The following is a 57,671-nucleotide window of genomic DNA, read 5'->3' as shown; positions in this document are numbered from 1 at the left end:
GCACAGCCATACCAGGCAATTTGCGCGGCCCCAATACCCGATGTGAAATGATCGTACCCCGGTGCAATATCCGTTGTCAGTGGGCCGAGGGTGTAAAACGGTGCTTCTTCACAGTGTTTTAGCTGCTCTTCCATGTTCTCTTTGATCATATGCATCGGCACATGGCCAGGGCCTTCAATGAATACTTGTACGTCATGTTTCCAAGCAAGTTTTGTCAGCTCACCTAAAGTACTTAACTCACTGAACTGGGCTTCATCATTGGCATCTGCAATAGAACCTGGACGCAAGCCATCACCCAGTGAAAAACACACATCGTACTGTTTTAAAATTTCACAGATCTCTTCAAAGTGAGTGTATAAAAAGTTTTCTTTATGGTGTGCTAAACACCATTTGGCCATGATTGAACCGCCGCGCGACACAATACCGGTAACACGTTTTGCCGTCATAGGTACATAACGAAGTAATACTCCAGCGTGAATGGTAAAGTAATCAACACCTTGTTCAGCTTGTTCAATCAAGGTATCGCGGAAAATCTCCCACGTAAGGTCTTCGGCAACACCGTTTACTTTTTCAAGCGCTTGATAAATAGGTACAGTACCAATTGGTACTGGTGAATTACGTACCACCCATTCACGGGTTTCATGAATATAGCGGCCTGTTGATAAATCCATTACCGTATCGGCGCCCCAACGCGTTGACCACACCATCTTCTCAACTTCTTCTTCGATTGATGAGGTGACTGATGAGTTACCAATATTCGCGTTCACTTTAACTAAAAAGTTTCGGCCAATGATCATTGGCTCGGTTTCCGGGTGGTTGATATTATTCGGTAACACCGCACGGCCACGTGCAATTTCATCACGCACAAATTCTGGGGTAATGAAATCAGGAATCCTGGCCCCAAACGATTCGCCTTTATGCTGCGCTGCAAGTAACTCTTCACGAATTTTAGCGCGTCCCATGTTTTCGCGAATTGCCACATACTCCATTTCTGGAGTCACAATGCCTTGTCGCGCATAATGCATTTGCGTCACATTTTTACCCGCTTTAGCACGGCGGATTTTTGGCAAGTGCTCAAAGCGAATATGATCTAAGCCTTCATCCGCCATACGTTGCTGAGAAAATTGTGAAGTGACTGAGTCTAAGACTTCAGTGTCGCCGCGACTCTCAATCCACTTTTCTCGATATTTCTCAAGTCCCTTGCGCACATCAAGCTTAAAATCAGGGTCAGTGTAAGGGCCTGATGTATCGTAAACGCGAATTGGGGCATTAGGTTCAAACACTGGGTTCTCTTCAGTGCCACCGATAAAGGTATCGCTAAGGGTGATTTCGCGCATCCCTACTCGCACATTATCTTGTGTGCCTTCCACATACACTTTATGAGAATTAGGAAAGGGTTGCCCAGTTAAGTTATAAATATAATCAGATGCTGCCGCACGCACTTCGCGGCGAGATGGTTTAGTTGTTGTATTTGACATGACTTACCTCATTACTTTAAGGGTTGTCTTGTCAGATATTGCAAAAGCAATAGAGAGTGGCTAACGCCATTGGATCGTTGTTAATAAGCTAATGCTTACTAGTGCAGCCTGCGCCGCTTATGCCCCAGAAATTTGGCGCACAAGCGCCCATTGAGGCAGCTTGTTCCCTACGCAGGTGTTAGCCTGATCAGGTTCACGGATCCCGCTTTCGCGATCTCAGCCTTGTTAAAGGCACTCCGACAAGTATAAATTCGTTTCTTATAAAACGCCCTGAGTGTACGTCAGTTAAAAAATTGCTGCAAGCTCAGCAACTTTAGTTTTTTGCAATGAAGGTAAAGTGATGCTCGCCTTGCAAGGTTAGTTGCTCACCATTTAAATTAATGGCTGCACCTTCCTTCAACGTTGAAAGTAATTGCTGCTCAAGATCATCAATTTGCTCGCCACACGATTTACGTGTCATACCTAACTTATTGACTGTTAGCATATCTTCGTTTAGCGCACCCTCACCAAAAAATTTATTACAACCAGCGAAGCCATTAACCTGCATCGCTTCAATAAACCGTATAGAGGCAGTTTGGGATACAGGAATTGCTAAACCATTCACTTTTGATAATTGCCACTGTGTATATTTTAATTGCTCACTCGATACAGTACCGGTCGATGAGCAACCCATGCAAAATAGTACTAAAAGAAGAGGCAAGGCTACTAACTTCATATTTTTTTACGACTCAAATTTCAATGTAGTAATAATAACAACATTTAACGCAATTGATCGTTAAAAAAACATGTTTTATCTGTAAAAAATTGTTCTAAGTTAGCTTTTCGAAGAACAACGCAGACTATTTGAATAAGTTATCGACTTCTTCTGGTAAAAAAGGACGACCTTTTTCGTTAACTGATGTGCCAATGACCAAAGCTTGAAGCATTACTTTATCGTCATGTTTACGGTATACCGTTTGTCTAAACGCAAACTTTAAGCGGCTAATTCGCTCAGGCTCAACAGCAACATAAAATTCATCACCAGGCACAAGTGATGCCTTGTAATCCATTTCGCTGCGAAGCACCACAAGGTTTACTTTTTCTCTTGCTAGCTTTGCAAAGTCGACACCTTGGGCATGTAAAAACTCATGACGAGCATGCTCTAAGTAATTAAAATAAACACTGTTATTTACAATTCCTTGTAAATCACACTCATAATCACGCACTTTAAAGTCTACTCTAAAGGTCATAGTCGTATTCCTAATCAATTTACGTATAATTGCCTGCGTTTATACCATAAAAATTGATTTATACCATTTCGCTTAATTGAGCGTTCTATTTTTGGGCAAGCAAGCCTCGCAGGTAATGCTAGGTATAACCCGTCAAAAATGCTTAAGTATTATTGCGAATTGGTATTTATAGCCATTTGGCTAGCTAGGTTGCTAGAATAGCAGTCCCTAAAATGGAGTTAAGAACCCGCATGAAACGACGTTTATCATTATTATCTGCTGCCATCCTGCCTTTATTCGCAGCATCTTCGATTGCTTACGCTGAAGACGGTGAGCTGGAAACAATTGTAGTTACCGGTGATTTCCAAAAAGAGAGCATTCAAACTTTAAGTGCCAGTGCAAGCTTGTTTTCAGACCATGAAATCAATCAACGTGGTGCAAAGTTTTTAGATGAGATGCTAGCTAGCGCTGCCAACGTAAACTTTACCTCAGGCGCATCTCGTGGTCGTTTCGTGCAAATTCGTGGTGTTGGATTACGCTCGCAATTTGTTGATCCTATTAACCCGTCGGTTGGCTTAGTTATTGACGGCATTAACTACTCTGGTTTAGGTGGCAGTTCGCTATTATTTGATATCGACCAAGTTGAAATCTATCGCGGTCCACAAGGAACTCGATTTGGTGCTGATGCTTTAGCTGGCATGATTCAAATGGAATCAGCTGCGCCAACCTTTGATCCAAGCGTTAAAGTGCAACTGGGTGCGGGCAACTACAATAGCTACGAAGCAGGTATTGCAGCAGGTACTGGTATTACTGATGATACTGCAGTGCGTGCCAGTGTTTATCAACGCGAGTCTGATGGTTATGTAGAAAACCGTTATTTAGGTGAAGATACCCAACAACAAGACGAGCTCGTTTCTCGCTTTAAATTGCACAGCCAATTAACTAGCCACTTACGCACAGAACTTAACGTTCATTATATTGATATTAATAACGGTTATGATGCTTTCACGCTCGATAATAGCCGTAATAGCGTTGCTGATGAGCCTGGTGAGGATAATCAAGAAAGTATCGCCGTTGGCCTTGCAAACATTTACACCGGCTTCGATTGGTTTGATGTAAGCCTAAATGTTTCAGGGATCGACAGCGAGCTGCTATACAGCTTCGACGAAGATTGGGTATGTAACGATGAAGCTCAGCCTGAACTATGTGCTGCAGGCCTACATGAGTGGGGTTATAGCTCAACAGATACCTATTTACGCGACCGAAAAGATCAAGCAGCCGAGCTACAATTTAATGGCAAAGCGGGCGATTGGGTGGCAGGTATTTATTACCAAGGCCGCGAAGTCGATTTAGAGCGCCAATACACTTGGCAGGCACAACCTTTTGCATCAAATTATGAAACCAGCAATATTGCTGCATACGGGCAGTTAGCTACACCTATTGGCCCAAAAACAACCTTAATTACAGGTCTGCGCGTTGAACAGTACCAAGGCGACTACACCGACAATAACGGTTTTATTGAAGAAACTGATGATGTCATGGTCGGTGGTAAGCTTGCGCTTGAATATCAAGTCATTGATCGCACCATGATCTACACCAGCATCACCCGTGGCTATAAAGCTGGCGGTATTAACTCTGAAGCTTTAGCAAAAGCAAAAGACGAAGGCTTAAACCTCGATGCTGACTTTTTTGCTAATCACACATCATTTGCCCCTGAGTACTTATGGAGCGGTGAGTTTGGTGTTAAAGGCAGCTCTCTAGACGATAAATTTGTGTTACGTCTAGCCGCCTTTTATATGTATCGAGAAGATATGCAGCTAAAATCGTGGCAAGTTGAAGGTCAAAAGTTCACAGGCTATATCGATAACGCCAGCTCTGGCGAAAACTACGGTTTAGAAATTGAAGGTAGCTTCCAAGCAACTGACAATTTACTACTTACAGGTAGTGCAGGTTATCTACATACAGAAATCAATGACTTTTTGGCTCAATCAGGTCTTGATCAAGATGGTCGCGACCAAGCACAAGCACCTAAGTACCAATATGCATTCACTGCGCGTTATAACTTTACGCCTGCACTTTATGCATCGATTGGTTTAGAGGGTAAAGACGATTATTACTTCTCTGATAGCCATAACTCAAAAGCACCAAGCACGAATTTAGTGAATGCTTCATTTGGTTATGAAGGTGATAATTGGAGCATTAATGCATGGGCACGTAACTTATTTGACGAAGACGTACCAACCCGTGGTTTTGAGTTTGGTAACGACCCATTAGATGGATACACCACTCACACTTACACGCAGCTTGGCGAACCAATGGTTGCCGGTGTGACATTTATTTACGAGCTATAAGCAATTCGGTGCTAAGTTTTTTACTTAGCACCCAAATTCCTAGAACCTAATAAATTAAGCCCTTTCAACATCAAAGGCGAGTACGTCTTTAATCTTTTGCTTATTCGTTGCCAGCATAATGAGTCGATCAATACCCAGCGCTACACCCGCACATTGTGGTAAGCCATGCTCTAGCGCAGCGATTAAGCGCTCATCCATTGGCACTTGCTTTAAACCATTCGCTTCACGGTATTGATTGTCTTCACTAAAGCGAGCTGCTTGCTCTTTGCCATCTGTTAGTTCATTAAAGCCGTTTGCCAGCTCCATATTCTTGAAATATAACTCAAAGCGCCCTGCGACTCGCTCATCATGTTGGCAAATTTGGGCAAGAGCCGCTTGCGAAGCTGGAAAATGATAAACAAAACAAGGCTTTTCTTGGCCAATCGTTGGCTCTACCTTCATACAAAATAATAGCTGCAACAAGGTATCTCGGTGCGTTTCATGCGCAGCAATATCGGCAAAGCCCTGCTCCGTTGCTAGTTGCTGCAAAGTGCTGATATTAGCGGTTAAAGGGTCAACACCTAAGGCGTTCATAAAAGCTTGTTGATAAGTTAGTCGCTCTGCGCTTTCTACGCCAAGCACTAATTGCATAAGCTCATCCATTTCATCCATAAGGGCAAATTCATCAAAACCCGGACGATACCACTCAAGCATTGTAAATTCAGGATTATGATGACTACCCGCCTCTTCATTACGAAAGGCTTTGCATAGCTGGAAAATAGCCCCAGAGCCTGCAGCAAGTAAACGCTTCATGGCAAACTCAGGTGACGTTTGCAAATAAAGTGGTAAGCCACCAGCATGACCAGGACCTACAAACTCGGTACTAAATGTCGCTAAATGCACATCGGTTACACTGGCCGCACTTAAGCTTGGCGTTTCAACCTCCATAACATCACGTGCATAAAAGAACTCGCGAATACGGCGGATGATAGCGGCACGGTGGCGTAAAGTTTCAATATCGGCGCTTGGTTGCCAAAGGACATTAGACATAGTGTTTCCCAAAAAAAATCCCAGCAGAAGCTGGGATTTTATAATAATTCATACCAACTCGCTTAATTAAGTGGTCTATTTTGAGGCAATAAAACCTTGTTGATAGCAAGGCAAAAATTTCGTTATTTAGTTGTTCTAAATCAGAAATTTTTAACGTAGCTAGCGACAGGTTTAATCCCTCAAAATGATTAAGTATTATTGCGAATTGGTATTAACAAAGCCTGTTACTTAACACGGCTCACGTATTCACCGCTACGTGTATCAACTTTGATCACTTCGCCGATTTGTACGAATAGAGGAACGCGAACAACAGCACCTGTGCTTAATGTTGCCGGTTTACCGCCAGTACCCGCTGTATCACCTTTTAGACCTGGATCTGTTTCAGTGATTTCTAATTCAACGAAGTTTGGTGGAGTCACAGCGATTGGGCTACCGTTCCAAAGCGTGATTGTACAAACGTCATTTTCAACTAACCATTTTGCATTGTCGCCAAGCGCTTTTTCGTCAGCAGCGATTTGCTCAAATGTTTCGTTGTTCATGAAGTGCCAGAACTCACCGTCAGTGTATAGATACGCTAAATCTGTATCCATTACGTCTGCACCTTCAACTGATTCACCTGACTTGAATGTTTTTTCTAGTACTTTACCTGTGATAAGTTTACGAATACGAACACGGTTAAACGCCTGGCCTTTACCTGGTTTTACCATTTCATTTTCTAAGATGCTGCAAGGTTCGCCGTCTAACATAATTTTTAGGCCGCCCTTGAACTCATTGGTGCTATAATTCGCCATCGTTTCCTCTGTCTAAATAATTTCGAGTAATCTACGTGTCAATGATACAAAGAAATGAAGTAAATTTGCATAAAAACTGGCAAAAAGAATTGGCAAATGTTGTCACTTGTCCTGAACGCTTGCTAGAAATGCTAGGATTATCAAGCAAAGTAGACGAAAAAGACCTCAAAGCACGCAGTCTTTTTCCTGTCCGTGTGCCACTGCCTTTTATCAAAAAAATGCGTTATGGCGACATAAACGACCCTCTTTTGCTGCAAGTGATGCCAAAACACCAAGAGTTTTTAGCAAAAACAGGTTACGATAAAGACCCTCTAAAAGAACAAGATAATAATCAACCGGGCTTATTACACAAGTATCGCTCTCGCGTTTTAGTGATGTTTAAAACCGGTTGTGCTGTAAATTGCCGCTATTGTTTTAGACGTCATTTTCCTTATCAAGAAAACCAATTAAACAAACGCAGTTTAATTGAGGCACTGGCATATATAAAAGCCGACGCCAACATCAACGAAGTCATTTTGAGTGGTGGTGATCCATTGATGGCCAAGGACGATGCTGTTAGTTGGTTTATGGATGAGCTCGAACAGCTACCGCAAATTAAACGCATGCGTATTCATAGCCGCTTGCCTGTGGTGATCCCAGCAAGAATTACCGATGAGCTATGTTCGCGCTTTGCTGCATCGCCTTTAAAAGTGGTGTTTATAAACCATATCAATCACGCCAACGAAATTGATGATGAATTTAAAGCGGCTATGCAAAAATTAAAAGTCGCGGGGGTTACGTTATTAAATCAAGCGGTATTACTGAAAGATGTGAATGATTCTGTTGATTCACAAGTTGCACTAAGTGAAGCACTATTTGAGGCAGATATACTTCCTTACTACTTACATCTACTAGATAAAGTTGAGGGTGCCAGCCATTTTGATATAGCTGAGAGTCAGGCACGGGAAATCGTGACGGCTATGCTGGCAGCATTGCCGGGATTCTTGGTTCCTAAGCTGGTGCGCGAGATCGGTGGCGAGCAAAGTAAAACGCCTATCGATCTAAGGGCGTGTTGACCTTTATTGATTGAAATTTGTTCACTCTAGGGGCGATTTAATCGCGGCGCGAGATTTGTAACCTAGTGGGCTAAGTAAAAATCGAGTAACAAAGAGTTAATCGCCCCTAGGAAGAACCCGAAGGGCAGCGCGTGTTTGGCATTAATGCTGCGTTATCGCCTATTTATGTGGAACAACCACACTACATAGGCTCTGCCTTGCCTAAATACCAAACACACTGCTGCAAAATCAATCATAAAGGGTCAACACGCCCTATCTAATTTAACAACTAAACGTATACGTTTACGTTGTTACCTAGTGTCGCAGTTACCGACTTAGCAGGTGTTTGCGCTGCAGCACTCGATGTTGCTGCGCCTTCGATAAGTGCAAGTGCCGCAGCACCATCAGCCTTTTGCTGTTTTTTAGCAAGCGATGCGCTGTAAACTTCTGCACTTTCGCCACCGCCACTCATCGCTGGTAAGCTTGATCCTGATATATTCATAGTTCATTACCTGACTTTTTATGACAATCCACGTACTATATCGGCATTGCAGTCTAAAGCTTTAGGAAAAAAATGGATTCAATTATTGAACAACTCAATGCTAACCTAAAAATCGTTTATCGTCAGGCACTTGATGCTGATAAAAAATTAGATGACTTACAGCAGCAAGGCCATGGTAAATTCAAAGCCTTATTTGCAAAAGATGCTGGCTTTGATTTTGAAGCAAAACGCTTTAAACCTTACGTTCTCGATGTTGCTGCTGATGTAGAAAGCTTAAGCAACGACGGTATGGACGAAGAAAAACTGAAAAAAACCGTTATTAAACTGCAACAGTTACTACAACTGTTAGCGACGTTTAAGTAACGTAGAAGCCTCTATTTTTATAGAGGCTTACGCGCGAAATAAATTTCACGCCTACACCAACGACATTTAATCTCACAAAGAGAGGTAAGAGACGCTTCGCTGAACATAAACACTATTTGAATCTCTCTTCTTTTCCTCTGTGCTCTCTGTGTCCTCTGTGGTTGGAAAAAGATCTTTAATTCACAAAGAGGCTAAGAGGCGCTGCGCTTTAGAGGGAAACAAAAAAGTATTATCATCACTTCCTCATTCACTTATCTTGGTGCAAATATTTTCGTGCGAAATAAATTTCACGCCTACATGTGGGAGCAGCTTTCGGCGATAAACGCCTCCCAAGTTGTAGGTCTTTTACAAGACCCACAAACAACACAGTTCAACTTTAAACTGACAGCTGACAGCTGACAGCTATCATTCGCCCAAATTTAACGACGGCAATAACTCATCTTCAAACCAATCAGTGATTAAACGCTTATCGTAATAGTAGGCTTCATCGCGCCCCATTTTCATGCGATCCATAAATCCCATATCTTTAAGCTTGATATCATTTGCTTCACTTATCACTTTACCGTTTTTATCGGTAATCGAATAATTTAGGTCGATACGTGGGAAGTAAATTGGCTTGATGATACGTAACTCATTCATGGTACCAAAACGCACATCACCGGCTAGGTCAAGCTCTGTCACTTCAACGTTAAAGGTGTAGCCTTCAGGTAACTTTTCGGCAAGCTTGTTGAAGTGTTTTTCAAAATTTTTCGCCACATTTTTATGAAATGAACCTTTTGGTGAATTGTTGCCAGGTTCTACATCACGGTAATCGTTAAAGTCATGCCATTTAACCTTTGCCTCTCCTGCATGAGCAAAAGCAGGTAGTGCAATGACCATTGCTAAGGCAATTTTTTTTACTGTATTCATCTGTTTCTCCACTTAACAGGTATAGCTAATGATTAAATTTTAGCTGCTGACAATTAACTATAGCTTAATATCTAAACACTTAGGTGTAACCAATATGGTGCAAAATGTAATCAAAAACAAGCGATTCATGTTTTTGCTTTATTGTTATGAATCACAATTTATTTATGTAATTTAACGCAAAATGTGCTGAAATAAGGCTAATTCAACCAGGTATAGTTCATGGATATTTTATGACCATTTTAGTCACCGGCGGAGCCGGATACATCGGTTCTCACACCGTTTTAGAATTATTACAACAAGGCACTGATGTTGTTGTTCTTGATAATTTAAGTAATTCATCGAATGAGTCACTGGCTCGCGTAAAACAAATCACTGGCAAAGACGTCACGTTTTATCAAGGTGATATTTTAGATAGAGCCTGCCTAGACAAAATATTCCGTGAACACGCAATTGATAGTGTTATTCACTTTGCTGGTTTAAAAGCGGTTGGTGAATCGGTTGTAAAGCCTATTGAGTATTACCAAAACAACGTACAAGGTACACTGACTTTGGTTGATGCCATGCGTGACGCTGGCGTATTTAAGTTAGTATTTAGCTCATCAGCAACTGTATACGGTGACCCTGCAAGTTTGCCAATTCGTGAAGACTTCCCGGTTGGCGGTACGACCAACCCATATGGCACATCAAAGCTTATGGTTGAGATGATGCTACAAGATATCGCAAAATCAGATGAACGCTTTGCCTTTGTTATCTTACGTTACTTTAACCCTGTCGGCGCGCATGAATCCGGCCTGATTGGTGAAGACCCGAATGGTATACCTAACAACTTATTACCTTATATTTCGCAAGTCGCAGTGGGTAAGCTAGCAAAGCTAGGTGTATTTGGGGATGACTACGATACTGTAGATGGTACAGGTGTTCGTGATTATATCCATGTCGTCGATTTAGCATTAGGTCACTTAAAAGCACTTAACCGTATTGCAACTGATACAGGTGCACACGTATTTAACCTTGGCACAGGTAATGGTTACTCAGTACTGCAAATGGTTACCGCTTTTGAAAAAGCCAGCGGTCAAGCTGTCCCATATCAAATTTCACCGCGTAGAGCAGGCGACATTGCAGCTTGCTATGCAGCACCAGAAAAAGCGTTAAAAGAGCTTGGCTGGCAAGCTGAACGAGGCATCGATGAAATGATGCAAGATACGTGGCGCTGGCAAAGTAATAACCCTAACGGTTACAAATAGTCAAAGTCTAAAATTAAAAAGCTGATGTTCACACATCGGCTTTTTAATTTGATGAGGCTTTCTTAAGCTGCGCAATCCCCCAGAAAAGTACCCCAGCCCCAGTGCAGGATAAGAAAAAGAACAACCCTAAGCCGACTGGCGATCCCCAAAACAAAATACTGTATAAAACTTCCATCTTTATATCCTTTATTATTATTTGAATAACAAGTTATATAAGTTTTAGGAACAGCCCGTCAAGTAGCAATATCAGCGCATCGCTTGAATACTCTCTAGCGCTGCAGCAAGCTGTGATTTTAGTTTTTTATGACGTATATAAACAGCGAACACTATAATGCCATTGATACCAAGCTGGATAAGCCATAGGCTGTATGTTTTAAACATAACCATGTTAAACAAGGCAACAATTAGCAGAGCGGACCAAAGAGCAACACAGCCAATAAAGCTCACATACCAGTAATGAACTTGGTGTTTCAGCTGGCTTTCTTTAAAGTTGAGCATCGCGTTTACGTCTAGCGTTTCAGCCCGCCAAAGCTTTCGTCTTAAACGGTAAGACCAAACGCCAAAACCTAGTGGAATAGGCACTAATAGTGCAAACATGAAGGTTTCATAAGTATGTTTTGCCTCAAACAACATGGCGTAAATACAAAACACGGTTACCACAACACCTAATAAAGAGTCTATTAAACCTTTTAGCTTTAATTTAGTTCGCGACTTTTGTGTTTGTGCAATTAATGCAGCGCTATCCACTTTCGGCGTTGCCTGCACGAATGCCTGCTGCCACTTAGCTAATTGATCATCTGCTTCGAATTTATCCACTTCATTCACTCCATTAGGCTTGCAAGTTGTTGCCTTGCTCTACTTGCACGTTTCGCAACAGCATCTTCAGACAGACCCAGTGTTTCGGCTATCTCACTTTGATTAAACCCTTCAAGCTGTAGAGCAAGCACCTGCCTATATTTCAGCGTTAATTTACGCAGGGCAGCCATTAAATCTAAACTGTCGTCTTGTGATTTGTGTGCACTTAAAGCTTGGGTGTAATCAACACTCTCAGAGCTTGCAACCTCTTTACGGTTTTGCTCTTTAATCACATGATCAACTGCTTTATTGTGAGCTATTCGGGCGATATAGGTTTTTATGCTAGCATCGCCTCGAAAGGCAATATCTGGTGATGATTCATTACTTTCAAATGCGCGCCAAAGCGCCAATGACATCTCTTGAATTAGCTCATCTTGTAACGCTTGATTGATCTCGTAGGTTGCAGCAACACGCGCCAACAGCGGCGCGTATTCATTCAGCAATGTGTTTATTTGAACATCAGCTTTCACTGTACTTCCATGTTTTTATTATTATTTGAACAGACGATTATAGGCACAAAAGAAAGTACACGCTAATACAGGCCCCATCAGTAGCATAGGTAAAAGGCTATACGGTGCAGCAAAGGTAACAAGCATATTAATCAAACAAAGTACGCTTAGCGGTTTAATCACTCTTAGTGCTGTTGCAAGGCTTTCTTTTACAGCTGCACTAAGTGAAGAATTACTTAAAAGTAACAGAGGTACCACAAATATAAGCAGCATATTCATAGGAACAATTGATACAAACATAACTCCTACGCGCCAACGCTCAACATCAACAAACTGACCAGATAATAATGCCGATAACTGCTCACTTCCAATCAAAGTACTCCCTACAGCAAGTTGCACCAGCGCGAGTAAAATACCCACTACTGACCAAACCGCAACTCGTCCCCACTTCGCCCATGTTGTATTGTGTCGAAATGAAAAGCCTTGATTACTATTTAGGTTAAACAATAAAGGCCACACGGTTGCCATTAACATAGGCGCTAACCATTTCGATAATGTTAAACCTATAGGTGCTGGCAATAGTTGCACTAGCCCAGGCAAAATAGCGAACAGTGTCATTAGTAAGAAAAGTTTAAACGGCGCCTTTTTAAATAGCCCCCAACCTTCTTTTAACCAAAGAGCAGCATCACTAAATGGTGCATTCGTTGAATCAAGTTTTAGCGTATTCACAGTTGATGTTGTAGTCGTCATGAGCTTGTCCTTTTCGTAAAAATAGATACATAAGACACTGCCTATCGCTACCACCGAATAGAACAACTTCGTGTCATTTGCAGCTATAGACGAGACAAACTCAAAAAACCTGACAAAATATTTTTAAAAAATTAAAAATAATTTTATTTGGTTGAATTTTAAGAATAAAAACATGGGTGGAACAAAAGTGGAACAAAACTATTAAAGATTGGTGTAAAGCGTTGATTTACAAGTTTTAATATAAATAAAATGGTGGCCCCTCCCAGACTTGAACTGGGGACCTAACGATTATGAGTCGTGTGCTCTAACCAACTGAGCTAAGGGGCCAATGTATTAGCGAAAGCTAAATTTTTGATGCGTTTAGCAGGTTTAACTGACTAAAGCGGGATGCAGTATAAAAAGTTTTTGTAACCTTGTCACTAGCAAAACCCTTTATTTTAACAATCACTAATTCAATTGCTCAAATAGTAAACTTTTTGTTTTTACAACAACCTTAAAGCATGCCGATTAGTTTCTAGCTTCCGACATTGTTCTAGATCAAATAGCTAGATCAGCAAACTCGTTAAAATAGCCGCTCAATCAATTGCGGAGTGCTGACTGTGATAAATTTACCAAGCTGGGATCAATCTCTGATCAACAAGTACAATATTTCTGGGCCTCGATATACATCTTACCCAACGGCATTGTCTTTAGCTGATGGTTATAACCAACAAGATATGATTAACGCGATTGCAGCGTCGAAAAGCCGTTCTTTATCGCTGTATATCCATATCCCTTTTTGCAGTCAGCTTTGTTATTACTGTGGCTGTAACAAGGTGATCACACGTCATCAATCCAAAGCCGATTTATACCTAGATAATTTAGCGCTTGAGATTGCTGAGCAAGCAACGCTTTTTGCTGATTATAAAGTTGAGCAACTGCATTTAGGAGGTGGTACGCCAACTTTTTTATCGGCAGAACAAATGAGCCGCTTAATGACGTTAGTTGAACAGCACTTTAATTTTGCTGATGATGCCGAGCGTGGTATTGAGATTGACCCTCGTTCTTTAGCTGATGGCATGCTAGTTCACCTACGTAAGCTTGGCTTCAATCGTGTCTCGTTTGGAATTCAAGATTTCAATGATGATGTGCAACTGGCAGTTAATCGTCCACAAAGCGTGCAATCTGTAAAAGGCTTGATTAGTGAAGCTCGTGAGCTTGGCTTTAAATCTATTAATGCCGATATGATTTACGGTTTACCTTTGCAAACGCCTGAGAGCTTCAAAGAGACGATTGCACAGCTTATTGAACTAAACCCCGATCGCGTTTCGGTATTTAACTATGCTCACTTACCAGATAGATTCGCAGCACAGCGCAAGATTAAAGACGCTGACTTACCATCTGCTGGCGATAAGCTCACTATGTTCAAAAATACACTTGAGCAGATGTTAGCGGCGGGTTATCAGTTTATCGGTATGGACCACTTTGCCCGTAAAGACAATGAACTGGCAATTGCGCAAAACGCAGGTCAATTACATCGTAATTTCCAAGGTTACACAACGCATGGACAGTGTGACTTATTAGGTTTAGGCGTGTCGTCTATTTCGCAAATTGGCAATGCTATTTTACAAAACGAAAAAGAGTTAAAGCACTATTACAAAGCTGTGCAAGAAGGGTTTGGCAGTGCAGTATGTAAAGGTGTCGCTCTAACTGATGACGATACTTTACGTGCCGCAGTAATCAAACAATTGATCTGCCAGTTTGAGCTTGATATACCAGCAATCGAAGAACAATTTAATATCAACTTCGCTAGCTACTTCTGTGAGGCACTAAAAGCACTCGACCCACTGCTTGCTGATGGCTTAGTGACTATTAGCCAAGATAAGATCACAGTAACAGCCCGCGGTAATTTATTTATTCGTATTATTTGTATGTGCTTTGATGCGCACCTACAACAACAAATCAAGCAAACTCGTTTCTCACGAGTTATCTAGCCCAACAAAAAGCAGAGCCTAGGCTCTGCTTTTTATTTTGCTTAAATCACAACTTCTGCTTAATTGAATACTACGTTTTCGCTGCCTGGCGCGGCTTTAAACTCTTCAATTATGCGGGCGCAATCTGCTTTAATCTCATCGCTATGCTGCTCTTCAGCACGCCAGCGAACGGTGTCCATTTTGAAAACCTCTTTTTTAGAGTATTTCTTTCGAGCATCGTGCGTTGGCATATCTTTTACGACTTCGTACATTTTAAAGATGCCAGGGTAACGCTCACTTAACTCAAACTCTTCTGCAAAGCTGTATTGAGAGATCAGCACCCAAATGCGTAAGCAGCCTTCAGAGAACTCACATTGCTCTTCATTCATTGCACGGGCAATTAAATGAATGCTATCGGCTAACTTTGCATTACGTTTTGCTTTTGATGCTGCAAGCTTTTGCTCATGCTCAGCTTGCTTCTTGGCGATAAGCTTATTTTGCTCTTTTAGTTTATAAAGAAGTTGTCCTGCATAAAACGCAAGCCCTGCGATAATTGCCGCACCAATTACTATGGCAATAATCAAGGTTGTGCTCATCGCTCATCCTCATCTTCGTCATCAAACCATTCGTTGGCTAAGTCATCTGATAAGTACTTATCGAAGTCAGACTCACCTTCATCGAATGAATCATCTTCAAAGTCATCTTCGTACTCGTCTTCATCTTCAATTCCTAATAGCTCGCATAAAGCCTGATGACGAGCAATACGACTATTAAAGTACTTAGCATCTTTACCAGTTAATAACTCGCCACGCTCATGACGCTCAACCAACTTCAGTAGACGCTCGTCATTTTCTAGCGCTTCTAACTCTTGCTCTGGCGTTAATTCAGGCTCAGCCACTTTTTTAAGCTCAACCATTGGTTTCAAGTTGCGTTTCATTTCAACTTTCGGCTCGGCCTTAGGGGCAACTAAAGAAATAGGCTTTTTACTACCAACACGCTTATCTTTCGGTTGATTGTTCGCTGCTGCGTTTTCTGCGCTTAGTGCATCAGGTGCATTTCGAGACCCTGGTTTAGCGCCTTTGGTCTTTTTAACTCGCTGCTCTTTTAACGCGCGCATTTCTTTAAGCTTTTCTTTGCTTAAACGTACAGGACCATTTGATGGAATTTTACGCGACTTTTTCTTTCTACTCATATCTTGATCATCTCACTTAAGAGGTTGTGCACAACGCCTTTGTGGCATTGTAATGCTGGCATAACCAGAAGAATTCGATGTGCGGATGTGGTTGGTCAACTTGACGAACTGCGCACTTTTTATACTTTTAGTACAAACGGTGGCTATTGTAACAGGACAAATAAAAAGGCGGTAGAGAAAACATCTCTACCGCCTACTAATCTGAGCGCCAATTATCTGGACACTTCTCCCTTCGACTTTTTAGTCTTTATTATTTTTATTATTATTGTTTATCCATTTTGTTATTTTTTTAACCTTCCGTGTAGCATTCCATTTTGTTTTTATTATTAAACTTCCATGAGCTTTTATTATTCTCGGTCAATCCTGACGCTTTTTTGTTATTTCCTTTAGGACACCTAACCAGTGTCAACCCCTAAAGACTTGCCGCAATCACTTTCCTTATTACATTGTCCATGTTGTTTTTGATGTCTCAGCGACAGTGGTTAATTTACTCATTAATAATTTTGTTACAACTAATTTATATAATTTTTCTTAAAGATAAGATATTGCAACAAGTGCAATCCATTTAATAACAAAGAGTTATGCTAAAAATAGAAATAAAAATAGGATTTAGCTTACAGCTCACTATGGACAATGTCTCACACGAGAGTAGGAGATTTCGACATGTGTTAAATACAAAAAAAGCAGCTTGCGCTGCTTTTTTCACACTAATCACATATTAATACGGAGTATTTCTATCCGCAATCAGACTTTAGTGTAAGCCACCTAAGTATTTTGAAAGTACTTCGATGTCTTTATCTGTTAGCTTTTTAGCGATATCTTGCATCATACCGTTTAAGTCGTTATTACGCGTACCATCACGGAACTTTTCAAGTTGTGACTTGATGTATTCTGGATGTTGGAACGAAACTTTCGGAAATTTTGCTAGTGATGTACCGTTACCACGTGGACCGTGACAAGCAGCACATGCTGGAATACCGCGCTCAGCATCGCCGGCTTTATAAAGCTGTTGACCCACTTCAACTACATCTTTAGGTGTTGTACCTGCAGACATATTTAAAGAAGAGAAGTAAGCAGCTAGGTCTTTCATGTCTTGATCGCTAAGCGGCATAGCCATACCACTCATTACTGGATCCATACGACCTTCTTTGCCTCCAGATGTCATACCTAATTTAAACTCTTGTAATTGTTTATAGATATAATCTGCGTGTTGGCCTGCAATTTTAGGGTAGATATTAACCGGTGCATTACCGTCTGGGCCGTGACAAGCCGCACACGTTGCCGATTTCTCTTTACCTGCGTTTACATCGCCATCAAATGCTGTTGCGTTGCTTGCTGACAACGTACCAAGCAATATAGTTAAAGATAGTGCTATTTTTTTCATGGTGAATTCTCTGTTTCCGACCCTGTATCATCTACAATATGGATGTTGTGATTTCTATATTCTACACGATAATAAATTCTCTGGCACGTTTTCTGCCCACATTAAGCTCATAATTTATAGGGATTTGACTTAGATTAAGTTTCTACTTAGTAATTTTCCTAATTTAAAGCCAATTTAGCACGCTTAAATACGCTTTTGAATGCTGCTTTAATAGTATAAAATACGTGCCTTAAGTGGAAATTAGCCACTGCTTGTTATTTTTTATAAAAGACTAGGAGAGCCTGTGCTCAAATCTCGTATCAAATACAACACTGCGTCCTTTGTTACCAGCGCACCTGATATCTCACGCTTACCTGCTGATACGGGGATTGAAGTCGCGTTTGCTGGTCGCTCTAATGCTGGTAAATCAAGTGCTCTAAACACTTTGACTGATCAAAAGTTAGCTCGAACTTCTAAAACACCAGGTCGTACTCAGCTGATCAATACCTTTGAACTTGATGCCGATAAACGCCTTATCGACTTACCGGGTTACGGTTTCGCTAAAGTACCTATCGAAATGAAGAAAAAATGGCAAAAGTCGCTAGGTGAATACTTACAAAAGCGTCAAAGCTTAAAAGGTATCGTTGTTTTAATGGATATTCGCCATCCGTTAAAAGATTTAGACCGTGACTTAATCGACTGGGCCGTTGGTAGTGAAATTCCAGTGCTGGCACTATTAACTAAAGCCGACAAACTCAAACAAGGCGCACGTAAAGCGCAAGTTTTACAAGTTCGCCGTGAGTTAAGTAGCTTAGATGGTGATATTACAGTTCATGCCTTCTCTTCATTAAAAGGCACAGGCTTACCTGAAGTTGCAAAAAAGCTAGATGAGTGGTTTTTAGGACCAATTGAAGTTGAAGCTCCTGAGTCTGACGAACAACCAGAAGCTTAAACACTTAGGCTAAGTAATAACGCTTGGCTAATGATTCTAAATAATAGCCCTGCTCATCTGAGCAGGCTATTTCAGCCCACTGATAATACACATTTCTCGATACCCGCGCAGCCAAGCCATGTACTAATTGTACATAAGGCACGCTGACACCTTCAAATTCACGTAATACCAATGGTTGCTTTGCTGATACGAGCCATGCACGCTGCAAATTATCGACACAACAAAGCGCAGGACCTTGCTCTGTGTCTTCAAAACGCCAATCTATAATAACAAAAGGCACATCATCGACTGTAATGGCCATTTTCTCGACTGGCGTTTTTAAAAAATAAGTATCAACTTCTTTGCAAAGAACTGAGGCAAAGAGCTTAACCATTGCCTCGCGTTTTATTTCACTGCCGGCATAAAACCACCGCCCTTGCGCATCAATCGTCATTGGCAATTGCCCACAATTTTGTGGCTGCCATTGATCAAAGGGTTTATCGGGAGCCTGAAGAGCGGCTTCTAATTCGGCAAGTGATTGCATTATTTATCTTTATCAAGCGTCAAAGAGAATGTCACAGGTATAGCTGTTGCAATAGATGGTAGACCTGCAAGCTTTTGCAGTTCGCTAATACCTTCTGTTACTTTGAAATCACTCGCATTAATAATAACGGGTGTAAAAGATGATACGGTTACATCGCCTTTCGGTGACATATTAGCAAGCACATCAATTGTTAGGTCTTTTTTATTGCCATGAAAGTCTAACTCAGCCTTTAAACCTTTAAGTACATGTTGACCAGGCTCAAGTTTTAACAATGTTTTGCTTAAATCAGCAGTTAACACAGCATTAGGAAATTTAGCCGTTTCAAATAACAGCTTAGTCATGCGCTCATTGCGGATAGGGATCAGTGTTTCAACCGATGCCAGGTCGATCATCAACTTAAATTGACCTTGCTCATCTAGTGTTCCAGATACTTTTTTGAAATGATGCGCTTCTGCAACTGAGTTCTTTTTGATAGACACAAAGCTCACGTTGCTTTGCTCATTATTAACTTGCCAGTTTGCGCTGGCTAAAGGGGCAACTAAAATACTCGATAATGAAAAGGCAGCAATTGCCATAGATTTAAACATAACGCATTCCTTCGAAAGTAAATAAGAATCACTTTGATGGTATCACTTGCGTTGATTTGTGCAATGAATTGTATGATAAGAGAAAGAAAAAGCGACTCACTCAACAAGGAGTGAGTCGTTATAGCAAACTGGGGAGAAGCTATCAATACGTTGCATCCTTTCAGATGCATCATCAACAGGATGTCCTACAGGATGAGGACGGCGCGGACTTTAGCAAATACCAGATTAAAAATAAATTGCACAACCGCAGAAACAACACAAATTGATAAAGATATAACGAAACACTAAAACCATCTTTTCTTGTTTACCTTAAATTAACATTACAGCGAGCCGTAATTTAGGGTAAAGTGAATTTAAAGCACGCTAAAATCAGACTTTTTTAAGGCTTGTTAGTGATAAAAATTGCAGTAGAAGAGTAAAAGGTATGAAGAAAATCCCCTTATTTTTATTTGTTACCTTACTTTTTTTCATGAATCCTTGCTGTCATGCAAAAAAAACAACGACACAATATCCTGTTGTTTTAGTTCACGGGCTAATGGGTTTTGATAATTTACTCGGCCTCGATTATTTTTATAATGTTGCAACCAGTCTCAACCAAGATGGTACCTTGGTGTTCACACCAGCGGTCTCTGCTATAAATAGCTCTGAGATACGAGGCGAACAATTACTCACTCAAGTCGAAACAATTTTAGCATTGACAGGTGCCAAAAAAGTAAACTTGATTGGCCACAGTCAAGGAGCGCAAACTGTGCGCTACGTTGCATCAACTAGACCTGATCTTATTGCCTCCGTAACCAGTATCGGAGGGGCAAATTATGGTAGTGAAATTATTGATCTTATTAATCAAAAACTGCCAGCAAACTCTCAAGCACAACATGCAGCCCAGTTAATATTTGATGCGCTTGGTGGTGTTATTTCACTACTATCAGGTAACAGTGAATTACCACAAAACACACTTGGTGCATTAAATAGCTTAAGTACTCAGGGTGCGAACACATTTAATCAAAAATACCCTGAAGGCTTACCGGTAAATAAATGCGAGCAAGGTCAGATAGTTGCCGAAAATGGTGTGTACTATTTTTCGTGGAGTGGTACAGCAGCACTCACTAATATACTGGATCTAACTGATTTGCCCATGCTACTTGGCTCATTACTCATTTTAGGAAAAGATGATGGCCTTATATCACGCTGTAGTAGTCATTTAGGCCAGGTAATTAAAGATAATTATGAAATGAACCACTTAGATGAGATTAATCAGTTTATTGGTTTACACAATTTTCGTGAAGTTGACCCTATTGAGCTTTATCGCCAACACGTAAAGAGACTGCAGGAGTTGGGGTTATAGTTAAAGAGTAATGATTTATTTTTGGCTAAATCGGGTCGCACGAAGCGATGCTCTATATACAGAAGCGATCAGCTTTCAGCCTTCAGACGCGCGAAACAAGTTTCACGCCTACTTGTAGCAGCGGCTTTATGCCGCGACCCTTAAATTGGAAGCTAGATTCGAGATAAATACGGTATAACGGTCAAGCAAATCGCTAACTTTTAGTCTGAAAGCTGACGGCTGATAGCTGACAGCTCTCATTTATTGCGACTATTAGTGAGCTTGCTGCCAGTTGTCACCACTGTCGGCTTCAACAATCAATGGCACATCGAGAGTAGCAGCTTCAGACATTAACTTACATATTTCAGCTTTATACTCATCAACACACTCTTCTTTAATTTCAAAAACTAATTCATCGTGCACTTGCATTAGAAGCTTCACTGAACCTTCAGCTTGTGCATTCACCCATTGATGAACTTTAAGCATCGCTTTTTTGATAATATCTGCGGCCGTACCTTGCATGGGTGCATTGATAGCAGCACGTTCTGCAGCTTTACGACGAGCACCGTTACGTGCATTGATTTCTGGTAAATGTAAGCGACGACCAAAAATCGTCTCTACATAGCCTTTCTCTGCTGCTTTTTCACGAGTTGTTTCCATGTACTCAAGTACGCCTGGGAAACGCTCAAAATATTTATCAATATAATGTTGTGCTTCATGGCGTGGCACATCTAATTGACGTGATAAACCAAATGCCGACATGCCATAAATTAAGCCAAAGTTAACCGCTTTTGCTTTACGGCGCATATCGCTGGTAACCTCTTCAAGACTTACCCCGAAAACTTCTGCTGCTGTTGCACTATGAACATCTAAGCCATTTGCAAATGCAGTGAGTAGGCCTTTATCTTGTGATAAATGCGCCATGATACGTAATTCAATTTGGCTGTAGTCGGCCGCCACAATTTTATGGCTAGGAGCAGCAATAAAGGCTTCACGAATACGACGTCCCTCTTCTGAACGAATTGGAATATTCTGTAAGTTAGGATCAGTTGAGCTTAAACGCCCTGTTGCTGTTACTGCTTGATGATACGAAGTATGCACTCGCTTAGTGCGCTCATTAACCATTAGCGGTAGTTTATCTGTGTACGTTGATTTCAGTTTTGACAAACCACGATGCTCAATAATCACCTTAGGTAATGGGTAATCATGAGCTAATTCTTGCAGCACTTCTTCTGCAGTTGAAGGTGCACCCTTTGGTGTTTTCTTGATAACAGGAAGCTCTAACTTTTCAAACAAAATCGCTTGTAGCTGCTTAGGCGAGCCTAAGTTAAATTTTTCACCTGCAATATCATAGGCTTCTTGCTCAAGTTCTAATAAGCGTTCACCCAAACGTTGGCTATGAGCTGCCAGCATGTTGCTATCAATTGCAACACCTGTACGTTCAATATCAGAAAGCACAGAAACGAGAGGTAATTCTATGTCTTCAAATACCGACTTTAGCTGATTATCTGCATCAATTTTTGGCCATAAAACTTGGTGAAGACGAAGTGTTATATCTGCATCTTCAGCGGCATACGGTGCCGCTTTTTCAAGCTCAATTTGGTTAAATGTTAACTGCTTTTTACCTTTGCCAGCGATATCTTCGAAGCTAATATTTTTGTGGCCTAAGTATTTAAGTGCCAGTGAGTCCATATCATGACGGCTACCTACACTATTAAATACATACGACTCCAGCATAGTGTCATACTTAATGCCTTTTAGCTCGTAGCCAGCATTCGCTAACACACTTTTATCGTATTTTAAGTTTTGTCCAACTTTCGCTTTGTTTTCGTCAGCTAAGATTGGGCCAATTTTTGCCATTACAGTTTCTAAACTTAATTGATCTGGCGCATCTGGATAATCATGTGCTACCGGTAAATACGCTGCTTCTCCTGCTTTAACCGCAAAGCTCATACCGACCAATTGCGCTTGCATATAATCGAGGCTGGTTGTTTCAGTATCAAAAGCAAAAAGTTCGGCATCATTTAACTGCGTCACTAATGTATCAAGCTGTTCTTCAGTTAAAATTGTTTCATAATGCGCATCAGCAACTTTTGGTAATTCGTTAGCTTCTGTTGGTACATCTAAATGAGTGTCAGCATCTTTAGGGTTATCAAGTAGTTCAGCTAACCAGCGGCGGAACTCACACTCACCATAGAGTGCGATAAGTTCGTCACGATTAGGTTCTTGCAGCTTAAAGCTTTCTAGATCCGACTCAACGTCAACATCACACTTAATTGTTGCTAATTCATAGCTAAGTGGCAGATGATCAAGTGCTGCAGCAAGCTTTTCACCAATTTTGCCTTTAATTTCACCAGCATGATCAATTACACCTTGCAATGATCCATATTTTTGCAGCCATTTCACCGCTGTTTTTGGACCACAGCCATCAACACCTGGAATGTTATCGACTTTGTCGCCCATTAAGGCAAGATAATCAATGATCAGCTCAGGGCCAACACCAAACTTCTCAACCACAGTGTCTGGATCTGAAATGCTATCAGTCATCGTATTAATAAGCGTGACATGCTCATTAACAAGCTGCGCCATATCTTTATCGCCGGTAGAGATCAGTACATGACGTTGCTGCTCTGAAGCAATACGCGCAAACGTACCAATGACATCATCAGCCTCAACACCTTCAATACTAATAAGCGGAAAACCCATTGCTTTAATAATGTTATGCAATGGTGCGATCTGAGTGCGTAAGTCATCCGGCATTGGTGGGCGATTAGCTTTATATTCGCTATACATGTCATTTCTGAAGGTTTTACCTTTGGCATCAAATACCACCACCATGTGTGATGGATCATATTGCTTGATCAAACTCTTAAGCATATTAACTACGCCATAGATTGCGCCTGTCGCTTCACCTTTTGAGTTAGTAAGGTGTGGTGGCGAATGATATGCACGGAATAAATAAGAAGAACCATCAACAAGAATAAGTGGATTTTCAGGGATCTGAGCCATGGTGAAATTGGATCCTAATTGAATAACATTAAATTGTTTGTAAGCATGCCATAAGGCCATCAAGAAAACGACTGTGAATTATTAACCAATAGAGGTTTATTAAAGAGCAAGCTGTGGATAACTTTGTAGATAACAGACAGAGTTAATTCTCCCAAAATGAAAAAACATTTAGGAAATTTTAGTAAGTTCATGTTTTGATTTAAAAAAGATATTACGACGTTCTTTTTTTATTATTTTAGTCCGATGTGGAAAACGGTTTTAGTAGCGATAACCTTTTGCTTATTCGATACCGAATTAACATCCCTTTTCATAACCGGGGGAGTATTCTAGCATAATGGATCAAAGATCATAGCGATCCTTTATACTTTTTTTTTCGTTAGTAATTTATAAAAAGGCATAAACAGCTATTCATAACGCTTTGCGAGTTATCGAGCTACAAAAATTTTTTATTTTGTCGGCTGACTCGTATCCTTGTTAAACTAAAGCTAATCGCATTAAGGAGAGTTCAAAAATGAAAAAAGTGGCAGTTATTTTAGCAGGTTGCGGCGTTTACGACGGCGCAGAGATCAATGAGTCAGTATTAACTTTATTACATATAGCCAAAGCAGGCGCGAGCTATGAGTGCTTCGCACCTGATATTGAACAAATGCATACCATTAATCACCTAACAGGTGAAGAAATGGCACCTAACCGTAATGTGTTAGTTGAAGCTGCTCGCATTGCACGTGGTGAAATTAAAGCCCTTACAGAGCTAAATGTAAATGAATTCGACGCTTTGATTGTACCAGGTGGTTTTGGTGCCGCGAAAAACTTATCAGATTTTGCAGTCAAGGGCGTAGATGCCCAAGTTCAAAGTGATGTACTTACAACTGCGAAAGCCTTTGTCGAGGCCAATAAAGCGGCTGGGTATATTTGCATTGCCCCTGCGATGCTTCCACTTATATATGGCAAGGGTGTCAAAACCACCATTGGTAACGACGCTGATACAGCAGCAGCTATCGAGCAGCTTGGCGGTGCACATCAGAACTGTGCAGTTAATGAGATCGTTGTTGATCAGCAGCATAAAGTGGTCACAACCCCTGCTTATATGTTGGCACAAAGCATTTTAGATGCTGACGCAGGTATCGAAAAATTAGTAAAAAAAGTATTAGAACTCGCTTAATAATCGGGCAAATAGCCAGCATCTAATGCAGGCTTTTCTTGCGCTAACGCAAAAAATGAAGGTTTTTCTATAGAAAAAGCCTTTTAGATCATTTTATAAATTGTGGCTTAGCGTTATAATCGTTCTAATTTCCGTCAGATATCGTGATTGATCACGTTCAAATCGAAGTGAGCAAGGCAAAATGAAAAAACTATCAGCTGCATTATTACTGCTAGCAACAACGGCATATGCACAAGCGTATGACAACTCTTTGACTGAAGATGCAATTAAAAAGCGTCTAGCGCCAATTGGTTCTGTATATCTAGAAGGTGATAAAGCTGCGGCCGCTGCTGAGCCTACAGGTCCTCGTTCTGGTGAGCAAGTTTACCAAGCAGCTTGTTTTGCTTGTCATGGTACTGGCGCACTAGGTGCTCCTAAATCAGCTGATGATTGGGCTCCTCGTATCGCTAAAGGTAAAGATACACTTTTAGATCACGCGCTTAACGGTTTCAACGCAATGCCTCCTAAAGGTACGTGTATGGATTGTTCTGAAGATGAAATCAGCGCTGCTATCGATTTCATGACTAGCAAGTAATAGTTTTAAAACTAATACTAAGGGCTTAATTTTATTAGGCCCTTTTTTTATGTCTATTTTAAAGCGCTAAGCTAGCTCTGTAGCCAATTCAGACCCATAATAAATTACCATTTTGTTAACATCTGTTACTTGACGATCTAATAAAAAAGTGGAACTATATAGGACGAAATTTAAACAACAATAAGATCTGGTTCTAAATCATTGGAAGATTCAGCAACACACATTGATAAGCTAGCCCGTAAGAATGCTCGCTTAAAATCGCTTTTACAAAAGTATAAGCAATCACATCACTTGCAAAATGCTCTTTTACAATTATCAGAGCAAGCAAGTACTGTTGCCGAATTAACCCTGCTCTATCCCGCTATTCATAATATTTTACAAGACTATATTCCGAGTAAAAACTTCTTCGTTGTATTGCATAACCCGGTTTACGATACTCTTGAGTTGTCTTATTTCGCTGATGAAAAAGATGGTCTTTCTGTACCATTAAAGTATGAGCAGTACTTCAAAGAAGGCTTAACGGGTTACGTATTCAAGCAAGGTAAAACCAGCTACTTTACCAAACAACAGACTGAGCAAGCTGTTGAACAAGGCTTACTTAAATGTTTTGGTACACCTGCAGAGCACTGGGTGGGCGTACCCGTCTACCGTGAAAAAGTCATTATTGGCGTAATGGTTGCGCAAAGCTACGACATAAACCAATGCTATTCAGAGCAACAGATTGAATTGCTAGAAGCTATGTCACTTTACTTAGCAACAGCAATTGAACGAGTGAAAAAGCGTGAACTACTAGAGTCTGAAGTTAAAATTCGAACCCGTGCATTAACTCAAAGTAACCAAGCACTTAACGACGAAATTCAACAGCGCAAAAATGCTCTCGAACGCCAACAGCTGCTATTCAAAATATCAGAGCTGGCAACGCAAAGTAAAAACCTTGACGATGTATATCAGCATGTTCATAGCATTATCAAAAATATTACCTATGCAGATAACTTATACATCGCATTGTATGACCAACAATCTCATTGGTTGAGTTTTCCTTATTGCGTCGATGAGTTTAACGATAATGGCAAACCACGACCATTTGCTAAAGGCTACAGTGAACTGGTTCTCAGCACTGAAAAGTGCCAAGTCATTGACAGTGAAAGAGCAAAAGAGCTCATCAAACTTGGCGTTGTAGAGAGGCCTGTTAATGTTCCATCAGAGCGCACAGCGACTAGTTGGTTAGGCGCTCCGCTCAAAACTTCGCAAGGTGTTATAGGTCTCATTGTTTGCCAAGCTTATAATAATAAACATGAGTTTAGTCAGGATGATTGTGAGCTAATTACGTTTGTATCACATCAAATTGCTAACGTTATCCAAACTCATCTAGCCAACCAAGAGTTAAAGCTCAGTCACCAAAAATTGGAACATCGAGTCACTGAAAAAACTAAAGAGCTTCGCCAAGCTAATATGCACCTGCAAATGCAAATTGAAGAGCGAAAAAAAATAGAACAACAGTTGTATCACGATGCACACCACGACTCATTAACTAGTTTACCTAATCGCAGTTTGTTCTTAACTCAGCTTGAAAAAACATTGCAGCATTACCAGCGCTACCCAGAGCAGCAATTTGCGGTGCTATTTATTGACCTTGATAAATTTAAAGATATAAACGATCACCTTGGTCATCAGGCAGGTGACCAATTTTTAATTGGTGTTGCAGAGTCTTTCTCGCATTGTATTCGTGAGCATGATCTACTCGCACGCTTAGGTGGTGATGAATTTGTGGTATTGCTAACTCACTTAACTGAACAACAACAAGCACAAGATGTTGCAAAACGTATCATCGAAATTATGAAAAAACCTTTCTGTATGAAAGGTCAATGTATTCAAAGTGGTGCCAGTATTGGTATCACCTACTCTAAACCAAGCTACAAACACACTGATGAAATTATTCGCGATGCGGATGCCGCGATGTATTACGCCAAAAATGCAGGCCGAAATCGCTTTGAGTGTTTTCATCCACTGCTTAATGCCAGTAATGTACAGCATGATGTAGAGAATATGCATCACCTAGATGATTTGCCTATGCACTTTAGATGTGCAGAAATCATTACCTTGGATGAAAAAACTCACGCTGAGTCTTTACTAGAAGCATTTGGTGAGCACCCTGTGCTTGGCAGCACTAGCTTTGAAGTCCTCAAAAAATTTGCGACCGATCGTGTTCAGCACTTCGAAGTTGAGCTTAATCTACTAAAACAAGCCTTTTCCCTAGCAAGTAACAGCCAACTCGAAAAAGTACTGTTTTCTTGTTCAGGATTAGTTTTAGAGCGTATTAACTTTCAGGCACTGTGTAAGTTATTAAACGCACACGATTCAAATAGAATGTGTTTATTGTTCAACGAACAAGAAATTCGTTACGCTTCAGCGATACAAATTGAAAACTTAAAAAGCTTGGTCGCACAAGGGTTTTCGATTGGTTTAAATGAATTTGCTAAAGATCGCTGTGAGTTAAACTTATTAACTGAGTTCCAGTTCGATTACTTATTGTTGAGTTCAACATTCAGTAAGCGTGTTCTACAGCAAGAGAATTATCATTTGCAACTACAAGGTGTTTTAGCTATCACTAAGCTGCAAAATATCCAAGTAATAGCTAAAGGTCCGTCGATTTTTAACTACCGCACTTTGCTAGATAAGCACGGATTATCGCTGTTTATTGGTAAACAGCATGCGCTGGCTCCCTTCGAGCACGAAGCACCTAGCGCACAATTCATTACTTCTTAAGCATCGCTCTTAGATTAGCCACTCGTGCCTGGCCTTTCTCCATACGCTCAGCTTGTGAGGAAGGTGGCTTCTTCGCTTCAAAGGCTAAGTCATCTTGTGGTAACTCCTGCACAAAGCGACTTAGCTCTGTGTCTGAGGTTTCACCAAACTGACGACGTATTTTAGCATAGGTCATTACTAGCTCTTGCTGGGCGCGTGTAATTCCTACATAGGCAAGACGACGCTCTTCTTCAACGTTATCTTCATCAATACTTACTTGGTGCGGTAATAAGCCCTCTTCCATGCCAACCATGAACACATACGGATACTCTAAGCCTTTTGAAGCATGTAATGTTAGTAATTGCACGGCATCAGATTCGTCCTCTTCTTCGTTACGCTCAAGCATATCGCGCAAGGTCAGTTTACTAACCACCTCAGCAAGGTTCAGCGGTGGGTTATCTGCATCACCTGTCAGCATATCGGTGATCCAACGATATAGCTCTGAGACGTTTTTCATGCGCATTTCAGCAGCTTTTGCACTCGGTGATGACTCATATAGATAAGCTTCGTAATTAATTTGTCTAACTAGTTCTTTTACTGCTTCAAGGGTATCACCCCGAACTGCATTATCAGATAGCTCAACTACCCAACGGGCAAAGCCAGCTAAGGCATTAAAGCCACGCCCTTTTAATCGGTGCGCAAGCTCAGGCTCAAAGCATGCAGCAAATAAGCTGATATGCTTTTCATTAGCAAGGGTACCTAGCTTTTCCAGTGTGACAGTACCAATCTCACGACGTGGCGTATTAACAATACGTAAAAATGCGTTGTCGTCGTCTTGATTCACCAATAAGCGCAAGTACGCCATGATATCTTTGATTTCTGAGCGAGAGAAAAACGACATACCGCCGCTGATTTTATAAGGAATACGGTTACTCATGAGTGCTTTTTCAAACACTCGCGCTTGGTGGTTACCACGGTATAAAATCGCATAATCTTTATAACTAGTGCGCTTCATGAATTTATGAGAAATGATCTCTGCAACCACTCGCTCAGATTCATGCTCTTCATCTCGGCAGCCAATTACTTTAATGGGCTCACCATAACCAAGTTCACTGAATAGCTTTTTATCAAACTCATGCGGGTTATTAGCAATCAGAATATTTGCAGCTTTAAGAATTCGTCCAGCACTTCGGTAGTTTTGTTCTAGCTTAATTAAACGTAAGCCCGGAAAATCTTTACTCAATAGCACCAGATTTTGTGGCTTTGCACCACGCCATGAGTAGATAGATTGATCATCATCGCCTACCACGGTAAACCGGGCTCGTTCACCCACTAATAGCTTAACTAGCTGATACTGACTAGTATTCGTATCTTGATACTCATCCACCAGCAAGTAACGAAAACGCTGTTGCCAGCGCTCACGTGCCGTGACATTTTGACTAAGCAATAACGTTGGGATCATGATCAGATCATCAAAATCAAGGGCATTATAGGCGCGCAGTTGATTTTGATAACGAGCATATAACTGAGCAAATAACGCTTTTTGCGGCTCACGGGCTTCGCGAACAGCACGCTCAGGTAGAATCAATTCGTTCTTCCAACTACCTATTTGCATCTTCAGCAGGTTAAGTAAATCTTTGTCCTTTTTAAGCTCTTCTTCGGTCAGCTCAGCTAATAACTGGTTGGTATCTTGGTCATCAAACAACGAAAAACCAGGTTTAAAACCTAAAGTAGTTAACTCTTTTTTGATAATCTCAAGCCCAAGCGTATGAAACGTTGAAACCCATAAGCCTTTCGACTCTTGCTTGCCCAGTGTTTGCGTTACACGCTCACGCATTTCTTTTGCAGCTTTATTGGTAAATGTAACTGCGGCAATATTACGTGCTTGGTACTCACACTTTTGCACCAAGTAAGCAATTTTATTAGTAATAACACGCGTTTTACCTGAACCCGCACCGGCTAATACCAGACACGGTCCACTGATATATTTTACCGCTTCATCTTGTTTTGGGTTGAGTTTCATAAGCCCCTAAAGAAATTATCCAAAGATAGGACGGGCAATTTTACCGTAATCACTACACTACGCCTAGCCAATAAGGTAAGATTGTTTTTTTACGTGACTCAAGGGACGAAGATGATTAACCCAGCAAAACTTGAAGAAATCGCTAAGCAAATCACTGATAACATGCCACAAGGCGTGAAAAACCTTGCCGAAACAGTCGAAGGCAAGACTAAGCAAGCTATTCAAAACAAACTTGCTGAGATGGACTTTGTAAGCCGTGATGAGTTTGATATTCAAAGCCAAGTACTTATTCGTACTCGTGAGAAACTCACTGAGCTTGAAGAGAAAGTTGCTTTACTTGAGCAGCAACTTGCTAGCAAACAAGACGAACAATAAAAAAGGAGAGCTAATTAGCTCTCCTTTTTTCTACCATATTCGGTATTAACTTTTTTCGGCAACGCGTTCGAAAACACGCTTAACCGCAATTCCGTATGTATCACTGGCTTCTTCAGCACAAGTTACTACCGACTCTAAATCATTAAGGTGGCCATTGGCTAAACCATAAACCCAACCATGGATTGTTAAATCTTGACCTTTTGCCCAGGCATCTTGGACGATATTAGTACGGCAAACATTACGTACTTGTTCAATAACGTTGAGTTCTATCAGGCTATTTAAACGCTCTTGTTCTGGTAATGAGTTGAGTTGTTCAATGTGTTTTTCTTTTACATCACCTACATGACGAAGCCAGTTATCAATTAAACCAAAACTCGCTCCGTTCAATACCGCCTGTACACCACCACAACCATAGTGGCCAACGACCATTATGTGCTTCACTTTAAGTACTTCAACGGCATATTGCATCACCGAAAGACAGTTATGATCAGTATGAACAACGACATTTGCTACGTTTCGATGAACAAATAACTCTCCAGGTAGCAAGTCTACTATTTCATTTGCAGGTACACGTGAATCAGAACAACCGATCCACAGGTACTCTGGATTTTGCTGCATTGATAGAATTTTAAAAAACTCAGGATCACTTTCACTCGTACGCGCAGCCCAACGTCTATTATTTTCGAATAAATTTTTTAACTTTCTCATTGCGCCTCTTTACGGTATTTAATAATTAGCTTGGATCAAGATATTCCTTGGTGTCAGCTGCTTTTCACAAAACGTACTAACTGTTACTTGATAACCTTGTTGTTGCAAATATAAAGCACGATCGAGCACGAGCCAAACTTCAATTGCCCTTCTGAATACATGTCGGACGAGTTCAACTCGCTCAGTAACCCTTTTGCGTTTTTTACCTATAGTTAAAAACTTATTGTAATCAATACCTTCAGGCAGTGATAATGATTTTTTCTCAGCAGCCCATAAACAAAATGAACCAAAAGAATCAGAAAAAATAGCTTTGTTCACTGATGGCACACTTACATAGTGCATTTCACCAGTGAGTGATTTACGTAATGCATCAAATCCAAGTCGCCATTCAACTTCTGTTTTTCTTACCTTATCAACTCGGCTTGGTGCGGTCACAGTTTCTTGCAGCGCTAGTTTTAAATCGCGATGAGTAAGCGCAAGCTGGCTTTGTTTTGCAGGCTCGCTCATTGCTTGATAGGCGTTATCTGTGAATAAATGATAACAACATGGTGAAAAGCTGATTTGCTGGGTTTTCGCTTTGCTCGCTTGCTGCATAAATGTTTGATGCAAACGACCACAGGCATGTAAAGCAACTGCATGCTGCTGGCGCTCAAAAAAACCATCGGTGTCGTCGGTTAATACATCAGCTTGTGAAAATTGCATTGCCAATTGCTGTTGCTTAGCACTGTGCTGACCTTGATCACACAAGTGTTGTTGTAGCTCAATGCTATGTACACTTGGCGCTCCATTAAATGCCAACATACGACCTAAATGCCCCTTACCTGCGCACCATTCTAAAACGGGCTGGTTAAATGACTGCTGACTAACAGCTGCAACAAAGTCTTGTAATTGCTCAAATTTACGGCCTTTAATGCCATTACTTATCCAAAACGGAAACTCATTACGAGCCAAATTGATAGCAGGTAACTCACACAACTCAGCCAGCTGTTCAATGTTTTCAATTTCATCAGCAAAATAACGATATAAAGCTTGCTGATCGGCATCTAGTTCACTCACTTGTTGGTCATCCAGCGCCCATAATAAGTGGGCTAATTCAGGCCAAGGAAGATCATCAAAATCAAATGCGGTACATTGCCAGTATTGGCGGGTTGAAAATAGCAGTGCATCTAAGGCAGCAAAGTGCTCGGCAAGTGTCATAACTACTTAGCGACAAGAAATAAAAAGCAGTATAACAGTTTTTATCTTATTTAACGTCGGTTACTGCTGATCAAGCGAATGTACAATGGCACACATGCAATACTTAAAATGATTGCAAGGATCAGCATCCAAGATAGCTCAAACCCTTCTGTTTGCTGTTGATCATACATAAAGCCTTCAAAAGCCTGATCAAACTCATCCTGATCTAAGCCATATAAATCTGTAATCAAGCGCCACTTTGCCATCGACATATTACCTAGATTAATTCCTGGAGGTTGGATGTAGCTTTTTAAAACATGCGCTTCATAGGCCAGCTCTTGTACGCTTTTCTGGGTAGCATAGTGCTGCTTGGTTACATCGATGCTTTCTTCTAAGTGTAATAAGGCATAACGCCAACCTTTTAAGCTGGCACGATAAAAGCGCTCAACAACCTCTGGCTTTTTCGCTAAAAATTGCTCAGAGGTATATAAAATATCGCCATACACATTCAAACCAAACTTTTGCGGGCAAATGAGTCGGTGACCTACTCCTTGCAATGTCATCGTGTAAGGCTCATTAGTGACATAAACTTGTACCGCATCTATATCACCGGCAAGCCACTCTTTAACGCCTCCTTCATGGCTAGCTGCCATCAAGCTTTCTAGGCTCAATCCTGCACGCTGTAACATCACCAGTAACTCAGCATTTTCTATTGAACCGATTTTACTTAGCTTTTTACCAGCAAAGTCTCTAGGCTGAAAAATATCTGAGTTATTTTTTACCATCCAGCAATAAGGCGAAAACTGCAATATTGCCCCAAGGGCAACAACCGGTGCGCCTTGCTGGCGCTTTTGTAATATGCCTGAGTGAGTAATAGCAAAGTCAGCTTTGCCGCTTAACACTTTAGGGAAGGTATCTGGGTGGTTTGGATCGGCAGGTATAATAGAGACATCAAGGCCCGCTTCCTTATAAAAGCCTTTTTCTGCAGCCATATAATAGCCTGCAAATTGATACTGGTGAGTCCATTTTAATTGTAAGCTAACTTTATCAGCGCACAGTGCGCTCATAGAGAGCATTAAACAGATTAACCCTAGTAGGCTTTTTATACCTTGCACGCATCATCCTTGCTCTAGAACCGTGCATTAACTATAGGAAAAATAGAGGAAAAATCAAGACTGCTAGTGAACAGTCTTGATTATATTAAGCTACTGATTTGCTGCTTTAACTTCACTAAGTTCTTGACCTTGGCTAGTTAAGAACTGGGTGAAACATGGGTTGTTCGTTTCATCTTGAACGTTGTATCCCAAACGGTTCAAATGCTCATTGAATACCTCATAATCACTCGGTTCAATAGCAAAGGCCGCCAGCACATTACCAATCGATCCACCATGGTTGCGGTAATGGAATAAAGTAATATTCCAGTTACTACCAAGGGTATCTAAGAATCGTGCCAGTGCGCCTGGGTATTCAGGAAACTCAAAGCGTAATAAACGCTCATGAAGTTGAGCTGGCGCTTTACCACCAACCATATAACGAATATGCAATTTAGCCAGCTCGTTATCTGATAGGTCACAAAACGTATAGCCGTTTTCTGTCAGTGTCGCTTTTAGCTCATCAAGCTCTTGTTGGCCTTGTCTTAAAGCAATACCTACAAAGATTTGTGCTTCGCCAGGGCCTGCAAAGCGATAATTAAATTCGGTGATAGCTCTGCCACCTAACGAGTTACAAAACTGCTTAAAGCTGCCCTTCTCTTCTTTGATAGTCACGGCAAGCAATGCTTCGTTCTTTTCGCCAAGAGCTGTTCGTTCAGCAACATAACGTAAGCGGTCGAAGTTTAAATTTGCACCCGATAAAATCGCGGCTACATTTAAACCTTTCACTCCATTTCGTTGACACCATTTTTTCAAGCCAGCTGTTGATAATGCCCCTGAAGGTTCAGCTATAGCGCGAGTCGAAACAAAGATATCTTGCATTGCTGCGCAGATTTCATCGCCCGTTACAGTCACCACTTCATCACAAAACTTTTGTGCTAAACGAAACGTTTCTGTGCCGATGACTTTTACTGCTACACCATCTGCAAAGCTACCAACACGGTCAAGCTCAACCGGCTTACCTGCTTCAAGGGCTGCTTTTAAGCAGGCACTCTCATCGGCTTCAACACCGATGACTTTAATATCAGGACGTAACGACTTAATGTACACTGCCATGCCTGCAAGTAAACCACCTCCGCCTACAGGAATAAAGACTGCATCAAGATCATTGAGTTGCTGCATTAATTCACGAGCAACGGTACCTTGACCAACAATCACATCTGCATCATCAAACGGTGGTACAAACACCCCATTGCGCTGCTCTGTGAGCTCTAGAGCATGAGCCTTTGCAGCATCAAAATGATGGCCGTGTAATACCACTTCACCACCTAAAGAACGCACTGCATTCACTTTAATTTCTGGTGTTGTAACAGGCATAACAATAGTTGCTTTATGCCCTAAAAATGAAGCACTTAGAGCTACGCCTTGCGCATGATTACCAGCCGATGCTGTAATCACATCAGAACCTTTTGGCAATTTGCTCAATTTATGAAATGCACCGCGTAGTTTAAATGAATAAACAGGTTGTTGGTCTTCACGCTTTAACCACACATGATTGCCTAGCCGAGCACTAAGATCAGCCATTTCGCTAACCTCAGTGACTTTTGCAAGCGGCTCCATGTTCGCTTGAATGATAGCGCGAAAATAATCGAGCTCTTGAGAAACCATAATTAACTAAGCTCCTCAAGTTTAGCTAAATCACGCACAGCTCCTTTGTCTGCACTGGTGGCCAGTAAGGCATAGGCTTTAAGTGCAGATGAAACATAACGGTCACGATCTAGAGGTTTGTAAGCATCTTTCCCGCGTGCAAGTTGCTTTTGCTTACGAGCTTCAAGCTCTTCATCAGAAACAGCTAATGTGATTTCGCGAGTTGCGATATCAATTACTATCTTATCGCCATTTTCAACATAGGCAATTGCACCACCGCTTGCCGCTTCTGGGGAAACGTGACCAATTGATAAACCCGATGTACCACCTGAGAAACGACCATCAGTGATCAGCGCACACTTTTCACCTAAGCCAACTGATTTTAAATAACTGGTTGGGTACAGCATTTCTTGCATGCCTGGGCCGCCTTTTGGCCCTTCGTAACGAATCACAACAACATCACCCGCTTTTACTTCACCGTTAAGAATGCCTTCAACCGAGTCATCCTGTGATTCGTAAACGACTGCTGGGCCTTCAAAATGAAGCATTTCTTCAACCACACCAGCACTTTTAACAATACAACCATCAAGGGCTAAGTTACCCGATAGCACCGCTAAGCCACCATCTTGACGAAACGCATTTTCAACGCTGCGGATACAACCATTTTCACGGTCATTATCCAGTTCAGGCCAGCGGCATTCTTGGCTCATTGCTTTTGTTGTGCGGATACCAGCAGGGCCTGCTTTATAAAATTTTTGCGCTACTTCATTACTTGGATCAGTCGCATCCCATTTAGTTACCATTTCAGCCATTGTATGACCCGCCACATGATCAACAGATAAATCGACAAGGCCTGCTTTACCTAACTCACGGATAATAGCCATCATGCCACCAGCGCGATGTACATCTTCAATATGGTATTTGTTTGTCGCTGGTGCCACTTTACATAAGAATGGTGTTTTGCGAGAAAGCTCATCGATATGCGACATATCAAAATCAACACCCGCTTCTTGCGCTGCTGCTAGTAAGTGTAAAACCGTATTTGATGATCCACCCATAGCAATATCAACCACCATTGCATTCATGAAAGCGGTACGATTGGCAATAGCGCGTGGTAACACTGCTGCATTATCTTTTTGATAATACTCACGACATAAATCAACAATGCGTGCACCTGCTTCAACATACAGTTGTTTACGGTCTTTGTGGGTCGCAAGTGTAGTACCGTTACCCGGTAGTGCCAGACCAATCGCTTCTAATAAACAGTTCATTGAGTTAGCAGTAAACATACCCGAACATGAACCACAGGTAGGGCATGCCGAGCGCTCAACTTTTTCAGAGTCTTCATCGCTTACTGAAGTATCAGCACCCTTAACCATGGCATCAACTAAATCAAGTTTGATGTCGATATCAGCAAGGCGTGTTTTACCCGCCTCCATTGGACCACCTGATACAAAAATGACAGGAATGTTTAAACGAAGTGCTGCCAGCATCATTCCAGGAGTGATCTTGTCGCAGTTAGAAATACAGATCATGGCATCAGCGCAGTGGGCATTTACCATGTACTCAACTGAGTCAGCAATTAAATCACGCGATGGGAGTGAATACAGCATTCCGCCGTGACCCATCGCGATACCATCATCGATTGCAATAGTATTAAATTCTTTTGGTACACCACCCGCTTCGGTAATGGTTTCGGCCATCAGCTCACTGAGCTGGTTAAGGTGAACATGACCCGGTACAAACTGAGTGTACGAGTTTACAACAGCGATAATAGGCTTACCGAAATCTTTATCTGTCATTCCTGTTGCACGCCATAAAGCACGCGCTCCTGCACGTTTTCGACCCTCTGTTGTTGTTGCACTTCTTAATTTAGCCATAATTACCTCAGTTTTTGCAGTGGCATGCCACTGACTTCCTCATTCCTAATTTATTACTCACTAAAGCATCAGTTTGATTGCTCTAGTTACCTGTTGATTTATTACTAGATTGCTTGTTGTTGAAATTGGTTTTCAACATTGACGTGTTTTACATCGACCAATTTACTCAACTGTGATGTTAGTAGATAAATCGGCTTATCGCTGTCTACTGTCATGGTGACGTGAAACGCTTCATCAGCCATTTCTAAATTCATTGTTGTTAGGTCAAAGCCGCGATGACGCGCAACGCGTAAAAAGCGCTCTACAGCGACACTTTGATTCTTTAGTGCAATCGTTAGGGTGTGTTTCATTTTACTGTCTCCGTCATCATTTCATCGTTGGCTGCACCAGGCGGTACAAGCGGCCATACATTTTCTTTATCATCGATACAGGCATGGAGAATGTATGGACCTTTACTAGTTACTAACGCATCAACCGCAGCATCAACTTCATCTGCTTTAGTGATAGTTTGACCTGGAATACCAAACACTGCTGCTAACTGCACAAAATCAGGATTATCTGAAAGGTTTGTTTCAGAATAACGACCTTCAAAAAATAGCTGCTGCCATTGACGTACCATGCCTAAACGTTGGTTATCTAAGATTAAAATTTTAACTGGCAGATTGTTACGACGAATCGTTGCCAGTTCTTGAATGTTCATCATGATTGAACCATCACCCGACACTGTGATCACAAAATCATTTGGGCGAGCAACTTGTGCACCGATGGCTGCTGGTAGACCAAAGCCCATGGTACCTGCACCACCACTACTTAAATGATTGCTTGGGTGACTAAATTTCATGTGCTGCGCAACCCACATTTGATGCTGACCCACATCACAACACACCACACCAGTTGATGGCATTTTTTGGCTTAGCTGGTTCAATAAATAAGGTGCGAATACTTTTTCACCCGGGTAGTCATAGCGCCATGCATGCTCTTTCATCATGCTTGCAATGTGCGTTAGCCACTCATCTGGAGTTACAAAACACTCTAGTTGCGGTAATGAAGTTTTTAAGTCTGCCACTAATGACGCTTTTACAGGCTTACGTTTACCAATCTCTGCGGCATCAATATCAAGGTGAATAACCTTTGCTTTTGCCGCAAACTTGCTTAAGTTTCCAGTGACACGGTCGTCAAAGCGGGCACCAATACAGACCAAAACATCACACTCTTGCACCGCTAAGTTAGCCGCTTTACCACCATGCATACCTAGCATTCCTAGGTCATATTCATAATCAGGTAATACACTACCTAACGCTTTTAACGTTGATACTGCAGGCATATGTGTTTTTTCTAAAAACTGCATTAATTCATCTTGTGCACTGGCAGCTTGTACACCACCACCGATATACGCTACAGGGCGCTGGGCTTCACTTAAGATTTGATTGGCAATAGCAACTTGGTTTGAGTCTAATTTTGGTAAGTGATCTTCGGCAGCTAACCAAGGATGAAATGGTACTTGCGCCATTTGGATGTCTTTCGGAATATCCACTAACACAGGACCAGGACGGCCGCTTTGCGCTAAGTGGATGGCTTCTTGTAATATTTCGGCTAAATCTTCAGCTCTTTCAACCATGTAACTATGCTTGGTGCAAGATAACGACATGCCTAACACATCCACTTCCTGAAAGGCGTCGGAGCCTATCGCTGCGGTTGGTACTTGACCTGTGATAGCAAGTAATGGCACTGAATCCATCATCGCATCGGCAAGGGCTGTGATTAAGTTGGTCGCCCCAGGGCCGGAAGTAGCAAAACACACGCCTAACTTACCTGTGCTTCGCGCAAAACCCACAGCGGCAAAGCCTGCCCCTTGTTCATGACGGGTCAAATAATGTTTGACTGGCGCACCGTACAAAGCGTCGTAAATAGGCATAATGGCACCACCCGGGTAACCAAAAACATCCTTAACGCCATGTTTAGCTAATAAATCGATTGTTAACTCTGCGCCTGTCATCGTAAATCCTCATTCCTCAGTGACATTGTGTATTTGCTGCGACTCAAACCTTAAAACGAAAAAGCCCCCCGAACTGTTAAGTGCGGGGGGCTTTTAAATGCTTTACTTTTCTCTAAGCACTAACTAGCCCCCGCGGTGATAATAATCACCACGACGTTAATTAGAATTAGAGAAAGTTTGTTTGTAAGCATTTATCTGTAACCAAAATTTGTTCATTTGTAGCGGATATCTAGCCATCCCGCTGCCTTTTTCTATTAGTACCGCGCTAGGGCCTGTAAGTCAACATAAAAATCAATTCAAAAAACAGTCTAAAAAGCAAAATTAAAGAAACAAATATCTAACAAATGAAAATATCGAGATTTATATTTCACTATTTTTTATATATCGAAATTTCATACCTCGTTATTCACTATTCTATGATTGATTAATTTTTATCAAAAACATGCAATTTTCTTTGCTTTAAGCTGATTTATTTTAACGCCTCTGAAAAATTAGTTTAGTATTGAAAATAACCACGTTATGAAAAGGAAAGTTATGAAGTTCGTCCAGCGTATAAATGCCCTGTTTTTTATGCTGCTACTGCTTGGTTTCAGCCAACATGTACTCGCAGAGCCGGGATTATGGAAAGTAGAGAAAAACGGAGTTACTTCTTATTTATTTGGTACTGTCCATGTTGGTGATAAAAGCATGAAAGGATTACCAAGCAAGGTAACTAAAGCACTCGATAACTCAGATAAAGTCATCGTTGAAGTCGATATCAGCGTGATTTCCCCCATGGAAATGCAGCGCCGGTCATTGCCATTTATGATGCTGAAAAATGGTAAAACCTTACAGTCAGAGTTATCGCCAGAAAACTACACTAAATTACAAAAATACTTTGCTGATAAATCAATTGATATTGCGATGTTTAAAAACCTAGCACCGTGGGCGGTAATGGTCACCATGATGCAAATGGAGTTCCAAAGTGTTGGTTTTTCAGATCAGTACGGCATCGACAAGCAAGTACTTGCTTATGCTAAACAGCATGACATATCAGTTGGTGAGCTAGAAACCCTAGAACACCAAATGGAAATGTTTGAACACTTAGCAATTATGAATGACAAAATGATCGAAGAAACATTCGACCAACTTGCTGATGTAGATACCTACTTTTTTGGTCTTATTAAGGCTTGGAAATCGGGCGATATGAAAACACTTACGCAGTTTTACAACGAAAGTTTTGATGACTCTCAATATGGTCAGCTAAGTGAGCAAGTTATGTTGATAGACCGTAACAACAATTGGGTTAATCAACTATCTGCTCGCATCGGTAAAGAAAAGCTGTTTATTGCTGTCGGGGCTTTACACCTACCTGAGCAACACGGATTGTTAAAACAACTAACAGATAAAGGTTTTACCATTACCCGTATCTAAGTTAAGTAATCCGAATATAAAAAGCGCTTTATGGCGCTTTTTTTGTGAAATCAGACATCTCTAAATAGTTTTCGATACCTACAATTTTATCACTCGCGTGGTGATTAACATAAACCACGGTACTGGTACCTGCAGCGCAGATCTTTTCTATCAGTAATAAAACTCGCTGCCTATTTGCTTCATCGAGACCTAAGCAAGGTTCATCAAGAATCAATAAATTAGGGTGCTTAACCATAGCTCGTGCAATTAACAACAAGCGTTGATCACCAAAAGACAACTGACTAAATGAGCTGCTTTGTTTATCACTTAAACCTAATAAAGCCAACCACTTTTTAGCAATGGTTAGCTGTTTATCAGTGGCTTTTTGATAAAGACCAATGCTGTCATAAAAGCCCGAAACTACCGTATTGAGCGCCGAGATACTGACCCGATAATCCATATGCAGCGCGTTAGAAATATAACCAATGTGCTGTTTAATTTGCCAAATGCTCTCACCACTTCCGCGCTGATAGCCAAACACCTTAATATCATTGTTATAACACTGTGGGTTATCACCAGTGATAAGGTTCAGCAAACAGGTTTTACCTGAACCATTTTTGCCTGTTAACTGCCAATGCTCGCCTTGGTTTATTTGCCAGTTTAGTTTTTCAAAAACGACCTCACCGCCATAGCCCACTGCTGCGTTATTGAGTCTTACCAGCATAGAGTCATCGAGCGGAGGCGCTTGATGGTCAATATCAGCCTCAGGTATCTGTAACTGAGTATGAGTGAGATGTAATAACTTTAGTAAGTCATCGCGCTGCTCAGGGGAGGGGTTTGCTAATTGCTGAATCACATGGCCCTCTTTAACATAGGTGTAGTGATCAACAAAATCTGGTATTTCAGTTAACCGATTGAGCACAAAAATGAGGGTCGTTGTTTTACTAAACTTAGCTAGTAACTGATTGAGCTCAGTCATGGCCGTGACATCTAAACCATCAAAAGGCTCATCAAGTACAAGTAAATCTGGTCGACCTATTAATGCTCGAATCAGCATAAGTTTGCGGGTTTCACCGGTTGATAAATCGCGAAATGCTTTGCTAACTTTGTCACTAAAATCAAATAGGCTAATTAACTGCTGAAGCAACTCGCTATCAAGCTGATGTTCGTCCCGACCAGCAATTATAAGCTCATAAACCGTACTAAAAGTAGTTACGCCATCAATAATATCATCTAGATCTTTTGTAAGCTCAGTTGCGAGGAGTTGCTTTTGACTGTCAGGGGAAACTAACGCAATTCGCTCAAAGCGATTCTCATAGTGGCCTTGCTCTATTTTCGCAAAACCTGCAATGGCAGCAGCCACGGCCGATTTTCCCGCGCCATTAGCGCCTAGTAAAACCCATTGCTGCAATGGCGATACATTGATATTGAGATCATCTAAATAATAAACGTCATTACCCTGCCCCTTTAGGCTGGCTTTAACATTAACCAACTGTACTTGTTGCACTTTGAATCCTCATTCTAAGTTACCGTTAGGTTGACGTTACCGCATTCGATAAAAAAATAAAATTCGTTTAAACCTTTTTTGAACACAGCTGCGACTAAGGTATAAAAGGTCATCAACAGGAAACAGACTATGAAAAAATTACTTTGTGTAGCAGCAATAGGCCTAGCACTGACAACGTCATACGCTATGGCAAAAGATTCACGCGAACTAAGTCACAACTTCGCAATTAATGGCGCAAGCCAGCTTGATATTGATTTTCCGGTAGGCAGCTTAGAAGTTGAAAGCTATGACGGCAGCGAAGTCGTAGTTACGGTACGCATTGAACCAAAGAATGACAATAGCTGGTTCAGCTCTGATGTTGATTTATCAGATATTGAATTAAGCCATTCGCAAAGTGCTAGCTCACTTAACTTAAAATTAGATAACGATGACATTCAACAAGACTGGCATGTAAAAATGCCTAAATCGATGGCAATTGATGTCGAACTAGGTGTTGGCGATATCGAAATTAACGATGCGAGTAATTCGGTTGATATTGAACTAGGTGTGGGCGCGGTAAGAATTGATAGTGCGCTTGATGACTACAAACACATAGAGCTTGATACCGGTGTGGGCGACACCAAAATTCGCGGCTTAAAAAATGACGGTAATACCAGCCGAAAAGTTGTTAGCTCGCACTCAAGCTATCGTGGCAACGGCCAATACGATATTGAAGTAGAAGTGGGTGTTGGCGACATCAAGGTAACACACTAATTTAATACTTAGGTTATCCCTGTGAGCTCTCAGTAAATAAAATGCTGAGAGCTTTTTGCACCGAATCTAGGGTGATAGGTTTGTATACGTGCAGGTTTGCCCCAAGCTCATACACTCGTTGCAAATCATCATTTGATGTATTGGCAGTTACCACCAAAATAGGCACCTGCTGGCCCTGCTCATTGCGAATAATATCAATTGCTTTAAAGCCATCCATAACCGGCATATTCAAATCCATAAAGATTAAATCATAGTGCTTATCTGACGTTTTATCTGTGGCGATTAAACCATTTTCAGCCACATCAAAACTGTAATTTAAATGACTTACTATACGTCCTAAAATAGTGGCATTAAGTGGGTTATCTTCGACGATTAAACAATGTAAAGATTGCGGAAGTGACTCAGGCATTGCAGGTGTGGTTGCACACTCTAGCTCTAAATTCACCACCACCTTCGCACCTTGTGGCTCGGCATTAAGAAATTGGATCTCTCCCTTTAATGCTTTGACAATGTGCATAACCCGTAGCACCCCAGTTTTTAACCCTTGGAAATGTTGTTCAAAGTCATTTTCGTAACTGAGTAAGTCTGTCGGCGGTTTTTCAAAGCCTTTACCGTTATCTTGTATTTCCATTACAAAGTACCGCTCACCCTGACACGCTGCTGTTACGGCAATACGGCCTTGGCTTGGAGTAAATTTAACGGCATTATTAATAATTTCAGCAACGATTTGAGTCAGCCTAGCATGGTCAGTGATTACCTCTTTATTGAGTGACTCAGCTAAATTCACGCTCAAGGTAATACCTTTATCATTACAGGCATATCCAAACGGTGAGATAGCTTGCTTTAATGTTGATAACAAATTGCTGCTAGTAAAGCTTAACTGCCATTCTCCCGAGGTAAGCTGATGTAAGTCATTTAACTCATCTAGCATTGCCACCAACCTGTTAACGCAATAAAGCGCCTGCTGTTTAGTTAGCTGCTGACTGTCGCTAATATCAAGGGCTTCGATTGATGCAGTTAATCCTTGCAATGGTGTTCTAAACTCGTGACTGGTGCGGGCAATAAAACGCTCTTTATTTTTATTTACACGCTCAGCAAACTCTTTTTGCTCCTTGTACTTAGCAATGTTGTTAGTGATCAGTTTCTCCATAGGTTTAAAAATGAAAAATAGCTCAGCGACTAATAACGCTATGGTTGTGAGCCAAAACAACAACTCTAAAACCGCCAAAAATGTCACTTTTTGAACTGATTTTTGCTCAAGTAATTTAACCGCTTGGTCCAGTTTAGTTAGCAGCGCCTCAAGCTGGTTGCTAACAAATGTTGGGCGATCCACATAGCCAAAACCATCGGTATTGTTGAGTAATAGCTGCGCTTTACTAACATAACGCTTCACGTGCTCATCTAATGCAGTAGGCGGCGAGAAGTAATGAGCCTCAAGCGCCTCATTCAAATGAATATAGTGACCTTGCTCATCTTGCTGAATTAAAAATTGATGCCCTGCAATGAACTGCTCAACGGATTGTTGCAATAGCCTTCGGTGTTGCTGTTGAAAATGTTCGGATTCAAGATTGGTAAGTGCATTGCCATACAAGGCTATTTTTTGTGACAGCATGCGTTGCTTACCGGCAATATTAATGACTTTGGCATCACCCTTTTGGATATACAAAAGGCTCTGTATCAAGATAGCTGATACAGAGATCAATATAGCAATCGCCAATAATCCCCAGCGATATCGTTTTCTAATATCTATGATTAGCTGCAACGTGCTTTACTCATTATTTTTTTTAAAATAATTGTAGTTCATAGAATACAAGAAAGCCCACTTGAAGTGGGCTTTAAAGATGACACTCAACAGAAGTTTATCTATTTTCCAATCGATTATAATCAAACAAACCAAACTCGACGCCACGATATTCTTTTGCTACACGGTGTAAAATATCACTATATTGCCAAAACTGCGGATGCGTACGGCGAATTGCAAACTCGCTTTTCAGATCTCTGTAGGCTGCTTCATCTGTTGCTTTTGCAAGCCCAGCTGCAAATGCAGCAATCTGCTGTTCGTTGTGTAGATACCAAATTGCTTCTGGGTAATCACCTATAAATCCAGGCACAATCGTCACTGTATCTTCATCATAAGCACGCTGACCCTCTTCGTTCAGTAAGCTTGAAATATTGTAATGAGCATTATGGTGGATCAGGGTGTATGCCTTATGTTTATCATCGCTACCTTTGACTAACACAAATGAAATTTGCGGCAGCAAGTTAACGGCTTTAACCGGAAGATCGTTAATTTTAGCCAATGGTTCAGGCACTTTGGTATAGTCATAGCGAGGGCTCAAAATGGGCTTCAGTTTATCTTTAAGCATATTGAACAACTCAGATTGAGGGTCCTTGGTTTTGTATTCAATGCCTGTAGGTTGACTAAATGACAATTCATCTTCAAAGAAGCTCGTTAAGCTAGGTGGTGATTTACGATACCACTGGGCTTTAATTTCTTTACGCTTAGCTTCTGGTAACAAGGCAAGGTAGTTTGCTTCACCCTCTAAACGTAAAAAGTCCATATACAAGCGAGTTAACAACTGATGACCAATGTTGCCATACACATCAAAGCCCGCCACCAGCAGGTAGTGAATACGTTCAAATAATGCGTAGTCAAGTATCCAAGCGGTCTTTGGTTGCTGGCCAATCCAGCCCTTAACAACCGTGGCGCTATCAAAATGACGAAACACCGTAAGTGCTGCATTTTGGTTATGACCATCACCTTGCCAAAGTAAATCTGTTGTTAGGTGCTGACCGTTCTCAAACATTTTATTTGCCAGTGCAACTTTAGCAGACAAATATTTGTTTTGGCGTTTTGAATACTTCACCCAACTAGAAATCGGCAAGGCATTACTTTCTTCTTCAGCTGGTAATGCTAAGGCATCTTCATGTTGTAACAACAATTCACCCACTTTTGGTGTCGCCGCCATTTCAGGTTTCGCAAAGCCAACCCAGAACTGATCGTTAATCACGTTTAACGCAATTTGACCACGACAAACAGGCCCTTTAATAAAGCCCATAATAATCAGCTCAGCTTCATCAAGCATAAATTGATAGCGTGAGTTTACTGGGATTGCAGCAAACGCTTTAAATGGGTTTGATGCGACTTCTGGTTTATAGCTTGGTAGTTTATTTACTTGGTAATCAGCCTCAATAAATTGCGAGTTTATGCGCGCTAGCTTTTCGTCATTTAATGCTAAAGGTAAATGTGTTTTCGCTAAGATAGTCGAACGGTCATGCATCAATCGGTAGTAAACTCGCTCAACCTTAGGATCTTCATAAGGGCGACGTGTACTAATATATTTAATCTCTTCACCCGGCGGAGTCGAAGAACGTACTAGCTTAAAATAACTGTGTTTATCGCCATGCTCAGGGAAGTAAATATGTGCTAAATACCAGTGCTCATAGATATAGCGAGCCGCTAGTTGATGCTTTAAACCATCTTGGTTTAAGAAAGCTTCCCAGCGTTCGACTTGTTTTAGCACTCCTTCTTCAGGAGGCTCAATATGAGCAAGGTAACCGCCCTTTTTAAGCCATTTAGCAAGGTGCTGAAATTCTTCGCTTGAGATACCAGGCAAACCATAAGGCATACCACTGTGAGGATTATCCTTAGCAAATGAGTCAAACTCGTTCATCGTGGTACATGTTTGTTCACGATCGAGTGAAAAATCAAACTCATCGCCTAAAATAGCTTGCTTAGGCAGTGGGCTGCTTTGCTTAAGCACTAAAGCATTGTAAAGCACACTTCCAGCAAGATTAGCTTCTTCTGTTTGTGCACGCTCATTTAGTACTGGGGTAAAACCTTTTTCACGCCACTGAGCGGTACTTGTCGCATCAAATAGTAAGCGGCTTGGCTCTTGCGCTAATAACCGAGTACCATCATAGACAAGCTCTTTACTTAAACCTCGGTCAATTCCTTCAACTGAAGATAATTTAAGCTGACAAGGTGCGTCATAACAGCCGTGACAAACAACACAACGAGTATCGAGAACAGGTTTTACATCGTTTAAAAACTCTGCCCCCTCTAAAGTTGATGCGGCAACAACACGCTCTCTTGGCTGCTCTTCACCAAACAGTTCATCGTAATGAGCTGCACCTAGATAAGCACAGCCACTTAATAAAATGAGGCCAAATACGGTCGTGAGGAGTTTTCTCATCCTTCCTCCTCGATATCTTCAACGTCATCACCTAAATCAAAGGTCGGCATCATATCAACTTGAGGCGACACAAAGGTTTGGTCATTGTCGCAGCTAAGCATAGCGCTTAATAGTGGCCCACGAACTAAAGTCAGTTGCGCATCGTGCTCGCCATCATTCAATGCTTGATAGTCATCATTTAACACTTCAAGACGGTATTCATTAATAGCAATTGCGACACTGCTATCAACAGCTGGGTTTTGGCAAAGCTGTGCGAGTAACTCTTCGCTTAGCGTTACATGCAATAGTAAATCTGGAGACTCGATGTCACGGCTATGAAGATTTTCATCGAAATAAAAAAGAGGAAGGGTTAAATCGCTATTTTGCTCTAATTCCATGTGCTGCTCTCTACATCAAAATGACTTTTAATTGTACGAGTATAGCAAACTATAAGTTCAATAATTAGCGAAACTTATCAGCCGTTAGCAGCTTTTTAGCTGCTAACTAGCCGAGTTATAAAAACCTAGAAAAAAGAATTACCAAGGTAGCGTTTCGCCGTTTGAATGCCAAAACCCACCTGTGTTGCTAAGATTTAATTCATCAATCCGTTTGATGAGCCGCTCTGCAGCAGTTTCAGGGCTGATATCTCCTGCAAAATTAACCATTTGCGTTTGTACAAAGCCCGGATGGAATAACCCTACGGCAATTTTTTTATCTTTTAACTCATGGGCTAAACTAACACTAGCTGCATTAAGCGCGGCTTTTGACATACGATAGCCGATGTAACCGCCCGAGCCATTATCAGCAATTGAACCCATGCGCGATGTGATCATCGCCACTTTTGCATCAATACCTAAGTTTTGCTGTAACGCATGAGTAATACGAATAGGCGCGATACTGTTCACACTTATTTGCTTTTCGATGGCAGCAAAGTCCATGTCAGCTAAAGTTTCGTTATGAAAAATACCGGCGTTATTAATCAAAATATCAATTTTGTCGCCGTGTAAGTAATTGGCAAGTGTTGCAACATCACCGGCGTTAGATACATCAATGTCGCTAATAACTTTCACATCGAGTGCTTGGAGCTCTTCGCTTGGCGTGCGAACCACTGCAGTAACACGGTAACCTTGGGCTGAATACTGTTTACAAAAATTAAGGCCAATACCTTTATTGGCCCCTGTAACCACCACATGCTTAGTCATCAATCTGCTCCTTAGTTGGGTTTTCTATATCCAAACCACCTCAAGGTGCGAGTTTCAACATCTTGAGGTGGCTTGGGTATATATATACCTTGGGACAGATTAACAAAAACCAAGATGTTAAGTTAATTCATCAATGGTTGATTTAAGAATTGAAAATACAGCCCCTTGTGGATCGGTAATAACACTAAAGCGCCCAACATCTGGGATGTCTGTCGCTGGCACACAAATAACCCCATTAAGCTGCGTTGCTTTGGCAACCGCCTGATCGCAATCTGCTACGGCAAAATACGGCATCCAATGGGGTGGAATGTCATCTGGCCATTCATTGGTCATTTCAAGCATGCCTGCTATCGGTTGCTCATCAATGGTGAATAAGATGTAGTCCATGCCCTCCATGGGTTTCACCTCAAACTGCCATCCAAATAACTGACAATAAAAGTCGCGACTTTTTTGCATGTCTTTCGACACAAGTTCAAACCAGTAAGACAGGTTAAGCTCTTGCACTCGTTTAGCCCCGATATGCTCACCAGCTTGCCACAAGGCAAATGTTGCACCGCCTGGCTCTTGTAGCATCACCATGCGACCTGCTTTCATTACATCATGCGGCCCTGCCAAAACAGTTGCACCTAATGATTTTGCCCGCTCTGTGCTTTGATCAACATCATCAACAGCAATGTACAATAACCAATGGGTTGGCATCTCGCTCATACTTGCTGGCAGTTGATACATAGCGGCAATATCATCACCTTGCTTTTGCAGCATGGTGTAAAACATATCTTCGCCTATTGGTTGGTCGTCAAAATCCCAATCAAATAATTGCGTATAAAATTGCTTCGCAGCTAGCCAGTCTTTCGCGCATAACTCTGCCCAGCAGAAAGTACCTGCGGGGTGTTTTGTATTTATTTTTGTCATGGCTGTTCCTCCTTGGTTAAACTTAAGCAACAATCGCAAAATTTACCAATCAAACCAGACAATAATTGCAACACTTCGTTGAAGCACATAATTTTATCTTAGCTGAAAAGGGCAATGAGTAGCGCTAGCAACGCTGAGTTGCAGATACAAAAATGCCGCTAAAAAAGCGGCATTGCGATATTTAATTAGTGATGATGCCCATGATCACCTTTTAGCTGATTACCTTGCGCATCATAAAATCCGCTTGCACCATGCTCAACAAACCCTAAGTTGATCATTTTAGCTAAAAACGGGTCGCTTTCATTATCACCGATATCTGCGTAATCGGTCGTTTGATAGTTATCCCATTTCGCAAATTCTACCTGCACTTTTTGCTGATTGTGATGGCTGGCTGTTAAAACAATTTCACGGCTATAGCTGGGTGTTGAAATACGAATTGCTTTGAGTAACTTTTGATTGGCAAGCCAGCTTAACTCTATTTTGCTATCACCCTGCTGTTGTGTGTAATAATCCGTTAGCTCACAGCCTTCTCCTGCGCTTTTTTGGTGCGTCATAGAGGCTAGGAATTTATCGCTTACTAGCTGATATTTGCTACTCCAATCTTGTTCACCTTGCACTTCCGATGGTTGATATTCAATACCACGCTGCGCATTCTGAAAATAACGAATTGGGCGAATTTGTTGATTGCGCAACTGCTGCCATAGCTCAATAAACTGTGGATTCTGCTTAGCCACCTGATGAGGCGTACGCCAAAGGGTAAAGGTGTTTTCAGTATGCTGCTTATTAGCAACTATATCTGTTGTGACTTTATAGTCTGCTTGCGTAAAACCGGTGTTCATATCGCATTGCCCTGCAACAGCAAGTGGGCTAAGTAATGAGGCAAGTAAGATGGCTGCTTTCACGGGATTCTCTTTTTATCTTGGTTTACTTTATAACTAATTGAGTAAGGGAGGCTTAGAGCCTCCCAAGCACTCATTATTGTGCTAATTTAGCATCGGCTTGTTTAACAAGGTCAGCGGCATAATCCATAACATGGAAAATAAGGCTTTGCTCATTAGTACCTGTTACTAAATGTGCACCTGGGCCTACTGCATACACACCAACATCTTCTGCTGCATGTGTTTCTGAGCCTAGTGGTACAACAGCTTCTTGATGGAAGCCTGGTGTTGTTGTGTCAACATCAGTTAAATCAACACGCTCTGTTACTGGCGCAAAGTTATAACCTGCATCAGCATCAGTCTCATCGCCTAAATCTCGGAAGCCGCCACCATTGGTATAACCAACCGTTGTGTATGGCATATTGTCTGCAGCAAGTGATGGCTCATCACTACCCACTGGTACTACTTTACCTAAAATTGGGTTACCACGTTTTGGATAGCCTGCAATGGTAAATACGTGGCTGTGGTCAGCAGTTACGATGATTAGTGTGTCTTCAATGCTAGTCTTATCAAGGGCAACTTGCACAGCTTTTGACAACTCAACAGTGTCGCTCAATGCGTTATAGGCATTACCTGCGTGGTGGGCATGATCAATACGTCCCGCTTCAACTGTTAACATAAAGCCATTTGCATTGTTATCTAAAATATCAATTGCCTTTGCGGTCATTTCAGAAAGTGACGGCTCACCCGCTACGTCATTCGAGCGGTCTGCTTCGTATTGCATGTGTGATTCATTGAATAAACCAAATAGGCGCTCTGTTGTATCTGCATCGATTGCATCAAAACCAGCTTGGTCCATCACATATTGACCTGCAGGGTATTTAGCTTTCCATTCAGCTGTTAGGTCACGACCATCTGTACGGTCACCTTCTACTGAGCTCACAGCATCAGCAGAATTAAAAGCTGCGTCTTTCGGTAAGAAATGACGACGACCGCCGCCCATGACAACTTCTAAACCATCAACATCTAGGCCTTCGTAGCGTGCTTCTAGGTTTGCTTCAAAGTTAACTAATTGCGATGCAATATCTTCACAGCCAGCGGTGACTGCAGCTTCTGGCATATCTGATACGTCTTCCCAGTTACGGTCAGCCGATTTAGCATATGTTGCTGCAGGCGTTGCGTGAGTGATCCGCGCTGTAGAAACAATACCTGTCGACTTACCTGCAATCTCAGCAAGCTCAGTGGCTGTTACTAGCTCATTACCTGCAACCGTTGCACAGTTACCGCGCTCGATGTCTTCATCAACACCAATAACGCCAGCATCCGTTTTTACGCCCGATGCCATTGCTGTCATCGTACCCGCTGAATCAGGTGTTTGCGCATCTACGTTATAAGTTTTAGCAAAACCTGAGAATGGTAGTGTTTCAAAGCTAAGCTGATGCTCTTCACCTAGCTTCCCTTCTAGCTGACCCGCCATGATACGTGCAGCAGTGACCGTTGAAATACCCATGCCGTCACCCACGAATAGGATCACGTTTTTCGCTTTACCTGACTCTTTTACAACTGCAGCAATGTTTTCTTCGCTGTTAGCGACTTTAACTTGTGCTGACTTAAACCACTCATTATCAGTCAACGGCGCTAATTGCGATGCTGTTAACGACGTTGCCGGTGCATTACATACAACGCTTGTATCCGTTACTTCTGCTGAGTCTAGCTCACCATTATCATTGCTATCTGCACCTGTTAGGGTTGCTGTACCACCGTTTACGCACTGCTCAGAACCAACAGCTAATGTATTTTCAACGGTTAATGTTTTTGGTGAGTTGTCATTGTCATCAGAACAACCCGATAATGCCACTACTACAGCAAGAGAAATTAAATTTAGTTTTTTCATCGTCGTCGCCATTATTCTTCAATTAGTTCTAGAGCTTGGTTAATGATGTGGAAAATTACGTTTTGCTCCACAACGCCTTGTGCTAATTGCGCACCTGGACCTTTTGCATGAAGTGAAATATCTTCACCCGCATGAGTTTCAGAACCTAATGGCACAGTGGCTTCTTGGTGATAACCAGGTGTCGTTGTATCAACCCCCGTTAAATCAACACGACCAGCCAATGCTGCTTCGTTATAAGATACATCTGCATCTGTCTCATCGCCTAAATCACGGAAACCTAAACCATTTGCATAACCCACTGTAGTGTAAGGCATACCATCAGCAGCAAGGCTTGGCTCTTCGCTACCTATTGCAACTACTTGGCCTAAGATAGGGTTACCGCGCTTTGGATAACCTGCGATAGTAAATACATGACTGTGGTCAGCGGTAACAAGGATAAGAGTTTCTTCTGGATTGGTGTTTTCTACAGCTGTTTGCACAGCTTTGGCAAATTCAACAGTATCGTTTAGCGCGTTGTAAGCATTACCCGCATGGTGAGCATGATCAATACGCCCAGATTCAACGGTTAAGAAAAAGCCTTTTTCATTGCTCTTTAAGATATCAATCGCTTTACCCGTCATTTCAGATAATGACGGCTCACCCGCAACATCGTTAGCGCGGTCAGCTTCATATTGCATGTGTGACTCATTGAACAATGCGAATACACGTTTTGTATCGGCATTAAGCGTATCAAAGCCTGCTTGGTCCATCACGTACTTGCCATCAGGGTACATTTCTTGCCATTCAGCAGTTAGATCACGCTCATCCGTACGGTCACCTTCCACTTCACTGACTGCATCAGCTGAGTTGAATGCTGCGTCTTTCGGTAAAAAGTGACGACGACCACCGCCCATCACCACCTCAAGACCATCAACGTCGGTTCCTACGAAGCGTGCTTCAAGGTTCTTCTCGAAATTAACGAGTTGCGATGCAATGTCTTCACAGCCAGCTTCTACGGCATCAGCTGGCATGTCTGATACATCTTCCCAGTTACGATCGGCTGATTTTGCATACGTTGCTGCAGGTGTTGCGTGTGTAATGCGCGCTGTTGAAATAACGCCTGTTGCTAGACCTTTGATTTCCGCAAGCTCTGTAGCAGTAATTAATTCGTTACCCGCAACTGTTGCACACTTGCCACGCTCGATATTTTCGTTTACACCAATTACACCAACATCAGTTTTAACGCCTGAAATAATTGCTGTCATTGTGCCTGCTGAGTCAGGTGTTTGCGCATCAACGTTATACGTTTTGATTTGCGCAGAGTAAGGAAACTCCTCAAAGCTTAATAAGCCTTCTTCGCCCGACTTACCTTCCATTTGACCCGCCATGATACGCGATGCAGTAAGCGTTGAAATACCCATACCATCACCAACAAATAGAATGACATTTTTAGCTTTAAACGTTTGCTCAGCCTGAGCCGCCGCTTCTTTTTCTGTTAATTTTATTTCAGCAGCACTATACCAATCATTTTGTTTTTGACTGTCTGGTAACACACCTGCATTGGCCGTGGCTGACAATGCCAACGTTAAACCAATTGCAGTAGCAATTTTATTAATTTTCATCGTTACGTTCCGTTAGTACATTATTTTAAGAATTTGAGTGCTAACTAAGCTGCACTTGGATAATTAGCGCTGTAATACTAAGAACGCATTGTTACTAAAAAAGTGACTTTTCATGACGAAATGGTGAAACAGAACAAGCAGTGCAAGAAGGCAAGTATTTAGTTTTAGGGGAAATAATAGGGCTAGTTGCTAGGTGTGAGTTGCGAGGGTAAAGGTTCTAGATTAAGTCTTAGATATGATTTTGACCATGAAACATTTCATAATGGTTTGGGTTCATACTTCTGATATCTAATCTATCAGACCCGAATAAAGTAGGCACGCAATTTAATTTATTTGCATCAGGCTTTATATTATTGAGTTCAATATTTTCCCGCTAAGTTGTAATATTTTTGACCCTGTAACTTAATCATATTGAAAAATTGCTGATAAGCTTTCCTTGCTTAACAATTTCTCTTGATAAAAATATCAGATTAATAGAAACCACAATAATCAGTAAGTTTATGACTACTGACGAAAAGGCTAGCAAATTTGCGAGCAGCTATTGAATAAGCATATTTCCATGATATTTATAGTACCCCGTAAGATTTCGGTAAAATATTTATGAAACTTGATACTTATTACCAGCCATCTTGCTCTAGCCTATCTAGCTAAATGGTTTAGATAGATAAGTTGCTTGTTTGAGCTAAACTATATTCAAACTCTCGAACCTCGCTAGTTACAAAAGTAATGTGGTGAGATGTATCTATTGAAACCCAGTTTGTAGTACTTCCTACAAAGACTTTACCATTAATTTCTCCATAATTTGCGCATGTTTCTATCATGAAATCACCCCAGCTGAAACTAGAGCCTTGAAAATGTCCTGACCTCAATAGTTTTAGACATAACCCATGCATTTGACCACCTTTTTCAAGTTGCCTTCTCGAATACCCTCTAACTACAAAGTAGCTATCCGATATTGTATATCTGATCTTACCATTCGCATCTGGTGCAATAATATCATCGCCAACATTTGGATTTGCAATCCCATAATCGCCGAACACTAAATTTACTGATGGGTTAAAACTCTTAACCGTTTTCCATACTTTATACTCTTTTCTGATCACCACTCCTGTTGAGTTAATTGCTGAAACCATACCATTTATGTCAGATGTAATTGAGCAACCAGCAATAGATAGATACTTGAAGTTATAATCTTTTAAAATATCAATAGCTTCACTTACTTGCGATTCCATATCTATTATTGAATAAGTTGAAACATCACCAAAATCAAGCAAAACTGAACACTGCCTAGTATCTAGCCCCATCGAATCTATGATATCTTCCAAATTTTCTTCAAATAAACCATCTTCGACCATATCTTCAAAAGCGTATGAGTCTAATCTGAGAATAAAACTTGATGTACTTCGAGCTAGCAATTTAAGTACTGTTGAATATTCATCATCTTCCCAGCGGTCATAACCGATCACAGGAATAACATTCTTACCTAGTGTATTTAGTGTGCTGGTAAAAACAGACAATATGTGTTCACCATTTTCAATGGTTGAATTTGGTGCCCAAGAGTGAATATCAACTCCTAAAGAATTGACACCAACATTAGCAGAAAGATTGGATGCACATTCATTAATAAAGGTCTCATAAGGATTGTCCAGTTCAGAATATTTTCTGTTTTTGAGCTTACTTTCTGTCAGTTTCGGGAGTTCAAAAATAGGTAGTGTGTTCACTCTTACAACTTCAGACAAACTCTTAAAAGCATCAAATTCACCTTTTTTAGCCTTCAATATAGGTACGTACTTAGGAATCATATTATTCACCATTTACCATTCTTTAGAAGGAAAGTGTTTTCTAACTTCCCCGTAACCAACTAAATCAGAAAACTGGTTGTATTTTCCAGATTCCCGTCTCAACCTACCCGCAATTATTGCTGGGTGAATGTTTAATTCTTTGGAAAGCTTATCAATTGTAATTTTGCTAGGGTTTAAGTATGCATCGCTTCTCTTCCAAACGATTCTTGGAATAAATGTGTCCCTTGCTATCCTATTAGCCTCTGCTTCAAGCTTATCTTTGCTGTCCTTATAGTTTTCTAGATCATCAACAAATGTTTTCTCGAGATCTACATGCTTCCAAATATGTACAACTTCATGTAAAAGCGTAAACCAGAAGTTATCTAGCCGATCCTGCCGCAAAGACAAGCCAATAATAGGGCGACCATCACTATCTTTAAGGGCTGCACCATCAACAGATGTCCCTTGAAGAGCTGGTTCAATAACAACACAAATACCATGCCGCTCTAAAAACTCGACAGCTAGTAGAGGCCCATATTCAGACCAGCTGCACTGTGCCAACTCTCTTAGAAATTCTTTACCGATTAAACTAGGATCGAAAACATTATCTAATTGCTTTCCCCTTGCTCGCTGAATTACACATGCAACCCAAGCGTATAACTTGTAATGAGTTATTGGCGAATATGCATCTCCAGATAAAGTTCTCTTAAATGATGCTGTTGCAGTAGTTTCACCTAAACTACTAATAAATTCCTTAACTTGTTGCTCAACACTTTGTTTTGACTTTTGACCAAAATCAGCAATCCATCCTCTTGACAGCATTTCTTTTATAGGAAACTTTGACCAATTGATCTCTTTTTTAACGATTTTGTCCGTATAATTAGCTTCACTTTCTAACCCCAGTAACGTCTGAGGTGCTATACCTAAACCAACTGAAAGAGCTTTAATCATTGGCACTGTAAGAGGTCGCTTACCTGATAAAACTTCTGAAACTCGACTTTTTGTTCCAAAATAAGGAGCCAAATCTACTTGTTTTAGGCCTTTCTCAGCCATTCTGAACTTTATTGCTTCTATAGGGTCAACAGGCTCGATTGCATAATTAGTTGATTCATAATTCTCGATTAAAATGGTCAATAACTCCAAACGCTCAGCCTCTTCAGAGCCAGGAATTAAACGCTGAATTATCAGCCCTTCTACTTCAGATAAGTATTCCTTATATTGCTCTTGCGTCCTAATTACTTTTGGTTGTGGTTTGTTCATTTGTCTACCACTTCACGAATCACAGCAATACCTCCAATAAAACAAAAAGTAACCTCAATGCTAATTTGGTCATTACCAAAAATAGGAAATGCATAAGAGTTGAGTTGCGATAATAAACTCACTCTTGGGAATGCATTGATTAAATCAGCTTCAGATCTCCAATTAGCATTGCTTAACTCTGCAACCCATGCCGAGAGCCATATATCAATATCATTATTGACATTTCTAATAGCGCTGAGCTTATCTTTTCCAACTAACCGCATTAAAAGTTCTCCAATTGGGAATATTATCAAACAAAAAGACTTTAAAGTCAATAAAATTCCCAAATGTGGAATATTCGTGACCTGCCTCTACCTTTTATATGGAGACTATTAGGTCAAATACCAAGCAAAATATAATTTAAAGCTCTGTAAATTATGGCTATTATTACTTTCTAAAATAACCAACAAGCTATATAAGGTATCGTTGTTCTTGACAGGCTTAACCTTTAGTCAACACAATCCTTGCATTTTTTAATGTAATTGTTATTAATGGTTTAGAGTTAAAGGCTTTTGTTAATAACCATATTATTATTTATTGAAAAAGTATTTTCTTGCAGTCTTTAAACTGGTATTTGATCATTCATTATCCTTTTTTCTAGATTACTTAAAGCTTTAAGCTTTTCTTCACCCATAAAAAACCCGAGACTAAGCTCGGGTTTTTCTTAATGCTTGATGCATTACTATAGTTGATTACTCAACGATAGTTGCAACAACACCAGCTCCAACTGTACGACCACCTTCACGGATAGCGAAGCGTAAACCTTCGTCCATTGGGAGTTTGAAGGCGGCAGATTAGTCTTTCACTCTAAGCTACTAAAAGCTTCCAGCTTTCTTACAGGCATTAAAAAAGGCCGCCTAGGCGACCTTTTTATAAGCTGTGAAGCTCTATCTGTTGATATTACTCAACGATAGTTGCAACAACACCAGCACCAACTGTACGGCCACCTTCACGGATTGCGAAGCGTAAACCTTCGTCCATCGCGATTGGGCAGATTAGTTCTACAGTCATCTTGATGTTATCACCAGGCATTAC

At 41.1% G+C, this 57,671-nt stretch carries 50 protein-coding genes, 1 tRNA gene, 2 pseudogenes and 1 riboswitch (1 of these 54 running past the window's edge); of the genes and pseudogenes, 13 read left to right on the top strand and 40 right to left on the bottom strand.

The window, feature by feature from the left end; all coding sequences use genetic code 11:
- From thiC to HCZ11_RS16785, 3 genes are all read right to left on the bottom strand, one after another.
- Positions 1 to 1,478, bottom strand: partial view of a phosphomethylpyrimidine synthase ThiC gene (gene thiC, locus HCZ11_RS16795; RefSeq protein ID WP_167659016.1) — the 5' portion only. The gene continues 475 nt to the left of window position 1, outside the view; only the first 1,478 of its 1,953 coding nucleotides appear in the window; it begins with the start codon at positions 1,476 to 1,478; the stop codon falls past the left edge of the window.
- A 147-nt stretch (positions 1,479 to 1,625) separates the two neighbouring features.
- A riboswitch (TPP riboswitch) is annotated at positions 1,626 to 1,727 on the bottom strand.
- A gap of 64 nt (positions 1,728 to 1,791) precedes the next feature.
- Complete coding sequence (locus tag HCZ11_RS16790) at positions 1,792 to 2,193, bottom strand: META domain-containing protein (protein WP_130049857.1); 402 nt, start codon at positions 2,191 to 2,193, stop codon at positions 1,792 to 1,794.
- Positions 2,194 to 2,317: 124 nt separating this feature from the next.
- On the bottom strand, positions 2,318 to 2,707 hold the full coding sequence (locus HCZ11_RS16785; RefSeq protein WP_130049858.1) for a thioesterase family protein: 390 nt from the start codon (positions 2,705 to 2,707) through the stop codon (positions 2,318 to 2,320).
- 230 nt (positions 2,708 to 2,937) lie between these two features.
- Here HCZ11_RS16785 and HCZ11_RS16780 point away from each other — a divergent pair, with 230 nt between their 5' ends.
- Positions 2,938 to 5,037: a TonB-dependent receptor gene (locus HCZ11_RS16780; protein ID WP_167659014.1), complete on the top strand. Its 2,100-nt coding sequence runs from the start codon at positions 2,938 to 2,940 to the stop codon at positions 5,035 to 5,037.
- A 54-nt stretch (positions 5,038 to 5,091) separates the two neighbouring features.
- Here HCZ11_RS16780 and epmA read toward each other — a convergent pair whose 3' ends face one another.
- Positions 5,092 to 6,066: an elongation factor P--(R)-beta-lysine ligase gene (gene epmA / locus HCZ11_RS16775; RefSeq protein WP_167659012.1), complete on the bottom strand. Its 975-nt coding sequence runs from the start codon at positions 6,064 to 6,066 to the stop codon at positions 5,092 to 5,094.
- Between the two features lie 224 nt (positions 6,067 to 6,290).
- A complete protein-coding gene (gene efp, locus HCZ11_RS16770) occupies positions 6,291 to 6,857 on the bottom strand; it encodes an elongation factor P (protein WP_054554126.1) in 567 nt (188 codons plus the stop codon).
- Between the two features lie 41 nt (positions 6,858 to 6,898).
- Between efp and epmB the strand changes: the two genes are divergently transcribed.
- Positions 6,899 to 7,912 (top strand): EF-P beta-lysylation protein EpmB, encoded by a 1,014-nt coding sequence (gene epmB / locus HCZ11_RS16765; RefSeq protein ID WP_167659010.1) that lies wholly within the window; start codon positions 6,899 to 6,901, stop codon positions 7,910 to 7,912.
- A 268-nt stretch (positions 7,913 to 8,180) separates the two neighbouring features.
- Here epmB and HCZ11_RS16760 read toward each other — a convergent pair whose 3' ends face one another.
- Positions 8,181 to 8,393 (bottom strand): hypothetical protein, encoded by a 213-nt coding sequence (locus HCZ11_RS16760; protein ID WP_130049862.1) that lies wholly within the window; start codon positions 8,391 to 8,393, stop codon positions 8,181 to 8,183.
- 72 nt (positions 8,394 to 8,465) lie between these two features.
- Between HCZ11_RS16760 and HCZ11_RS16755 the strand changes: the two genes are divergently transcribed.
- The gene (locus HCZ11_RS16755; RefSeq protein ID WP_054554123.1) at positions 8,466 to 8,756 is read left to right on the top strand and encodes a hypothetical protein; all 291 of its coding nucleotides are present in this window, start codon (positions 8,466 to 8,468) and stop codon (positions 8,754 to 8,756) included.
- 405 nt (positions 8,757 to 9,161) lie between these two features.
- Here the strand turns inward: HCZ11_RS16755 and HCZ11_RS16750 are convergent, their stop codons facing one another.
- A complete protein-coding gene (locus tag HCZ11_RS16750; protein WP_130049863.1) occupies positions 9,162 to 9,665 on the bottom strand; it encodes a DUF3016 domain-containing protein in 504 nt (167 codons plus the stop codon).
- Positions 9,666 to 9,895: 230 nt separating this feature from the next.
- On the opposite strand from HCZ11_RS16750, the gene galE reads away from it, so the two are divergent.
- Positions 9,896 to 10,909: a UDP-glucose 4-epimerase GalE gene (galE, locus tag HCZ11_RS16745; RefSeq protein WP_130049864.1), complete on the top strand. Its 1,014-nt coding sequence runs from the start codon at positions 9,896 to 9,898 to the stop codon at positions 10,907 to 10,909.
- Positions 10,910 to 10,952: 43 nt separating this feature from the next.
- Here galE and HCZ11_RS19750 read toward each other — a convergent pair whose 3' ends face one another.
- From HCZ11_RS19750 to HCZ11_RS16725, 5 genes are all read right to left on the bottom strand, one after another.
- Entirely contained in the window at positions 10,953 to 11,084 is a 132-nt protein-coding gene (locus HCZ11_RS19750) for a hypothetical protein (protein WP_268795669.1), read from the bottom strand.
- A 71-nt stretch (positions 11,085 to 11,155) separates the two neighbouring features.
- On the bottom strand, positions 11,156 to 11,725 hold the full coding sequence (locus HCZ11_RS16740) for a hypothetical protein (protein WP_167659008.1): 570 nt from the start codon (positions 11,723 to 11,725) through the stop codon (positions 11,156 to 11,158).
- A gap of 5 nt (positions 11,726 to 11,730) precedes the next feature.
- Positions 11,731 to 12,234, bottom strand: coding sequence for an RNA polymerase sigma factor (locus HCZ11_RS16735; protein ID WP_130049866.1), 504 nt, complete (start codon positions 12,232 to 12,234; stop codon positions 11,731 to 11,733).
- Between the two features lie 21 nt (positions 12,235 to 12,255).
- The gene (locus HCZ11_RS16730; protein ID WP_167659006.1) at positions 12,256 to 12,963 is read right to left on the bottom strand and encodes a hypothetical protein; all 708 of its coding nucleotides are present in this window, start codon (positions 12,961 to 12,963) and stop codon (positions 12,256 to 12,258) included.
- 250 nt (positions 12,964 to 13,213) lie between these two features.
- A tRNA-Ile gene (locus HCZ11_RS16725) sits at positions 13,214 to 13,290 on the bottom strand.
- Positions 13,291 to 13,562: 272 nt separating this feature from the next.
- On the opposite strand from HCZ11_RS16725, the gene hemN reads away from it, so the two are divergent.
- Positions 13,563 to 14,936 (top strand): oxygen-independent coproporphyrinogen III oxidase, encoded by a 1,374-nt coding sequence (gene hemN / locus HCZ11_RS16720; RefSeq protein WP_167659004.1) that lies wholly within the window; start codon positions 13,563 to 13,565, stop codon positions 14,934 to 14,936.
- Positions 14,937 to 14,995: 59 nt separating this feature from the next.
- On the opposite strand, the gene HCZ11_RS16715 is transcribed toward hemN, so the two are convergent.
- The 3 genes from HCZ11_RS16715 to HCZ11_RS16705 form a co-directional block, all read right to left on the bottom strand.
- Complete coding sequence (locus HCZ11_RS16715; RefSeq protein ID WP_130049869.1) at positions 14,996 to 15,511, bottom strand: DUF2489 domain-containing protein; 516 nt, start codon at positions 15,509 to 15,511, stop codon at positions 14,996 to 14,998.
- Positions 15,508 to 16,107: a Der GTPase-activating protein YihI gene (gene yihI, locus HCZ11_RS16710; protein WP_167659002.1), complete on the bottom strand. Its 600-nt coding sequence runs from the start codon at positions 16,105 to 16,107 to the stop codon at positions 15,508 to 15,510. Before yihI ends, HCZ11_RS16715 begins: the two co-directional genes overlap by 4 nt.
- Positions 16,108 to 16,858: 751 nt before the next feature.
- Entirely contained in the window at positions 16,859 to 17,491 is a 633-nt protein-coding gene (locus HCZ11_RS16705; protein ID WP_130049871.1) for a cytochrome c, read from the bottom strand.
- Positions 17,492 to 17,774: 283 nt separating this feature from the next.
- Here HCZ11_RS16705 and yihA point away from each other — a divergent pair, with 283 nt between their 5' ends.
- A complete protein-coding gene (yihA, locus tag HCZ11_RS16700; RefSeq protein WP_130049872.1) occupies positions 17,775 to 18,422 on the top strand; it encodes a ribosome biogenesis GTP-binding protein YihA/YsxC in 648 nt (215 codons plus the stop codon).
- A gap of 4 nt (positions 18,423 to 18,426) precedes the next feature.
- Here yihA and HCZ11_RS16695 read toward each other — a convergent pair whose 3' ends face one another.
- Positions 18,427 to 18,945: a DUF1285 domain-containing protein gene (locus HCZ11_RS16695; RefSeq protein ID WP_130049873.1), complete on the bottom strand. Its 519-nt coding sequence runs from the start codon at positions 18,943 to 18,945 to the stop codon at positions 18,427 to 18,429.
- Positions 18,945 to 19,532 (bottom strand): YceI family protein, encoded by a 588-nt coding sequence (locus HCZ11_RS16690; RefSeq protein WP_130049874.1) that lies wholly within the window; start codon positions 19,530 to 19,532, stop codon positions 18,945 to 18,947. Before HCZ11_RS16690 ends, HCZ11_RS16695 begins: the two co-directional genes overlap by 1 nt.
- A 424-nt stretch (positions 19,533 to 19,956) precedes the next feature.
- Between HCZ11_RS16690 and HCZ11_RS16685 the strand changes: the two genes are divergently transcribed.
- Positions 19,957 to 20,877: a triacylglycerol lipase gene (locus tag HCZ11_RS16685; RefSeq protein ID WP_167659000.1), complete on the top strand. Its 921-nt coding sequence runs from the start codon at positions 19,957 to 19,959 to the stop codon at positions 20,875 to 20,877.
- A gap of 252 nt (positions 20,878 to 21,129) precedes the next feature.
- Here the strand turns inward: HCZ11_RS16685 and polA are convergent, their stop codons facing one another.
- Positions 21,130 to 23,865: a DNA polymerase I gene (polA, locus tag HCZ11_RS16680; protein ID WP_130049876.1), complete on the bottom strand. Its 2,736-nt coding sequence runs from the start codon at positions 23,863 to 23,865 to the stop codon at positions 21,130 to 21,132.
- 511 nt (positions 23,866 to 24,376) lie between these two features.
- Here polA and elbB point away from each other — a divergent pair.
- The 3 genes from elbB to HCZ11_RS16665 all read left to right on the top strand — a co-directional run bounded on the left by elbB (position 24,377) and on the right by HCZ11_RS16665 (position 28,367).
- Positions 24,377 to 25,027 carry an isoprenoid biosynthesis glyoxalase ElbB gene (elbB, locus tag HCZ11_RS16675; protein WP_130049877.1) on the top strand — a complete coding sequence of 217 codons (651 nt, stop codon included), beginning with the start codon at positions 24,377 to 24,379 and terminating at the stop codon, positions 25,025 to 25,027.
- A gap of 181 nt (positions 25,028 to 25,208) precedes the next feature.
- Positions 25,209 to 25,601, top strand: a complete 393-nt coding sequence (locus tag HCZ11_RS16670) for a cytochrome c5 family protein (protein ID WP_130049878.1) — start codon at positions 25,209 to 25,211, stop codon at positions 25,599 to 25,601.
- Positions 25,602 to 25,802: 201 nt separating this feature from the next.
- Positions 25,803 to 28,367, top strand: coding sequence for a diguanylate cyclase (locus tag HCZ11_RS16665; RefSeq protein ID WP_130049879.1), 2,565 nt, complete (start codon positions 25,803 to 25,805; stop codon positions 28,365 to 28,367).
- Here the strand turns inward: HCZ11_RS16665 and rep are convergent.
- Positions 28,357 to 30,369, bottom strand: a complete 2,013-nt coding sequence (gene rep / locus HCZ11_RS16660; protein ID WP_130049880.1) for a DNA helicase Rep — start codon at positions 30,367 to 30,369, stop codon at positions 28,357 to 28,359. The genes HCZ11_RS16665 and rep overlap by 11 nt on opposite strands.
- Before the next feature lie 111 nt (positions 30,370 to 30,480).
- On the opposite strand from rep, the gene HCZ11_RS16655 reads away from it, so the two are divergent.
- On the top strand, positions 30,481 to 30,744 hold the full coding sequence (locus HCZ11_RS16655) for an accessory factor UbiK family protein (RefSeq protein ID WP_054561163.1): 264 nt from the start codon (positions 30,481 to 30,483) through the stop codon (positions 30,742 to 30,744).
- Positions 30,745 to 30,789: 45 nt separating this feature from the next.
- Here the strand turns inward: HCZ11_RS16655 and can are convergent, their stop codons facing one another.
- The 7 genes from can to ilvG form a co-directional block, all read right to left on the bottom strand.
- Positions 30,790 to 31,452, bottom strand: coding sequence for a carbonate dehydratase (gene can, locus HCZ11_RS16650; protein WP_130049881.1), 663 nt, complete (start codon positions 31,450 to 31,452; stop codon positions 30,790 to 30,792).
- Between the two features lie 18 nt (positions 31,453 to 31,470).
- Complete coding sequence (locus tag HCZ11_RS16645) at positions 31,471 to 32,649, bottom strand: methyltransferase (RefSeq protein WP_130049882.1); 1,179 nt, start codon at positions 32,647 to 32,649, stop codon at positions 31,471 to 31,473.
- Between the two features lie 50 nt (positions 32,650 to 32,699).
- Complete coding sequence (locus HCZ11_RS16640) at positions 32,700 to 33,704, bottom strand: ABC transporter substrate-binding protein (RefSeq protein WP_167659024.1); 1,005 nt, start codon at positions 33,702 to 33,704, stop codon at positions 32,700 to 32,702.
- Positions 33,705 to 33,833: 129 nt separating this feature from the next.
- Positions 33,834 to 35,387, bottom strand: a complete 1,554-nt coding sequence (gene ilvA / locus HCZ11_RS16635) for a threonine ammonia-lyase, biosynthetic (protein ID WP_167658998.1) — start codon at positions 35,385 to 35,387, stop codon at positions 33,834 to 33,836.
- A 2-nt stretch (positions 35,388 to 35,389) separates the two neighbouring features.
- Positions 35,390 to 37,246, bottom strand: coding sequence for a dihydroxy-acid dehydratase (gene ilvD, locus HCZ11_RS16630; protein WP_167658996.1), 1,857 nt, complete (start codon positions 37,244 to 37,246; stop codon positions 35,390 to 35,392).
- Positions 37,247 to 37,350: 104 nt separating this feature from the next.
- On the bottom strand, positions 37,351 to 37,596 hold the full coding sequence (ilvM, locus tag HCZ11_RS16625; RefSeq protein ID WP_167658994.1) for an acetolactate synthase 2 small subunit: 246 nt from the start codon (positions 37,594 to 37,596) through the stop codon (positions 37,351 to 37,353).
- Positions 37,593 to 39,242 (bottom strand): acetolactate synthase 2 catalytic subunit, encoded by a 1,650-nt coding sequence (gene ilvG, locus HCZ11_RS16620; protein WP_130049885.1) that lies wholly within the window; start codon positions 39,240 to 39,242, stop codon positions 37,593 to 37,595. Before ilvG ends, ilvM begins: the two co-directional genes overlap by 4 nt.
- A 534-nt stretch (positions 39,243 to 39,776) precedes the next feature.
- Here ilvG and HCZ11_RS16615 point away from each other — a divergent pair.
- On the top strand, positions 39,777 to 40,655 hold the full coding sequence (locus tag HCZ11_RS16615; protein WP_130049886.1) for a TraB/GumN family protein: 879 nt from the start codon (positions 39,777 to 39,779) through the stop codon (positions 40,653 to 40,655).
- Between the two features lie 28 nt (positions 40,656 to 40,683).
- Here HCZ11_RS16615 and HCZ11_RS16610 read toward each other — a convergent pair whose 3' ends face one another.
- On the bottom strand, positions 40,684 to 42,141 hold the full coding sequence (locus HCZ11_RS16610; RefSeq protein WP_167658993.1) for an ATP-binding cassette domain-containing protein: 1,458 nt from the start codon (positions 42,139 to 42,141) through the stop codon (positions 40,684 to 40,686).
- A gap of 129 nt (positions 42,142 to 42,270) precedes the next feature.
- On the opposite strand from HCZ11_RS16610, the gene HCZ11_RS16605 reads away from it, so the two are divergent.
- A complete protein-coding gene (locus HCZ11_RS16605) occupies positions 42,271 to 42,894 on the top strand; it encodes a hypothetical protein (protein ID WP_130049888.1) in 624 nt (207 codons plus the stop codon).
- A 13-nt stretch (positions 42,895 to 42,907) separates the two neighbouring features.
- Here HCZ11_RS16605 and HCZ11_RS16600 read toward each other — a convergent pair whose 3' ends face one another.
- From HCZ11_RS16600 to tuf, 13 genes and pseudogenes are all read right to left on the bottom strand, one after another.
- Entirely contained in the window at positions 42,908 to 44,656 is a 1,749-nt protein-coding gene (locus HCZ11_RS16600; RefSeq protein ID WP_167658991.1) for a response regulator, read from the bottom strand.
- A 97-nt stretch (positions 44,657 to 44,753) separates the two neighbouring features.
- Entirely contained in the window at positions 44,754 to 47,090 is a 2,337-nt protein-coding gene (locus HCZ11_RS16595) for a fatty acid cis/trans isomerase (protein ID WP_130049890.1), read from the bottom strand.
- The gene (locus HCZ11_RS16590; RefSeq protein ID WP_130049891.1) at positions 47,087 to 47,467 is read right to left on the bottom strand and encodes a hypothetical protein; all 381 of its coding nucleotides are present in this window, start codon (positions 47,465 to 47,467) and stop codon (positions 47,087 to 47,089) included. Before HCZ11_RS16590 ends, HCZ11_RS16595 begins: the two co-directional genes overlap by 4 nt.
- A 138-nt stretch (positions 47,468 to 47,605) precedes the next feature.
- Positions 47,606 to 48,271 (bottom strand): SDR family oxidoreductase, encoded by a 666-nt coding sequence (locus tag HCZ11_RS16585; RefSeq protein ID WP_167658989.1) that lies wholly within the window; start codon positions 48,269 to 48,271, stop codon positions 47,606 to 47,608.
- A gap of 117 nt (positions 48,272 to 48,388) precedes the next feature.
- On the bottom strand, positions 48,389 to 49,183 hold the full coding sequence (locus HCZ11_RS16580) for a VOC family protein (protein ID WP_167658987.1): 795 nt from the start codon (positions 49,181 to 49,183) through the stop codon (positions 48,389 to 48,391).
- 185 nt (positions 49,184 to 49,368) lie between these two features.
- Positions 49,369 to 50,085 (bottom strand): hypothetical protein, encoded by a 717-nt coding sequence (locus HCZ11_RS16575; protein ID WP_167658985.1) that lies wholly within the window; start codon positions 50,083 to 50,085, stop codon positions 49,369 to 49,371.
- Positions 50,086 to 50,158: 73 nt separating this feature from the next.
- Positions 50,159 to 51,955, bottom strand: a complete 1,797-nt coding sequence (locus tag HCZ11_RS16570) for an alkaline phosphatase (RefSeq protein ID WP_167658984.1) — start codon at positions 51,953 to 51,955, stop codon at positions 50,159 to 50,161.
- A gap of 11 nt (positions 51,956 to 51,966) precedes the next feature.
- Positions 51,967 to 53,556, bottom strand: a complete 1,590-nt coding sequence (locus tag HCZ11_RS16565) for an alkaline phosphatase (RefSeq protein WP_167658982.1) — start codon at positions 53,554 to 53,556, stop codon at positions 51,967 to 51,969.
- Between the two features lie 656 nt (positions 53,557 to 54,212).
- The gene (locus tag HCZ11_RS16560; protein ID WP_217702838.1) at positions 54,213 to 55,370 is read right to left on the bottom strand and encodes a beta family protein; all 1,158 of its coding nucleotides are present in this window, start codon (positions 55,368 to 55,370) and stop codon (positions 54,213 to 54,215) included.
- On the bottom strand, positions 55,371 to 56,597 hold the full coding sequence (locus HCZ11_RS16555) for an ImmA/IrrE family metallo-endopeptidase (protein WP_167658980.1): 1,227 nt from the start codon (positions 56,595 to 56,597) through the stop codon (positions 55,371 to 55,373). It abuts the gene before it with no gap.
- Positions 56,594 to 56,911 (bottom strand): type II toxin-antitoxin system HigB family toxin, encoded by a 318-nt coding sequence (locus HCZ11_RS16550; protein ID WP_167658978.1) that lies wholly within the window; start codon positions 56,909 to 56,911, stop codon positions 56,594 to 56,596. Before HCZ11_RS16550 ends, HCZ11_RS16555 begins: the two co-directional genes overlap by 4 nt.
- A gap of 417 nt (positions 56,912 to 57,328) precedes the next feature.
- Positions 57,329 to 57,415 (bottom strand): annotated as a pseudogene (locus tag HCZ11_RS16545) (elongation factor Tu); the annotation flags it as partial.
- A gap of 121 nt (positions 57,416 to 57,536) precedes the next feature.
- Positions 57,537 to 57,671 (bottom strand): annotated as a pseudogene (tuf, locus tag HCZ11_RS16540) (elongation factor Tu); the annotation flags it as partial.

The organism is Pseudoalteromonas sp. HF66 (genome assembly GCF_011806445.1).
Lineage (GTDB): Bacteria > Pseudomonadota > Gammaproteobacteria > Enterobacterales > Alteromonadaceae > Pseudoalteromonas > Pseudoalteromonas apostichopi.
The sequence above is the reverse complement of the archived record's forward strand: the minus strand, read 5'-3'. Positions and strand labels throughout refer to the sequence as shown.

What these genes read in the sequence shown, in the direction of transcription:
- HCZ11_RS16790 (WP_130049857.1), bottom strand. Translation starts at nt 2,193, where the DNA reads ATGAAGTTAGTAGCCTTGCCTCTTCTTTTAGTACTATTTTGCATGGGT.
- HCZ11_RS16785 (WP_130049858.1), bottom strand. Translation starts at nt 2,707, where the DNA reads ATGACCTTTAGAGTAGACTTTAAAGTGCGTGATTATGAGTGTGATTTA.
- HCZ11_RS16780 (WP_167659014.1), top strand. Translation starts at nt 2,938, where the DNA reads ATGAAACGACGTTTATCATTATTATCTGCTGCCATCCTGCCTTTATTC.
- epmA (WP_167659012.1), bottom strand. Translation starts at nt 6,066, where the DNA reads ATGTCTAATGTCCTTTGGCAACCAAGCGCCGATATTGAAACTTTACGC.
- efp (WP_054554126.1), bottom strand. Translation starts at nt 6,857, where the DNA reads ATGGCGAATTATAGCACCAATGAGTTCAAGGGCGGCCTAAAAATTATG.
- epmB (WP_167659010.1), top strand. Translation starts at nt 6,899, where the DNA reads ATGATACAAAGAAATGAAGTAAATTTGCATAAAAACTGGCAAAAAGAA.
- HCZ11_RS16760 (WP_130049862.1), bottom strand. Translation starts at nt 8,393, where the DNA reads ATGAATATATCAGGATCAAGCTTACCAGCGATGAGTGGCGGTGGCGAA.
- HCZ11_RS16755 (WP_054554123.1), top strand. Translation starts at nt 8,466, where the DNA reads ATGGATTCAATTATTGAACAACTCAATGCTAACCTAAAAATCGTTTAT.
- HCZ11_RS16750 (WP_130049863.1), bottom strand. Translation starts at nt 9,665, where the DNA reads ATGAATACAGTAAAAAAAATTGCCTTAGCAATGGTCATTGCACTACCT.
- galE (WP_130049864.1), top strand. Translation starts at nt 9,896, where the DNA reads ATGACCATTTTAGTCACCGGCGGAGCCGGATACATCGGTTCTCACACC.
- HCZ11_RS19750 (WP_268795669.1), bottom strand. Translation starts at nt 11,084, where the DNA reads ATGGAAGTTTTATACAGTATTTTGTTTTGGGGATCGCCAGTCGGCTTA.
- HCZ11_RS16730 (WP_167659006.1), bottom strand. Translation starts at nt 12,963, where the DNA reads ATGACGACTACAACATCAACTGTGAATACGCTAAAACTTGATTCAACG.
- HCZ11_RS16715 (WP_130049869.1), bottom strand. Translation starts at nt 15,511, where the DNA reads ATGAGCACAACCTTGATTATTGCCATAGTAATTGGTGCGGCAATTATC.
- yihI (WP_167659002.1), bottom strand. Translation starts at nt 16,107, where the DNA reads ATGAGTAGAAAGAAAAAGTCGCGTAAAATTCCATCAAATGGTCCTGTA.
- HCZ11_RS16705 (WP_130049871.1), bottom strand. Translation starts at nt 17,491, where the DNA reads ATGAAAAAAATAGCACTATCTTTAACTATATTGCTTGGTACGTTGTCA.
- HCZ11_RS16695 (WP_130049873.1), bottom strand. Translation starts at nt 18,945, where the DNA reads ATGCAATCACTTGCCGAATTAGAAGCCGCTCTTCAGGCTCCCGATAAA.
- HCZ11_RS16690 (WP_130049874.1), bottom strand. Translation starts at nt 19,532, where the DNA reads ATGTTTAAATCTATGGCAATTGCTGCCTTTTCATTATCGAGTATTTTA.
- HCZ11_RS16685 (WP_167659000.1), top strand. Translation starts at nt 19,957, where the DNA reads ATGAAGAAAATCCCCTTATTTTTATTTGTTACCTTACTTTTTTTCATG.
- polA (WP_130049876.1), bottom strand. Translation starts at nt 23,865, where the DNA reads ATGGCTCAGATCCCTGAAAATCCACTTATTCTTGTTGATGGTTCTTCT.
- elbB (WP_130049877.1), top strand. Translation starts at nt 24,377, where the DNA reads ATGAAAAAAGTGGCAGTTATTTTAGCAGGTTGCGGCGTTTACGACGGC.
- HCZ11_RS16670 (WP_130049878.1), top strand. Translation starts at nt 25,209, where the DNA reads ATGAAAAAACTATCAGCTGCATTATTACTGCTAGCAACAACGGCATAT.
- rep (WP_130049880.1), bottom strand. Translation starts at nt 30,369, where the DNA reads ATGAAACTCAACCCAAAACAAGATGAAGCGGTAAAATATATCAGTGGA.
- HCZ11_RS16655 (WP_054561163.1), top strand. Translation starts at nt 30,481, where the DNA reads ATGATTAACCCAGCAAAACTTGAAGAAATCGCTAAGCAAATCACTGAT.
- can (WP_130049881.1), bottom strand. Translation starts at nt 31,452, where the DNA reads ATGAGAAAGTTAAAAAATTTATTCGAAAATAATAGACGTTGGGCTGCG.
- HCZ11_RS16645 (WP_130049882.1), bottom strand. Translation starts at nt 32,649, where the DNA reads ATGACACTTGCCGAGCACTTTGCTGCCTTAGATGCACTGCTATTTTCA.
- HCZ11_RS16640 (WP_167659024.1), bottom strand. Translation starts at nt 33,704, where the DNA reads ATGCTCTCTATGAGCGCACTGTGCGCTGATAAAGTTAGCTTACAATTA.
- ilvA (WP_167658998.1), bottom strand. Translation starts at nt 35,387, where the DNA reads ATGGTTTCTCAAGAGCTCGATTATTTTCGCGCTATCATTCAAGCGAAC.
- ilvD (WP_167658996.1), bottom strand. Translation starts at nt 37,246, where the DNA reads ATGGCTAAATTAAGAAGTGCAACAACAACAGAGGGTCGAAAACGTGCA.
- ilvM (WP_167658994.1), bottom strand. Translation starts at nt 37,596, where the DNA reads ATGAAACACACCCTAACGATTGCACTAAAGAATCAAAGTGTCGCTGTA.
- ilvG (WP_130049885.1), bottom strand. Translation starts at nt 39,242, where the DNA reads ATGACAGGCGCAGAGTTAACAATCGATTTATTAGCTAAACATGGCGTT.
- HCZ11_RS16615 (WP_130049886.1), top strand. Translation starts at nt 39,777, where the DNA reads ATGAAGTTCGTCCAGCGTATAAATGCCCTGTTTTTTATGCTGCTACTG.
- HCZ11_RS16605 (WP_130049888.1), top strand. Translation starts at nt 42,271, where the DNA reads ATGAAAAAATTACTTTGTGTAGCAGCAATAGGCCTAGCACTGACAACG.
- HCZ11_RS16595 (WP_130049890.1), bottom strand. Translation starts at nt 47,090, where the DNA reads ATGAGAAAACTCCTCACGACCGTATTTGGCCTCATTTTATTAAGTGGC.
- HCZ11_RS16590 (WP_130049891.1), bottom strand. Translation starts at nt 47,467, where the DNA reads ATGGAATTAGAGCAAAATAGCGATTTAACCCTTCCTCTTTTTTATTTC.
- HCZ11_RS16585 (WP_167658989.1), bottom strand. Translation starts at nt 48,271, where the DNA reads ATGACTAAGCATGTGGTGGTTACAGGGGCCAATAAAGGTATTGGCCTT.
- HCZ11_RS16580 (WP_167658987.1), bottom strand. Translation starts at nt 49,183, where the DNA reads ATGACAAAAATAAATACAAAACACCCCGCAGGTACTTTCTGCTGGGCA.
- HCZ11_RS16570 (WP_167658984.1), bottom strand. Translation starts at nt 51,955, where the DNA reads ATGAAAAAACTAAATTTAATTTCTCTTGCTGTAGTAGTGGCATTATCG.
- HCZ11_RS16565 (WP_167658982.1), bottom strand. Translation starts at nt 53,556, where the DNA reads ATGAAAATTAATAAAATTGCTACTGCAATTGGTTTAACGTTGGCATTG.
- HCZ11_RS16560 (WP_217702838.1), bottom strand. Translation starts at nt 55,370, where the DNA reads ATGGTGAATAATATGATTCCTAAGTACGTACCTATATTGAAGGCTAAA.
- HCZ11_RS16555 (WP_167658980.1), bottom strand. Translation starts at nt 56,597, where the DNA reads ATGAACAAACCACAACCAAAAGTAATTAGGACGCAAGAGCAATATAAG.